The following is a 47,906-nucleotide window of genomic DNA, read 5'->3' as shown; positions in this document are numbered from 1 at the left end:
GTCTTGGTGTGCCGTTACCACACCAACTAACTAATAGAACGCATACTCATCTTTTACCGCCGAAACTTTAAAGTTATTATCATGCAACAATAACTTACTATGGGATATTAATCTTCATTTCTAAAGGCTATCCCCCTGTAAAAGGTAGATTGTATACGCGTTACTCACCCGTGCGCCACTCGTCATCTTCTAGCAAGCTAGAAATGTTACCGTTCGACTTGCATGTGTTAGGCCTGCCGCTAGCGTTCATCCTGAGCCAGGATCAAACTCTTCATCGTTAAATTTTAAGTCTTACGACTATGTCTTCAACCACTAATAGGAATTATTCTAGTACTCTAAATGATTTATTCTCTTGTTTTAAATCAACCGTTTCCAGTTGATTCTTACGCTGTCAATTCAATATGTTAATGAACTTATTTCTTTACTTTTGCTTAACGTTGTTTTGTTAAGCGGGTGCAAATATAAAACCCTTTTTTCATTCCCACAACTTTAATTTGAAAAAGATTTTAATCGCTTTTTCTAAATAAAATTATCTGACAATGAACGGGTTGAAACCAAACTTATCGTTTTTGTTTCGGGGTGCAAATATAGATCCCTTTTTTAAACTGACAAGGCTTTTTTAGGCTTTATTTCTGATAAACTTTTAACCCGCTTGTTGTCTGCTATTTAACTTCTGAAGATTTATTGATTTTGTAGTTTTTATCTGCTATATCCCCTACTCTAGCTTGATTTTATAATGTACTTGTCTTATTATTCTATACATATCCCCGCATTAGCGGTAGGAGCGGCATCCTTTTTTTATCCTAAAACTTTATAAAAGGTAATGTTACTATATATAGGTGAGATCTTATTATATGATCAACGCATATTCTAAAAAAAGATATAGCGGATGACGCGGCGATTTTGCTTCCTTAAAAGCAAAAGCGAAATGCCAGAAAATGATTAAAGAAAGAAATCCCAAACCAGGCCAAACCTGATTGCAAAATCTCTATATGGATTATTAGGTGCAGAAAAGTAATCGTAACCCGTCATAGATGAATTGAAATGTTCTATTTTAAAAAATATCCTAGTTTGCCTCACCTTAGCATTAACAAAGAAATCTAACATAGGGAATCCACCAAGCTCGGTATCGTTTTGTGTGTAAAACTCAGCTAGCAATGGATCGTATCCATTCATATTATATTTAGAAAAATAATTAAGTGTTACACCTGTTTGTAACAACATCGATTTTTTAAATATATCATTAGAATAATACAATGTGTTTCTAGTAATAAATGAGGGTACATTAAGTACATTATCGTCACTAACTACATTTTGAAACATTAAGGTATTATCTAATGCAAAATTCCCAACTTTGAATTCTTTCTGTAATTTGAGTCTAAAATATTGGAGTGGCTTGGTATACTGCTCCGGTTTTATAACGTTAACACCATCGGAAGTGGTTTCGTCTAAATTAAAATAGGTGTAATTATCTATATTAGATAAATCTAAAGAAGCGTTGAACCATTTTTTTGAGTTAAGATTGAATTTGATTTGCTGCGTATTTACATTATTAAAGTTTTCTAAATTATACCAGTTATAGTTGATATAATCACTTTGATATAATAGATAATTATAATTTGCAAGCCTAGAATTAATTGAAATACCACCAGAGAAGGCTATGTCTTCATTTAATTTTAAACTGATAACTCCATCTAGATAACTACCTACAAAAGTATCTGACAGATTTAGTCCTCCTTTTGCTACAAGATCGAATCCTTTATAACTTTTAGAATACGCTCCTTCTACACCAAAGTAATTAGATTGTATTCTATTTGTAATTGTTTCGTCTGATAATATAACAAGACTATCATACCCGTAATTGATATCAGTGTAATTTAGTGCGAATTCTACATTACCTAATAAATTGTTAGAATATTGAAAACCTATGGCTGTTTTAAAATCTTCTAACTTTACTTTGTCATTTACACTTGTTGTAAATGCATTACCGAAAAAAGTTGTTGCGGCTGTTGTTTGAGAATATTGGTAATATTTGTCTTCAAATGAAATTTTATTAAAGAAGGCTAATTTATTATTTGACAATGAATCTTTCTTTTTAATGATATCATAGGATTGTTCTAAATAAAAACGTTTCCCTTCTAGAGTGTTTTCTGCATCCTCAAATTGTGGATCGAATACAGAACGATCTAAAAACTCAGCATTACCAGATGTGAAGTTAATAATATCATCTGACTGCAATCCTCCGTTTTCATTATTAAGTAAATCTTGTGCTACAAAATATCCTTTTGCATGATATTTTTGATTTTTAGAGTTGTAATTTGAAATGAAACGAAAATTACCTGTACTTGTTAGTACGTTCTGATAATTCCCTAAAGACCTTAACCCTTTATAAGCAATAGCAAAATTGAATTGCCTGGATAAATTTACCGTAAAGAAAGCATCTAACATTTGTCCTTGCTCAAAAGCTGTTTTATAAGTTAACCTTGTCCAAGGTGTTGGTACTTCATAATAATAAATATCATCATGTTCTAAATAATTAAAGTGACGTGCTCTTGCCCCAAATGAAGGAGCTGTACTGGTATCCCAAGAATTAAAAGTAAGAGAATTATAGGTTTGACCAATATTGGCAAACGGCATTAAACCAAATTTATCTTTTTGAAGGTAGTTAAATTTATATGCCTTTTTAATGCTTAAGGTTGTATCTACTTGTACTGAGTCTGATAAATTATTATACTGCAGATACATATCAATTGTTGCTATTTCTTTTTCTCCTTTAGATTTTTTTAATGAAGAAACGTCTTGTTTGGCAGACGTATTATCTTTAGTCAGTTTATTTTGAGCTGTAAGACCAAGAGTAAACAAACAATATATAAGTAAGTATTTTATTTTGATGCGCATTTAAAACAATCTAATTTTAAAACAAAGTAAACTATAAAATATTGTAAAAGAACAAAAAATTACAAATTACTTAACATAAAAGCGACCAACAATAATTATTGTTGGTCGCTTTTTATATTATTTAGAGAATGAATACTATTCTATAATAATTTTTTTAGTTGTTTTAGTATTTCCTTGAGAAATATTAGCTAAATAAACACCAGATGCAACATCTGTTAAATTTATAGTTTCATTGAATTGAGATGAATTATTAGTATAGGTATTTTTATAAACTAGACGTCCGCTAATATCATAAACATCAATCTTAACATTCTCACTGCTATTATTGTTATTAAATCTAATATTGAACTCACCTTTACTAGGGTTAGGCCATATAGAAAACTCATCATATTCAAAATCTGAATTACTTAAAACTAAATCAGAACCTGTTAATATTAATGAGAAAGGCTGAGTTCCTCCTGTTAAAAATGGATTTTTATGAGTTACTGTTAAAGTATAAGTTGCAACTTCTCCACTATTAATATTGATTCTCTCAACATTATCAACAATATTATCTCCTTTTGTAGCAGATTGTGTAACATTAGCACTATTTAATTTCCAAGGCATATATGTCGTATCTCCCTGAGTAATTCTTAAATCTAAATCATTAACTAAAACTGGATCTGTATCATTTAATATACCTGATCTATCAGTACCTGCTGGATCTGTCCAACAAATTGTAGCTATTATAGGGCTTGAACCTGTAGATGTAAATGTATAAGTAAAAGTTTGACTACTATTTAAAGTTTCTTCAGAAAGAACAGCAGTACCTTCAACCGCATCTGCAATTGTTTCTGCCATAGCTTTAATATTTATTAATCCCCATCCAAATATAGGATCTGGACCAATAGAATAAACATCGTCATCTGCGGTATGACAAGCTAATCCTTTTAGAGTAGCTGATCTCATAAAATTAGAATGCAATTGATTATAATACTCTTGCATTAATAATAAACTACCAGCAATTGTAGGTGAAGCCATAGAAGTACCTGAAAGCCTACCATAAGCACTATCATCTGTACTGTAAGTAGAAAAGACATTATTTCCATCTGCTGAAATATCTGGCTTAACACGACCATCATCAGAAGGCCCTTGACTACTACTTGAACTAATATTTAAAGATAATAATGTTCCATTACCATCTGTACTAATAACAGGGTCATCAGCATTAGCCACAATTAAATTATTCTTACTATTTTTTTCACCAACTAACTTATCATATCCTGATGCATTACCACCAGTATATGTATTTGAACCATCATTTCCGGCAGAAACTACTTGTAAGTAATAAGGAGCACTATATGCTATCTGATCCCAAGATCTAGCTTCTGAATTGTAGGTACCAATATTTGCTGCTGTTGCATTTTCAATTGGAATTCCATATGAATGATTAGATAATAACAAACCATTATTAGTTATTTCATTAATAACCTCACCACTATCACCATTCCAATCATAAGAAATCATATCTGTAGCAGTTGCCATACCTTTAGCACTACTATTAACTCCACTAGCTCCAATAGTACCAGTAACATGTGTTCCATGATTACTTATTCCTAAACTTGAGGCTGCATCTGGTGTTTCAACTCTAGACCCTCCCCCAAACACTCTAAATTCATTGTGTGTCGCTAATACTGATCCACCATCCCATATACCAATATACATAGAATTACCAGTTAAATTTAAACCTAAATCTCCTCCGGCTTGTACAAAATTAGTTCTACTCGTTCTGGCACCACCAAGGTTATCTGTAGATATATAAACTGGCTTATTATTTACAATTTTTCTTATTTCCATGACCTTATCACCATCTTTGATAATTCTAGGTACATTATTAGCAATAACATAGGCATTAATTATGTCATCATTAACTTTTTGTTGTTTTAAAAAATCAGCTTTAAGACTTTCCAAACTGGCAACATCTGTATTTCTTAAAATCTCTTTAACTTCTGATTCATTCTGTGAATAAATATTAAAAGAGATTACACATACAATAACAAAACAAATTTTCTTCATAATATAAATTTTCTTCATAACAAAAAAACGATAATAAATTAATCGTTATTTCTTTTTTTTAGTAAATATAGGATATTCATTTTTAATAGGCATAATTATAAGAATGACTTTTTTCTCAAAAAAAAATCATAAAAAAAAACCCTCATTAAAAAATGAGGGTTTTTTAATAATATTTAAAATATTATTTATTGTAATACAACTGTTACACTTTCTCCTAAAAGAGTTTCGTCTAATAAATCGAAAGTAATAATGTCGTTACAAATATCATATGATCCAGAACCTGAAATCACATAAGGAATATCAATACCATAACCTTGGCCAGCATCTTCACCACCCGATACAACAGTTACATCATAAGTAACTGGATCGATAGAGAATCTTAACACACCAGGGAAATCACCTTGATTAACTTGTCCACCTGTAAGAGTGAAAAAGAAATCTGGCCCCCATATTGTATCAACATCATAAGTGTAATCCATACCATCTACAGGTGTTACAGTAACCTCATAACCATCTTCTCCTGTTCCACTAGGAATATATGTAGAAGTCCCTGTATAGGTAGGAGAAACATTGATAGCAAATTCTGGTGTAGAATAGGTAAATGAGCTCACTTCTTCTGATCTTAGACCATCATTATTTAAAGTAATGAAATAAGCGATATAATCTGTAGAAGGATTTAAATTCCCAGAAGTAAAAACAGCAGATCCATTTGTAGGAACTATAGTACTACCCGTCTCAAATATAGTTGATGAATCAGGAGCTTCAGAACCAACAGTAGTAAACAAATAGTATATAGTATTTGTAAATTCTGATGATGTTATAGTTATATCTGTTTTACAAGCAGATTCAGCAGATACAGCAAAAGTAGCATCACTAATTAAAGCTGTAGGTTCTTGAGTTGGTAAATCAAAAGAAAAAGAATCATCACTATTACAAGATGTAGTAAGTACTAAAAGCAATACAGCAAATATGCTTAAAGAACTTTTAGCTAATTTTATATAGTTTTTCATAATTTATATTAAAATTTAGTTAATGTCAATTCATAATCTCCATAAGTCCCAAGAGTACCTGTACTAGCAAGTGTTTTAGAACTATCACTATAAGCAGTAGTAGTATAATCGAAGTCAGCAAACAGAGCTAAATTAGGTGAAGTACTACCGTCATCAAAGATAAATTCTTTAGTACATGTTATAAAAGTTACAGTTGTACCATTAGTTAAGTAAGTATCAAATCCTATTGAATTATTAAATACAATGGTAGTAGCACTATCTGTAGATAAAGTTGCATCTAATTGATAAGACTCACCAAAAGCATCAGCTAAAGTAAGACCTTCATTAGTTCCTCCTGCAGAAAAGACTTCAGTAACTGAGTAAGTACCTACAAATTCTTCAATTTCAATAGGACAATCATCTTCAATAATTCTAAGATCAGAAGTTACATTGTAAACACCTTGACCAGCAATCCCTAAAGAATAATCAGTATTACCTTCAATAGAAAAAGTAATAACAATATCATCAGTTGGAGTAACATCATCATCAGCTGTAACAGTTATGTATGCCTCAAACTCACCAGCAGGGATATTTACAATACCATTAGCTGGTTCTACAGTAAAACCATCAGGTACTGTAGATGTGTAAGTAAAACTTACATCTATACCGTCAGGATTAGTAGTAGAAGCATATAAAACAGGTACTAATTGAGGTCCATCGCCTTCAGTCATGGTATCTGAACCATTTTCAAACTGTAACCAATCGCTGTTTAATCCAAGATCTGGAGTTTCAACATCTTCACAAGATGATAATAAAACAGTGATAAATAATAAAAATAAATATTTCGTTTTCATAATAATAGTTTTAGTATCCGTCATTCTGAATCATATTTGAATTTGCAAATATTTCATCTTGAGGGATAGGAAGTGTGAATAAATAATTACTATTTAGCATGCTACAAGCATCAGCAGCTAAGATTGAACAATCTGAATTGTCTCTTACTAAATCAGTACCAGTTCTTTTTAAATCTAAAAATCTGTGTCCTTCAAAAGCTAATTCTCTAAAACGCTCATCTAATATCTTAGACATTGCATCAGTAACATTGGTAAAACTCTCATCAGTATAACTAGAAATTCTAGTTGTTCTAAGTGCATTATAATCAGCTGCAGCAAGTCCTAACTGAGTTGATTGTGCATAAGCTTCAGCTCTAATTAAATATTGTTCAGCAACACGAAACTCTTTAAGATCATTTAAACCTGTTTGAGCAGCAACACCTGGATATTTATTAATAGATCTATTAGTTGCACCAATTAGACCTAATCTAATATCGTTAGCATCATAAGAATTATATAATTTATCTGAAGAGATCCAATCAAGAGATCCAGAAACAGTAGTATAAAACTGACCTATAGCAGATCCTCCTACTTCTCTAGCTAACTTGAAAATTATCTCAGAATCTTCATTATCATTCCACATGTTAGTGTAATTAGAATCATCTGTTAAAGTATAACTATCAATCAGTAATGTTGATTTAGCAATTGCAGTTGGATAATCTTGACGGTATAAAGCCATTCTAGCCTCAAGTGCTGTAACAGCATCTAAAGTAAAGAAAATGTTTTCTGTAAACGTCGTTGGAATTAAATCCTTTGCTAAAGTAAGGTCTGCTTCGATACCTGCAAATACTTCACCTACTGTATTTCTAGCTGGTTGCTCTAAAACAACAGAATAATCTAGATAAGGAACAGCTAAAGCTGACTCATCAGTATAAGAACTACTAAAATATACCATTTGTTTAAAATGAGCCCAAGCTCTAATCGCATATAACTCACCTCTTAATTTATCAAACTCAGCTTGCTCATCCGTAGATATTGCAATACTATTACCAGCTTCTAAAATACGGTTAGCTCTGTTTATAACAGTAGCATACCCACTATATATACCCGCTGAAGTATCTTCTGAAGTATTAATAGACCAAGTATGTACTTGTACACCAGAACCATTATTAGATTCAGGTAATTGCACTTCATCTGCAAACCAAGAGTTCCAAGTGATAGCAGAATTACCAGGTATAACAGCATAAACACCTATAACACCATCTGTAAACTCAGTTAAATTAGTAATTGCATTACTTTCTGTTATTTCATCATCCGGTCCTATTTCGTAAGCATCTTCACAACTTGTAAAAAATGCTAAAGTCAATAGAAGTAAAGCTAAACCTAGTTGTTTACTAGAATTTAGTATATTATTTTTTATTTTCATTATCAATTTATTTTAAAAGTTTAAATCTACACCAAACGTAATTGTTCTAGGTGTTGGATACTCATATCCTGCAATATTATTATCATCTTCAGGATCGAAACCTGAGAAGTTAGTCCATGTATAAAGGTTTTGACCTTGAACATAGAATCTCATACCAGAAAATAAATTAGTATCACCTAACTGTTCAGAGGTAAATGTATACCCAATTGTTACGTTAGTTAATCTCACATAAGAAGCATCTTCAATATCTTTAGAACTGAATTCTCTATTATAAGCAAAACCTTGAGTATCTGTAACCTGACCTGGAGTTCTCCAAATATCTAACATTGATGTCGCTAGGTTATATTGTGAAAAGTTTGCATTTTCTTGAAAGAAAGATTGGTTATTAAATCTATAATAATCCTCTACCCAAGTAAATTGTGCTGATGCACTAAATCCTTTATAATTAATTTGAGAACCAAAACCACCAGTCCAAGTAGGCTCATAACTTCCCCATTGTGCTAAACTATTGTCTTCACTATAAGTATCTGTAACATTACCATCAGCATCTAAATATAAAGGCTGACCGTTTGCTGGGTTAACCCCTGCCCATCCTACAGCATAATGAGATCCAAAAGCTAAACCTTCTCTAACAATTGAAGTTCCAAGCTGGTATTCATCAACTTGACCTAAATCTGTAATTTCATTTTTGTTATAGTTAAAATTAAAGTTTAAGCTCCAAGAAAAATCTTTGGTTTGTAAAACAGTACCATCAATTTGTCCATCAAAACCTTTATTTTGCATTTTACCTGCATTGGCATCAATAGAAGCAAACCCTGAAGAATAAGATAATGATTGATCAATAAATAAATCTGAAATACTTTCGATATAATAATCAATACTACCTCTTAATCTATTATTGAAAAAACCGTAATCTACACCTACGTTAAATTTCTCAGACTCTTCCCATTTTAATTGGTTGTTACCAATTGAAGCTACAGATAAACCTGAAAGCCCTGCATAAGAAGCTGTACCATAAGTACCTTCATCTTGAAAATCAGCAATACCTGCTTGATTACCTGTTGTACCTATACTTGCTCTTAATTTTAAGTTATTAATCCAACTAGCTGTTAAGAAATCTTCATTATGAATAGCCCAACCTGCTGCTACAGCGTAAAATGTACCCCATTTATTAGCATCAGAGAATCTAGAAGAAGCATCTTTACGTAAAGTAAATTCTGCAAAATACTTGCTATCATAATCATATTTGATATTTGTAAACGCACCAAATAAACCTCTTTGAGTTACACTACCTCCAACATCAGGTATAAACCCATTAGTATCAGTACCAGCTGTAATACCTGTAGCATAACCAAGACGCTTAGCATCAATACCATAACCTGCAAAATTAGCATTAAAAGCATGATATTTGTAATACTCTACAAATGCAGACACATTTAAATTATGAACATCATTAAAAGTATTATTATAGCTTAAACTAGAAAGCGCGTTAATGTTAGCAATAAATGTATTACTAAATTCATAAGTACCTTCATCACCTATAAAACCAGCATTAGCACCAAAAAAAGTATCTGGTGATACACCACGCTCAAATTTTCTATCAATATAATCTACACCAATATTAACTCTCGCTGTAACATTTTTCATAAACTCTAAACTAGCATTACCACTAATATTAATTTTTAAGTCATTTTGTACACTACTATTAACATTAAGATTTTCTAAAGCATTACCACCTAATAAAGGAGTACCTTGATCAGAAATACCTGTATTATAAGAACCATCAGGATTGTAAGGTGTCTCATAAGGCTGAGCTAAATACACAACAGCAAAAGGGTTATTTGTATTAATAGAAGCTTCAGAACTTATATAATTAGATTTAGAATACCCAATAGATGTCTTAACACCAATTTTAAATTTATCAGAAACTTTATGATCTACATTTAACCTTGCAGTAAATCTCTGTAAGCTAGAACGAAGCGCAATACCTTCTTGATCATACATACCTACAGATGTAAAAAACTGAGTTTTTTCATTACCACCAGACACAGAAAAATCATGTGTTTGTGTAATACCTGTTCTAAAGAAATAATCACTCCAATCTGTTGTTTCTGCATTTGCAATATCTGCATCAGACCATGTCCCTGGTGTTTTCCAGTTTTCAAAAGTCATTTTCTCTTGAGCATTCATCATTTCAAAACGCAAGTCTCCAATTTCAGAAATACCGTATTGAGTAGAATATTTAACTTTAGACACTCCAGCAACACCTCTCTTAGTAGTAATTAATATAACACCACTACTACCTCTAGATCCATAAATAGAAGTTGAAGCCGCATCTTTTAAAACCGTAATATTTTCAAAATCATTTGCATTTAATGTTGCAAAATCACTAGAAGTAATTGGAACTCCATCCATAATATATAAAGGATCAGAACCACCATTAATAGAGTGAGTACCTCTAATTCTTACTTTAGCACTAGAACCAGGCTGACCTGAACCAGATGCAATATGTAAACCAGGAGATTTTCCTTTAAGAATTTGATCAAAAGACCCGATTGGAACTTGCTCGATATCTTTAGCTCCAACAGTAGAAACAGCACCAAGTACAGATTCTTTCTTCTGCTCTCCATAAGCAACAATTACTACTTCTTCAAGAGTACTTCCATCTTTCAATGCAACATTGTAAGAATTAGAAGACCCAACTTTAATTTCTGCAGGCAACATACCTACATAGGAAACGACTAATATATCACCTTGATTAACCTTGATAGTAAATTTACCATCAAAATCAGTCTGTTGACCATTAGAAGTACCTTTTACAATTACACTTGCACCCGGAAGAGGAAAATCATCCGAAGCAGTAGTAACCGTACCTGTGACAGTTTTCTCTTGTGCAAAAGAAAACTGCATCACGAACGCCATAAAAAGCGTTAATAACCATGTTAATTTTAATTTCATAAAACAATTATTTGAGTTAGTCTAATTGCAAACATCTTAATTAAATATTAAATAAGCAAGGCTTTTTGCTAAAAAAATGTTAACAACATTACGATAATAATAACAATTCAAGAAAGTAGTTTCTTTATTGTTTATCCCGTACACTCTCTAGTTAGATGGCAAAAGTGTAAAAAGGTTGCGTTAAAATTTTAACTTTGTAAAAAAAAACTTCTTTTGACACTAAAATCTCAATATTCATCATATATTTTAGAATGTGGTACCGACGAAGCTGGTCGTGGTTGTTTGGCAGGCCCGGTTACTGCAGCAGCCGTTATTTTACCTACTTCATTTAAGAACAATGTTTTAAATGACTCGAAACAACTTTCAGAAAAAAAGCGGTCTGATCTAAAACCAATCATAGAACAACAAAGTATTTCTTTTGCTATACAACACATATTTGAAGCCAAAATTGACGAAATTAACATTTTAAACGCCTCTATTTTGGCCATGCACGGTTCTATTTCTAAATTAAAAATAGTACCTGAATTTATCATCGTAGATGGTAATAAATTTAAACCTTATAAAAAGATTCCTTTTGAAACTATTATAAAAGGTGATGGCAAATATTTAAGTATTGCAGCTGCTTCTGTGTTAGCAAAAACTTACAGAGATGCATATATGGAAAAAATTCATGAAGAATTTCCAATGTATAATTGGAAACAGAACAAAGGTTACCCTACCAAAGAACACAGAGCAGCAATAAAAGAATATGGTATTACCAAGTATCACAGAAAAACATTTCGATTACTCCCTGTGCAATACAATTTAGACATCTAACATAAATTTAAATTCTTTTACGCTAGCATTAATGTCTAGTTTTAAAATTATAGTGGTTATAACTTTTTATATTTGTAATCTAAAATTTTAGATTTAATGAAGCGACTTGGTTTTTTATTGATTTTATTCTTATTTGTTTTGTCATGTCAAAAAGACTACAACAAAACCAAGCAAGCGCATCAATTTATACCCAATAAAACAGATGTAATTATTCAAGTTAATGAGCTTAACGATTTTATTAATAGTATTGAAAATAATGATATTCTTTCTACTATATATAATGAGCAGTTAAAAAACATTATCCCTATCCTAAACAACTTAAACACAACAAATCAAGTTTATATTTCTTTTACAGATTCCATCAATACAAATCCTGATTATTTAGTGCTAACAAAACACGATAGTACATTATTTGTAATCGATTCTATACCTAATCTTATTTCTGAAACTTTAGCCGATTCAAAAATTGAAAAGACTCAAATAAACGACAATACTATCTATCATAAAATTATTGGAAACACTTTTGCTGGCTCTAATAATTTAGAACTTATAAAAACATTAAATTCCGAAAATGAAAATACAGAAATCAGTAAACTCATTGAAACTGCTGATAAAAAATCTGTTGCTTCTATAATCTTTAAACCTACAGTAAAAAATTATTCAAAATTATTATTCTCAGATTTCATAAATAAAGGTAAAACCAACTTTACCGTTCTAGATCTTAAATATAATGACACAGGTCTAAGTTACAATGGAATATTAACCTCTAAAGATTCTAGTTATAATTACATTGATAGCTTTAAAAATACTATCCCACAAAAAACGAATAGTCCTGCAGTAGTTCCACGAAATACAGAATCATTATTAAGTATTGCTTACGATGATTTCTCAGTATTCTTCAAAAATAATACAAAACTAAAAGGTGAAGATGCTGATAACTCTAACACTTTTTTAAATTTCACAAACGAAATTGCGTTAATCGATAATGCTCTTATACTTCATTCTTTAGACCCTAACTTTCTAGTAGAATCTATTGAAAACAAATCTTACACAGAATCATTTAGAGATTTTGACATTTTTGAATTTGAAGATCACGATTATTTCAAAACCATTTTAAAACCTTTTATCAGTTTTGAAAACGCACAGTACTTTTCTGTTTTTGAAAATTTTATTATTTTTTCTGAAACCACAGACCATCTAAAAGAAATACTTACAGACGCTTTAAATAACAACACCCTTGTAAATTCTGATGCTTTTATTAATATCAATGATAATTTAAGTGACGAAGCATCCCTATTTATATACAAAGATTCTAAAGAATTATCATCTATAATGGGAGAAAACCTTGACGGTTATAATGCTAATGCTGTACAATTTATACAGGAAGATAATTACACTCACATTAATGGTATTATTCAGAAATTTAAAAAACGAGCAGCTACAAATTCTGTAAACGAAGCCTTTACAACAAAACTTGAAGCACCATTAATAAAAGCTCCACAAACGGTTAAGAACCATATTACTAAAGCCAATGATATTGTTGCTCAAGACACAAACAATACACTTTATCTTATATCAAGCTCTGGAAATATTCTTTGGAAGAAAAAACTTCAAAATAAAATTTTAGGCAAAATTGAGCAAATTGACATGTATAAAAATGGTCGATTACAATTAGCTTTCGCCACCTCTAATCGTATATATGTTTTAGACAGAAATGGTAACGATGTATCACCATTCCCTTTAAAATTTAATGATGCTATTACACAACCCCTTTCTGTATTTGATTATGATAAAAAGAAGAATTATAGATTACTTGTAACCCAAGGCAAAAATCTTTTAATGTATAATGCAAAAGGACAAGCTGTTAATGGTTTTAAGTATAAAAATAATAACTCCAATATAATATCTCAACCCAAACATTACAGAATAGGAACAAAAGATTATATTGTTTTTGGAGCTGGAGAAAATTTAAAAATATTAAACAGACAAGGTAGCGCAAGAGCAAACGCAAAAGACAAAATTCGCTTTTCGGATAACGAAGTGTATTTATATCAAAACAAGTTTACAACAACAAATACACTTGGAGAATTAATTCAGGTTGACACTAGAGGAAAACAAACGTCCGAAAACCTTAATCTCACTGATAAGCATAAAATAAGCACAACCAGTAAAACGCTTGTTTCATTAAGAGAAAATAGGCTTACAATAAAATCTAGAAAAATAGATTTAGATTATGGTGATTACTCAGAACCAAGAATTTTCTATTTGAATGATAAAATTTATGTCACTACAACAGATAAACAATCTAAAAAAGTCTATCTTTTTGACAGTCAAGTAAAGTCTATTCCTAATTTTCCTGTTTTCGGTATTGGAGCTGCAACATTAGAAAAATTAGATAATGACAACGGTTTAGAACTGATTACCCAAAGTGATGACCAAACTATTGTAGTATATAAATTGAACTAAATCCTAGTATTATTTCTGTAAGTAGTTAAAACATTTAAACGTTAACATTACAGTATTACCTATTTATTTTAAAGATGATTTAACCCCATGATAAAAAGACAAAAAGCTTCTATAAAAAGCTGTATTATTCATAAAGTTGGTAACAAATTTAATGGCACAAAAAATGCTTTTTCAGATGCTAGTGTAGATTTTGATGAAGCTACTTACCATTTAATGCTACCTTATCTTTTAAAACCATTTGTTAGTGTTGCAGAAAGTTATCGTTTTCATCACCATAGCGATGTTGCCCTTAATGAAATTAACACTTATAGCGAGCAATTATTTAAAGACGATGCTGATTTTGTAGACATATCTAAGCACATTGTCACCCATTTATTTGAACAAAGTAATTCTGCTCAAATCAAAACAGGAGATGTTCTTATTTGTCATTTTGAAAACATTCAATACGAAGATTATTTTACAGATGCCATTGGTATTTTTAAAATAGAAAATAAAACTGAGTTTTTTCAAACGTATTTAGAAGACGGTAATAATTACGATATTTTAGTTCAGAAAGGTATTCAGGCAAAAAAAGTAGATAAAGGCTGTCTAATTTTGAATACATCCGATATGGAAGGTAAAATTGTGCTTAGTGTAGACAACAATTCTTATGATACACAATACTGGATTAAAAGCTTCTTAAACATTAAGTACCCAGACGATAGTAACCAACACACTAAAAACTGTATTGAGCTTTGTAGAGAGTTTTCTAAAGAAGTTTTGCAACCAAATTTCGGAGGTCAAGAGCAAAGTAATTTCTTAGCTAAAACCGTTGATTTTTTCAAGGAAAATGAAATTGTAAATATCGACACATTTAAAGAAGAAGTATTTGCAGAAGAAGATAAAATACAGTTGTTTGAAGACTATAAAAAAACATACGAAACAGACAATAAAGTATTAATTAGAAATCAATTTGACGTTTCTGAAGTCGCTTTAAAAAAGCAAAAACAAAAAATTAAAACAGAAATAAAACTCGATACAAACATTCAAATAAAACTTGATGTTGATGCACCAGATGCTTCTGCAGAATATTTAGAACGTGGTTACGATGAAGAAAAGAAAATGCATTACTACAAAGTGTTTTTTAATGACGAGGCTTAATTTTAATTAGCAATTTAAATAAAATGTTTAGACATCAAGGCACAAGCAGAACTATAAAACATAATCTGCGAATTGCTACTATTTTATCCTTTGTCGCTGGTATTGTGAATGTCTCTGGATTTTTAGCTTTTGGAGAATTAACAACCAATGTAACAGGTCATTTTGCACTTTTTATAAGTGATGTTGCTAATTTTGAATTTTGGAAAGGAACCATCTATTTTCTTTATTTTTTCTCTTTCCTGTTTGGTTCTTTTTCGTCTAGCTTTCTTATTGAAAAATATAGAGGAAACAAGAGGTTGAATGTCTTTGTACTTCCTACATTGCTAGAGTGCTTAATTCTAATATCAATTGCACTTATTAGTGATACTGGAGCAATAAAATACTCAGACCTTATTGTTTGTGCACTTCTGTTTGCTATGGGACTTCAAAACTCTTTTGTCACTAAAATTTCTAATGCAGTTGTAAGAACAACACACCTTACGGGATTATTTACAGACTTAGGTATTGAACTTTCTCAGTTATTATTCCCTATTTATCACCCCAATAGAGATACAATTAAATCAACCATCAAACTTCGAATTTTTATTATCTATTTCTTCTTTTCTGGTGGACTAATGGGAGGTTTTCTTTATACAAGACTAAACTTTAAATTAAACACACTAATTGTCGGCGCAATAATCTTATTGGTCAGTCTGTTTTTTGATGATTTTAGATATCGATTAATAAAAACTAAAAGAAAGTACAAACAAAGAAGAAAAGCTGTAAATAAAAATCTATTTAAATCTGTAATCTAGTCTATAAAAGAAGCCTCAAAAAGTGTACTAAAATTCTTTAATATTTTAGCTTTAACTTCAGCTTCATTAACTAGATCAACCCCTAATTCATTATTTAAAGTTGTTACTGCTTTTCCTTTTATTCCACATGGAATAATGTTATCAAAGTATCCTAAATCAGCGTTTACATTAAGTGCAAATCCGTGCATTGTAACCCAACGACTAGCTCTAACTCCCATAGCACAAATTTTACGTGCAAACGGCGTACCTACACCTAACCACACACCTGTTTCTCCGGGACTGCGTTCGGTTTTTAAACCATATTCACCCAAAGTAAGAATGATTACTTCTTCTAGAAAACGTAAATATTTATGAATATCTGTAAAGAAATTATCTAAATCTAAAATAGGATATCCTACTATTTGTCCTGGACCGTGATATGTAATATCACCTCCCCTATTAATTTTATAGAATGTTGCACCTTTTTTGGCAAGTTGGTCTTCTGAGAGTAATAAATTAGATAAGTGACCACTTTTACCTAAAGTATAAACGTGTGGGTGCTCTACAAAGATAAAATGATTTTCTGTAACCAAATTAGCATCCTCTCGTCTATTCTTTATCTTGGTATCTAAAATAGATTTAAAGATCTCTTCTTGATAATCCCAAGTTTCCTTAAAATCTTTGGTTCCTAAATCTTGTAGTTTTATAACTTTATTCAAAACAATTAATTTTTAATCTTCTAAAACAACTTCGATATTCAATATTTCTGGATCCTTAAGCATATCTATAAACCCTACTTCATAAGTAACAGTTTTCCTATCCTCACTGTACATAGCTCCTTCTTTTGAAAAGGACTTTACAGCTTTAGGAAAATGGTAATTAATTATATACTTCGAAGATCCCAACATCAAAGCCGATTTATCTATACTATCTAAAGATTGTTGGTGCTTTTCCATATCAATAATTGCCACATTTCTTTTAAAAACAGTACCATTATACGAGTAACTCACCAAAGTAGAGCCTTCATTTCCCATACTAGAAAATGGACTTAGAGGCAAATTATCACTAGCAGTTTCACCTCCTTTCAAATTGTTAAAGTTATTCATTGCTTTATACATATCACGCAACTCGTTGGCATTGTCAAAATCTGTTTCTATATCAAAAAACATCTTTCTTTTATCAGGATCCATAACCATGTGAAGTTTATAATCCTCCATAGCTTTAATCTTTTCCTGTTCTTCTAAAGACAAATTAGAAATACTATCTTTATATTCTACCAAAAAGTCCTTAAAAACGATTGTAGAATCTACAGCTTTACTCATTTCATCTGAAGCATTTTCACCCATTTGTCCTAAAACATCCATCATTTCTGAGGCATCCATTGAGAACTTTACTGTACCACTACCATCTTCATTGACATAAATATTTTCAGAAAACTGACAACTTGTAAGCATCATTAATGCTAAACAACTAAGTAATGTAAAAAACTTTTTCATTATAATATTTTAAGTATTTAAGACGACAAAGGTAAGACTTTTATCGCTCAGGATTATTAAGAATAATCAATGCTGCAATAACACCAGGAACCCAGCCACAGAGCGTCAACAGAAAAGTAATTAATATAGAACCACATCCTTTATCAAGGACAGCTAAAGGTGGACAAATGATAGCTAATATAACACGCCAGAAACCCATAATATTGTTTAATGATTTAATGTCTTTATAAGACGTGTGCTTTATTGAATTGTTACACTTTTTCTGAATTTGTTAGATTTAAAACAAGGTTTCCATAAAATCTAACTAAAAGGTGCTCATTAATTTTTCTAAAAAGTGTAATTTTGCATTCGCTTATCAAAAAAGTAGATAAGCCTTTAAAATCAATAAGAATGCAACTTTCAGAACAAGAATTGGTAAGACGCCAAAAGTTAGAAAAGCTAAGAGCTTTAGGGATCAACCCTTATCCAGCGGATTTATTTCCGATTAATCATACTTCCAAACAGATAAAATCTGATTTCGAAGAAGGTAAACAGGTTATAGTAGCAGGCCGTCTAATGGCAATTAACATTCAAGGAAAAGCTTCTTTTGCGCAATTGCAAGATAGCGAAGGTCGTATTCAAGTTTATTTTAATAGAGACGAAATCTGCGAAGGAGAAGACAAAACATTATATAATGATGTCTTTAAAAAACTACTAGATTTAGGTGATTTTGTAGGTATAGAAGGAACACTTTTTACAACTCAAGTTGGAGAAAAGACTGTAATGGTTAAAGATTTTAAATTATTGAGTAAGTCTTTAAAACCATTACCAATACCTAAACAAAAAGACGGAAAAACATATGATGCTTTTACAGATCCAGAAATGCGTTACAGACAACGTTATGCAGATTTAGTAGTAAACCCACATGTTAAAGAAGTATTTATAAAGCGTACAAAATTGTTTAATGCAATGCGTTCGTTCTTTAATGAATCTGGTTATTTTGAAGTAGAGACCCCTGTTTTACAACCTATTCCTGGAGGTGCTGCGGCACGTCCGTTTATGACACACCATAACAGTTTAGACATTCCATTATACATGAGAATTGCTAACGAATTATACCTAAAACGTTTAATTGTTGGTGGTTTTGATGGTGTTTATGAGTTTTCTAAAAACTTTAGAAACGAAGGAATGGACAGAACTCACAACCCTGAGTTTACAGCCATGGAAATCTATGTCTCTTATAAAGATTACAATTGGATGATGGACTTCTGTGAAAAACTTTTAGAACATTGTGCAACAGCCGTAAATGGAACTTCTGAAGCTACTTTTGGAGAACACAAAATTAACTTTAAAGCACCTTATAAGCGTATTACAATGCGCGATTCTATTTTAGAATTTACAGGTTTTGATATTTATAACAAGTCTGAAGACGAAATAAGAGCAGCTGCAAAAGGCATGCATATTGAAGTTGATGAGACCATGGGTAAAGGAAAATTAATTGATGAAATTTTTGGTGAAAAATGTGAAGGAAACTACATTCAACCAACATTCATCACAGATTACCCAAAAGAAATGAGCCCTTTATGTAAAGAGCACAGAGATAACCCAGAATTAACTGAACGCTTTGAGCTAATGGTTTGTGGTAAAGAAGTTGCTAACGCTTATTCTGAGCTTAATGACCCAATAGACCAACGCGAACGTTTTGAGCATCAATTAAAATTAGCTCAAAAAGGAGATGATGAAGCCACTGAATTTATAGATCACGATTTTTTACGTGCACTAGAATACGGTATGCCCCCTACTTCTGGAATGGGAATTGGTATGGACCGTTTAATTATGTTCTTAACCAATAATCAAAGTATACAAGAAGTATTATTCTTCCCTCAAATGAGACCTGAGAAGAAAAAAGTAGACCTAAGTGATAATGAAAAAGCGATTTTAGAAGTATTAAAATCCGAAAAGCGAATGGACTTAAATGTACTTAAATCACAATCGGGATTAAGTAACAAAGGTTGGGATAAAGGATTAAAAGGATTAGCTAAGCATGGTTTAACTAAAGTTGAAAAGACTGAAGATGGTTTGTTTGTAGAGCTAGTTTAAAAAGACAATAACATATATTAAAAAAAGGAATTATCGAAAGGTAGTTCCTTTTTTGTTTTAGTAATACAAACTAAAGCAATGACTAGCGTAATCATTACATTTAATATCACACTTTAGTTTAAAATATTTTTTCGAAAATACTAAAAAAACAAAAATTCCCTGAAATATTTTAAAGACTTCAATTAAATTAAGAATAAAGAAACACAAGAAGTATTACTCGTTAAAAAAATACTAAATTCTATTCTAATATTAACAAAAGCTTAATAGAATATGTATTTTCATCAAAATTTAATAAAAACTGACTATCTTGAAACACTTAACACTCAAACTACTCTTAGTAGTTTCTGCTTTTTTGGCATTCTCATGTTCCACAGCTAAAAAAGCTGGTAAATCTAAGAAAGATGCCGCTACAACAGCACAATCTTCAGGAAAAAAACCTGGAAAAAACGATCCAAAACCTTATAGTAAAGTCATTACAAAAGACGCTAAAACTGACAAAGGTTTATTTACAGTTCACACCGTAGATGATAAATTCTTTTACGAAATACCAGATTCTCTTTTTAACAGAGAAATGCTAATGGTTACACGTATCGCTAAAACAGCTTCTGGACTTGGTTTTGGTGGCGGAAAATTAAGCGAACAAGTATTACGATGGGAAAAGAAAGACAAAAAAGTATTGCTACGCATGGTTTCTTACCAAGTCGTTGCTGCAGATTCTTTACCTGTACATGAAGCGGTTGAAAATTCTAATTTCGAACCTGTAATTGCTACTTTTCCTATTAAAGCATTCAGTAAAGACTCATTAAGTACCGTAATTGATGTTACTGATTTATTTGAAAAAGATGTAAAACCTTTAGGATATCCACAACGTGCAAGACAACAATATAAAATATCGCGCTTAGATGGACAACTTTCATATATTGAATCTATAAAATCTTATCCTACAAATATTGAATCTCGTACGGTAAAAACATATGCAGCAGGAGCACCTCCTTCAAATTCTAACACAGGTGCTATTTCTTTAGAAATCAATAATTCTATGATTTTGTTACCAACAGTACCAATGAAACGTCGTTATTTTGATGAACGTGTAGGTTGGTTTACTAGTAGCCAAACAGATTATGGTTTAAAAGATCAAAAAAGTAAATCTTTAGAATTCTTAGATCGTTGGAGATTAGAAGTTAAAGATGAAGATATTGAAAAGTTTAAAAGAGGAGAATTAGTAGTTCCTAAAAAACAAATCGTTTATTACATTGACAGAGCAACTCCTGAACAATGGAAAAAATATATCAAACAAGGAATTGAAGATTGGCAAGTTGCTTTTGAAGCTGCAGGATTTAAAGAAGCTATTATAGCAAAAGACCCACCATCTGTAGAAGAAGATCCAGAATGGAGCCCTGAAGATGCACGTTACTCTGTAGTACGTTATTTAGCTTCACCAATACCAAATGCAAACGGACCTCACGTTAGTGATCCAAGAACAGGAGAGATTTTAGAAAGTGATATTAACTGGTACCACAATGTAATGTCTTTATTACGTGGTTGGTTCTTTGTACAAACTGCAGCAATAAATCCAGAAGCACAAAGCCCACAATTTAAAGATGAAGTTATGGGACGTTTAATTCGTTTTGTATCTTCTCACGAAGTTGGTCACACTTTAGGATTACCACATAACATGGGGTCTAGTGTAGCTTACCCTGTTGAAAAATTACGTGATCCAGAATTCACTAAAGTATACGGAACTGCACCATCTATTATGGATTATGCACGTTTCAACTATATCGCTCAACCAGGTGATGAAGGTGTTGCTTTAATGCCAGACATCGGAACTTACGATAAATACGCAATCTCTTGGGGTTACAGACCTATCTTAGACAAAACAGCAGAAGAAGAAAAAACTATTCTTAACGGATGGATTATGGAGCATGCTGGAGATCCAATGTATCGTTTTGGACACCAACAAGCTGGTGATGTTGTAGATCCTAGTTCTCAAACTGAAGACTTAGGTGATGATGCCATGTTAGCAAGTGAATATGGTATTAAAAACTTAAAGCGTATTGTACCAAACTTAATTGAATGGACTACAGAAGCTGGTGAAGGTTATGATGATCTAGAAGAAATGTATGGACATGTAATTTCTCAGTTTAATCGTTACATGGGACATGTTTCTAATAACATCGGTGGAGTTTATGAATATTATAAAGCAGCAGACCAAGAAGGAGCTGTTTACACTGCTGTACCAAAAGATCATCAGAAAAAAGCAATGGCTTTTATTCAAGAGAACTTATTTGAAACTCCTGAATGGTTAATTGATAAAAATATTTTTGATCGTATTGAATTTACAGGTTCTGTTGAACGTGTTAGAGGTTTACAAGCAAGAACACTTGATAATATCTTAAGTTTAGGTAAAATGCAACGTCTTATTGAAGCAAACACTTTTGATAGTAATGCTTATGCTTTAACAGATATGATGAGCGATTTACGCAAAGGTGTATGGAGCGAATTAAGTACAGGAAAACAAATCGATACTTATAGACGTAATTTACAACGTGCATATATCGATAGATTAGCTTATTTAATGACTGCAGAAAACCAAAGATCAGGAAGAAGATCTAGTGCTTACGTTAAAGTAACACCTGTTAACACTAGCCAATCTGATATCAGAGCCGTTGTGAGAGCAGAATTAACTTCTTTACGTAGTCAATTACGTTCTACACGTGGTAGAGATTCTATCAGTAGAATACATATTGCAGATGCAATAGAACGTATTAATCTTATTTTAGATCCAAAATAATCTACTTTTAATTCATTAAAAAAGGCTTCAAGTTAAACTTGAAGCCTTTTTTTATTGCCTAATTTTTATCAGCATAATAAAAGCAAATAAACATCTAAACCTTCGCTATTTTATTTTTTACAAATGTTAAAAAAGGTGTTAAATCCTATTTTAGAATTAAACTTTTTTAGAATTCTTACATCTAAACTAGTATAACATAAAAACTAAAGAACATGAAAAAATTAGCAATCATTGCCTTAGTATTAGTAACCTTAACCGGGTATGCACAAAAAAAGGATCGTAAAAACATGGATAAGGAAAACCGCTCTGAATTAAGAGAAGACATATCTCCTAAAGACATGGCAGAATTAAAAGCGAAAAGATTAACTTTAAAATTAGATTTAACAGATGCTCAACAAGCAAAAGTTCAAAAAGTCATTTTAAAACAAGCAGAAGAAAATCAAAAATTAAGAGAGGAAAAGAAAGCTGACAAAAGTGAAGAAAAGCAGAAACCAACTAAAGAAGAAATGGTTGAAAGACAAAATCACAGATTAGATCAAATGATTGAAATGAAACGTGAAATGAAGACGATCTTAACAGCTGAACAATATGCTGAATTTGAGAAAATGAAACCAGAACAAAAAAGAAAAAAAGGTCAACAAAAAGGAAAATACAGCAGAAAATAAGATTAAAAAATAATTATTTTTAAAAGAAAAAGTATCGCATAGTCGATACTTTTTCTTTTTATTGAATAAAATTGTTACTTTAGTCTTCTAATCATAAATAATTAATCCATAATGAAAAAGATAATTACCCTTTGCTTATTTGTATTTGCTCTATTTTTAGGAACTCAATCTGCCGTAGCGCAAAACAGTAATCTAGAAGTAAAGAAAAAAACAAATACTATTGTAAATGCCAAAGCAGCAAAAGAAACTAAAGCTTTAAGAAAGATTGTTGGATTTGAAAAAGTTCAAATGGATGATGTTTATGAAGTGATAAGAGAATACACTTATCACACTTACTTAATTGAAAATCCAGATTTAACTCAAGGAAAAGAGCCTAAAAAAATGGCAACGGTAAACGAAGAATTGGATAATAATATGAAAAGTGTTTTAACCGAAGAACAATTTAAACGTTTTAAGAATTATCATAATAACTAATTAAACTAGTTTTATATCATAAAAAAAGTCTCGCCATTGGCGAGACTTTTTTTATGATATAACTTTTACTAATTTAAAGATACTTTGCAATTTCTTCTACTGCTTCAATAGTCTCATTTAAATCTTCATAACTTAAAGCATCTGTTATAAACCAAGTTTCAAATGCACTTGGAGCAATATAAATACCTTTATTTAGCATACCATGAAAAAACTTTTTAAAAGTTTCATTATTTCCTTTAGCAGCCGAATCAAAATCAACAACAGGTTCTTCTGAAAAATGAACAGATATCATTGAGCCAATTCTATTAATCGTATGAATTACGTTATTCTTATTAAGCGCATCAGCAATACCTTCATGCAAATATTTTGTCTTCTCCCCTAACCTAGTCATTAAATCTGCATCCTCTTCAATTGCTTTAAGCATCGCTAAACCTGCAGCCATAGCTAAAGGATTACCACTTAAAGTTCCTGCTTGATAAACAGGTCCTAGAGGTGCTAGATGATTCATAATTTCATTCCTAGCAGCAAAAGCACCTACAGGCAATCCACCTCCAACAACTTTACCGAAACAAACTATATCAGCATCAACATTTTTTAATTCTTGTACACCACCTTTTGCAAGTCTAAATCCTGTCATCACCTCATCAAATATCAATAAGATATTATTAGCATCACAAACAGCTCTTAAGCCTTCTAAAAAACCATCAACCGGAGGAATACATCCCATATTACCAGCAACAGGCTCTACTATAATTGAAGCAATTTCACCTTTATTAGCTTCTACTAATGACTTAACATTTTCAATATCATTATATTTGGCTAAAAGCGTATCCTTTGCTGTTCCTTCCGTAACACCAGGACTATTAGGAGTTCCAAATGTAACTGCACCACTTCCTGCTGCAATTAGAAATGAATCGCTATGTCCATGATAGCAACCTGAAAATTTTATAATTTTATCCTTTTTAGTAAATCCACGTGCTAGTCTAATAGCACTCATACAAGCTTCTGTACCTGAATTCACAAAACGAATTTTATCGATATTTGGAACCATTGACACTGCTAATTCGGCAATCTCAGTTTCAATAGCTGTAGGCATTCCAAAAGAAGTTCCTTGCTTAGTTTTTTCTATAACAGCATCTACCACTGGTGGAAATGCATGACCAAGTAACATTGGACCCCAAGAGTTAATATAATCAATAAAACGATTTCCATCTTCATCATAAACGTAAGCTCCTTTTGCAGATTTCGCAAAAATAGGAGTACCACCAACAGCACTAAATGCTCTTACTGGAGAATTTACACCTCCAGGAATAACTTCTTGGGCAGCTTTAAATAAAACACTACTTCTTTGATATAACATAAATTAATTGGGAATAATAAGTTTTTGACCAATTGTAAGGTCATTTGATTTTAAATTGTTCTCAGCTTTTATAGCTTCAACAGATGTTTTATATAATCGAGAAAGAGAATACAATGTATCTCCTTTTGATACCACATGATTTTTAGTGTTATTTTTCTTTACACCTTCAATAATCGTAGTAGATTTCCTTTTAGAGGTCTTAACAGAAGGCTTAAGCACTTCTTCGTCATACTCATATAACTTATAACGCTCAATAAGACTAATCAATTTTTCAGGATATTTTCTGTCGGTTGCATAACCTGCTGCTCTTAATCCTTTAGCCCAACCTTTATAGTCATCTTCATCTAATTTAAATAAATCAGCATAACGACTTCTTCCTGTTAAAAATTCTGAATGATCTTCATAAGACATTTCTGCTTTTGGATATTTTCTAAAACATTCTTGAGAGCGATCATCGTCGTGATAAATTTTATCACCTGTCCATCCATGGCATTTAATTCCAAAGTGATTGTTTGCCTTTACAGCCAAACGTCCACTACCCGATCCTGATTCTAAAATCCCTTGTGCAAGTGTTATACTTGCTGGTATTTTATGCGTACGCATTTTAGATTTAGCAATCTCAGCATATAAATCAATATAAACTTCAACACTGCTTGGCGCTTTAGTTTCTTTTACAACCGTTGGCTTTTCAACAGTTTTTCTACTTTCTTCTTTTTCCTTTACAACGACAGTTTTATTCGTTCTGCTTTCTTTCCTCTTTGTTACAATACCTTTTTTAGGTCCACAACACATTGCCAATACAGCAATTAACACTATTAAATATCTCAACTTCATATTTTATTCTACAATTAAAGGACGTTTTTTACGCTTCAACATTTCATTTACACCTGCAATTCCTTGTAAACCTCCGGTATGAATGGCTAATATATTAGAACCCTCTGGAAAAAATCCCTTCTCAATTAAATCAAATATTCCATAGAGCATTTTACCAGTGTAAATAGGATCTAATGGAATGTTATAATCGGTCTTAAATCTATTGATAAACGAAATCAATTCGGGCTTTATTTTACCATAACCACCAAAGTGATAATCAGTTATCAGTTTCCAATTTTCTTGATTTGCAAATTTACGAATATCTTCTTGTAAAAAATCACCTTTTAACGCCGGAAAACCCAATACTTCCTGATCCTTTTGAGAAGCATTAATTAAACCTGAAATTGTACCTCCTGTTCCAACAGCGCTACAGATATAATTAAAATGAGAATCTTCGGGCACTAAAATTTCTTCACATCCTTTTACTGCTAGATCATTTGTACCGCCTTCAGGTAATATATAACAAGCTTTAAACTCTTCTTTTAATTCATCTAAAAAAGTTTCATTCATCTTTTCTCTATAAGCTTCCCTAGTCACAAACTTTAATTGCATACCACAGGATTTAGCGAATTGTAAAGTGGAATTTAATTCACTTTTATAAGCTAATTCTTCACCTCGAATAATACCTATCGTTGGAATTCCATATTCTTTTCCGGCATAAGCAACCGCTGCAATATGATTTGAAAAAGCACCACCAAAAGTTAACATTGATTTTGCACCAATAACTTTAGCTTGTTTTAAATTATACTTTAGTTTACGAAACTTATTTCCTGAAATAAAAGGATGAATTAAATCTTCGCGTTTAATTGTAAGCTCAATCGAAGAATTCTTTAAGCTTATTTTCTGATTTTGAATAGGATCGTGAAACAAATTATTTATATTTTTAAGATAAACAAGCGCTTATTTAGCAAGACTTACCTAAAGATTAAAACTAAAATTATTCTGCCTTAAAAGTAAGATTTAAATTTCAAAAAAGACCTAGATTTCAAATAGTCCAAATCTTTTTCATTAGCATAGGCTTCACGCTCAAATGAAATATTTCTATATGCTAAATTCCATTTTCTATATTGAATCAATCGTATTAAAAATTCAAATACATAAATAATAAAAAACGGAAGGATTAGTAACTCTATTTGCTGTCGTAAATGTATTTTTTCATGATTTATAATCACCAAATCTTGTTTTAAATTTTTTGTTTTTAAAATTACAAAAGGAAATATGGTAATACCTATATAACCTCTTGGCACTATATATTTTAAAATCAAGATCACAATTTATTCACCTCAAAAATTAAACCATTCTCATTAATTAAAGAGAATAATATCGTATTAAAAAACCTCCCTAGAGTATCAAATTTATTTTCTCGAAATTAAGTTATCTTTGTTTAAATATGAAGAAATACGTTCCGATTGAAGAAGGAGACTACTATCTTACACCAGAAGGCTACCGTTGTTTTACTGAACAATACCATTTAAAACGTGGTTATTGCTGTGAAAGTGGTTGTAGACATTGCCCTTATGGCTTCAATAAAAATACATTAAAAAAGAAGTAATGCAAAGCAGAAAATTATCTTTTAAAGACCAAATATTAGAAGGCATTCCAAATATATTACCAGAGCCAAAACCTTATGATGCCTCTATAAATCATGCACCAAAACGTAAAGCTATTCTGTCGGCTGAAGAAGAAAAATTAGCACTAAGAAATGCCTTACGCTACTTTGATGAAAAGGATCATAAAACGTTATTACCTGAGTTTAAAAACGAATTAAATACGTATGGAAGAATCTATATGTATCGTTTAAGACCAGATTATAAAATCTATGCTAGGCCAATTTCTGAATACCCATCAAATTCAACACAAGCAGCAGCTATTATGCTTATGATTCAGAATAATTTAGACCATGCTGTAGCGCAACATCCTCACGAATTAATTACGTATGGTGGCAACGGTGGTGTATTTTCTAATTGGGCGCAATACAGATTAACAATGGCTTATTTAGCCGAAATGAATGACGAACAAACTTTAGTAATGTACTCTGGCCATCCTATGGGATTGTTCCCTTCACATAAAGAAGCTCCAAGAGTTGTTGTAACTAATGGGATGATGATTCCTAATTATTCAAAACCTGATGATTGGGAAAAATTCAACGCTTTAGGAGTCACACAATATGGACAAATGACAGCAGGAAGTTATATGTACATAGGCCCACAAGGTATTGTACATGGAACAACAATTACGGTATTAAATGCTTTTAGAAAAATAAAAAAAGAACCAAAAGGAAATCTCTTTGTCACTTCTGGTTTAGGTGGTATGTCTGGTGCGCAACCAAAAGCTGGGAACATAGCAGGTTGTATTACGGTTTGTGCCGAAGTGAATCCGAAAATTACACAAGTTAGACTTGATCAAGGTTGGATTGACGAAAAAATAACAGATTTAGATCAGCTCGTTAGTCGTGTAGAAAAAGCCAAAGCAGAAAAAGAAACCATATCTATTGCCTATTTAGGAAATATAGTAGACGTTTGGGAAAAGTTTGATGACGCTAATATTCATATCAACATAGGAAGTGATCAAACTTCGCTTCATAATCCATGGGCTGGAGGCTATTACCCTGTAGATATTTCTTTTGAAGATGCTAATGAAATGATGGCAAATAAGCCAGAACTCTTCAAAGAAAAAGTTCAAGAAACATTACGTCGCCACACAAATGCTATAAACAAGCACACCGCAAAAGGCACTTATTTCTTTGATTACGGAAATGCCTTTTTATTAGAAGCTTCTCGTGCTGGTGCAGATATTATGGCTAGCAATGGTATTGATTTTAAATACTCAAGTTATGTACAAGACATAATGGGCCCCATGTGTTTTGATTATGGGTTTGGCCCTTTTAGATGGGTTTGTGCTTCTGGAAAACCTGAAGACTTAGCTAAAACAGATGCTATTGCATGTGCTGTTTTAGAAGATATTAAAAAGAATTCACCTATTGAAATTCAGCAACAAATGGCTGATAATATTCAATGGATTAAAGGCGCACAAGAAAACAAACTTGTTGTGGGCTCGCAAGCCAGAATTTTATATGCAGATGCAGAAGGTCGAATGAAAATAGCCGAAGCATTTAACCAAGCTATTAAAAATGGTGATATTGAAACTGTTATTTTAGGACGAGATCATCATGATGTTTCAGGGACCGACTCCCCATATAGAGAAACCAGTAATATTTATGATGGTTCTCGGTTTACAGCAGACATGGCCATACAAAATGTAATTGGAGATAGCTTTAGAGGAGCAACCTGGGTTAGTATTCACAATGGCGGTGGAGTTGGCTGGGGAGAGGTTGTTAACGGAGGCTTCGGCATGGTTCTTGATGGCAGTATAGAAGCATCAAAACGATTAAAACAAATGTTATTTTGGGATGTTAATAACGGGATTTCAAGACGAAGTTGGGCTAGAAACGAAGGTGCTGTTTTTGCTATAAAACGTGCAATGGAAGTAGAACCCAACTTAAAAGTGACTTTACCCAATTTCGTGAATGATGATTTATTAAATGAAGTATAATTAAAAACAAAATGTTATGAAAAAATTACTCAAACTCACACCAATGTTTCTTTTACTCGTAGCGTTATCCTCTTGTAGTTCTGTACAAGTTGCTGCAGATTACGACAGAGAAGCTAATTTTGACAATTACAAAACTTTTGCATTTTTTAAACCCGGAATTGATAAAGCTGAAATCAATGATATTGATAAGCGTAGAATTTTAAGAGCTATTGAAGCCGAATTGATGGCTAAGGGTTATACAAAATCTGAAAACCCTGATATGCTTGTTAGCATCTTTACAAAATCGAATCAACGTGTAGACATTTACAATAACGCCTGGGGAAATGGCGCTTGGGGATGGGGCGGTTACGGCGGCTGGGGTTGGAGATCTGGTTGGAATAACAACCAAGTATCTACAACAACAGAAGGTGTATTATTTATAGACCTTATTGATACCAATAAAAAAGAATTAATCTGGCAGGGTTCTGGAACAGGAAATCTAGAAACAAGAAATATGGAAAAGAAAGAAGAGCGCATTAAAGAATTTGTAGCAGAAATGCTGATGCTATTTCCACCAGAAGAAAAATAAAAAACACTTATATTATATACAAAAGCATTGGTCCTCACCAATGCTTTTTTTGTTTGGGCAGTTTACGATTTATAGATTAAATTCAAAAAGTCTACCTTTGCCGCCTTTTAATAATAAGAAATATTATGTTCGGTCAAAACACTATTAAAAACTTCACGCAAAACCCTAAGAATGATATTCTTGCAGGTATCACCGTTTCTTTAGCCATGATCCCTGAGGTTGTTGCCTTTGCCTTTGTTGCTCAAATTAGTCCAATAGTTGCACTTTTTGGTGCCTTTATAATAGGTATCATTTCTGCACTTTTTGGCGGAAGACCTGGTTTAATATCTGGTGCTGCAGGAGCCGTGGCGGTCATTTTTGTTCACATGATTCAAGAAGGGCATGCAAAAGGACTTTTATTCGATTCACCTGTAGAAAACATGGGCTATTTTTATTTATTAGCTGCAGTTGTTTTAATGGGAATTATACAAGTATTAGCAGGTGTTTTTAAGCTTGGAAAATTTGTACGCCTCATTCCACATCCCGTAATGTTAGGGTTTGTAAATGGTTTAGCCATTGTTATTTTTATGGCACAATTAGGAATGTTTAAGGAAAACACAAAAGATGTTTTTGGACAAAACATGCGTAAAACAGAATCTAAAGAACTGATTTATAATGTAAGTGATAATTCTGTGAAAGATTTAATTTCTGACACTAAATTATTTTCGATAAAAGGAGAATCAATAACCAATATTAATACGGGTGAAGAAGTTTTTATTATGTCTAACAATCAAGTTTTCGATGTAAAAACGAAAAAGGTTGTTTTTAATGTTCAGGATAACGGTTTCTACTCTGTTAAAGATAGCGGTGTTGTGAAATCAATTATGGAAGGCAAAAAACTTTACATAATGATAGGTTTGGTCTTATTAACGATGCTTATTATTTGGGGCTTACCTAAATTAACTAAAAAAATGCCAGCAGCATTAACAGCTATTTTAATCGTGACATTGATTTCTATCTTTGGTGGTTTACAATCTATTAATGTAGGAGATTTTATTAGAGATGGTGGTGGCGCTGGACTAAATGGATTTGACGAACTCTCTAGCAAACTAAATCTTGGTGAACTTTGGAGTCATTTGCCATTTAACTTAGACACTTTAAAATTCATTGCACCTTATGCTTTTTTAGCGGCGTCTGTAGGATTAATTGAAACCTTAATGACAATGAATCTTGTAGACGAACTAACAGACACTAGAGGTGACGGAAACAGAGAATGTGTTGCTCAAGGAGCAGGAAACATGGTCAGCGGTATCTTTGGAGGAACTGGTGGTTGTGGAATGATTGGACAAACCGTTATTAACGTTAATGCCGGTGGTAGAGGTCGTTTATCTGGTGTTATGATGGCTATTACGCTTCTAACTTTTATCTTATTTGCAGATAAATATATTGAACAAGTACCAATCGCTGCTCTAGTTGGTGTAATGTTTATGATGGTTATTGAAACTTTTGCTTGGTCTAGTTTAAGAATCATGAAAAAAATACCAATGTCTGACGCTGTCGTTCTTGTCATTGTATCTGTAGTTACGGTTATTTTCGATTTAGCTATAGCTGTATTTGTTGGTGTAATTATTTCAGCCTTATCTTTTGCTTGGGAAAACGCTAAGAAAATTAGAGCCCGTAAGCGTATTCAAGCTGATGGGACAAAAACCTATGAAATTTGGGGTCCTTTATTCTTTGGAAGTATTACTGCTTTTAATGAAAAATTTGATATTAAAAATGACCCTGACCATGTAGAAATCGATTTTGTTGAAGCACGAGTTTCTGATCATTCAGCGATTGAAGCTATTTTTATTATTGTCGAAAAATATCAAGCGGAAGGAAAAACTATCAAATTAAAACATTTAAGTGAAGATTGTAAAATATTACTTTACAAAGCGAACCCTAAATTTAAAGATGTTATTGTTGAAGCCATTAACGACCCTAGATATCATTTAGCTGCTGATCCTGAAAAATTTACAAGACCATTGTCTGAATATAATGTTTAAATTTAATTGGCTATAAACAGAGATTAAAGCGCTTATTACAATAATTAAAAATAACTAGATTAAATTAATTGAATTTCAATTAATTACCTTATATTTGCACCTTAATTTAATATATTTTAATATGAGTACTGGTACAGTAAAATTTTTTAATGACTCTAAAGGTTTTGGATTCATAACAGAAGAAGGAAACAATAAAGAGCATTTTGTACATATTTCTGGTTTAGTCGATGAGATTAGAGAAGGTGATAATGTAGAATTCGATTTAGCAGAAGGAAAAAAAGGATTAAACGCAGTTAATGTAAAAGTTATATAATTATATATCTTACAATCTTTTTAAGAATAGAAGCCTATCTTTTAGATAGGCTTTTTTATGCTTAATAATTTAAGGTTTTATATTAAAAAGAATCGGCAGCCTTAATTTAACAACCAATTATCATCTTTTCTTTTTATAAGACTAGAAAGTGTTTGTTTTAGAGCTAATGTTATTGAAAACTACACTTTAAATACGCCACTATAATCCTTCTTTTAAATTATAAAAAACGGACTTTTCTAATCGTTTTTTTAAATAAGTAATAGCGCTATTACTTCTTTTTCCAGATTTGCAATAAACAACGACAGGTAATGTAATATCTATTTCTTTAAATCGTTTTGATAACTGTCCTAGAGGAATATGTTGTCCACCAATATGATACGCTTCTCTTTCTGATGCTTCTCTAACATCTAACAAATTATAACGTCCTTTGTTTCTATTCAATTCATCTAATGTGATCTCTTTAGTTGAAACAATGCCGCAGAAAAAATTATAATCTTTTTCTAAAGCATTAATTGTTGACGTTTCATCTTTTTCAAAACCCAATATCTGTTGATTCAAACTTAAAGCATCAAATAATAATAGCTTATTCGTCAACAGTTCTCCAACACCACAAATAAGCTTAATGGCTTCATTTGCCTGTAAACTCCCAATAATGCCAGGCAAAACACCCAGGACACCTATTTCTGAACAACTAGGAGACGCTTCAGGTTTTGGAGGTGTTGGATACAAACATCTATAAGTTGCACTTCCTAAATAATTAAAGACACTAACTTGACCTTCGAATTTAAAAATAGCGCCGTAAACTAAAGGTTTGTTCGTAATTACTGCTGCATCGTTTGTTAAATATCGCGTTGAAAAATTATCACTTCCGTCTATTATTATATCATAATTAGAGAATAACCCCATTGCATTTTCACGAGTTAGTTTTTCGTTATAAGTATTAAAAAGCACAAACGGATTCAATTGAGATAACCGCTTAGCAGCTGTTTCTGCTTTAGAAAAACCAACATCATTAATAGTATATAAAATCTGACGTTGTAAATTACTTTGATCGACTATGTCATGGTCTATTATACCAATAGTTCCAATACCTGCCGCTGTTAAATATTGTAAAACAGGACAACCTAAACCACCAGCACCAATGACTAAAACCTTTGCTTGCTTCAGTTTTAATTGTCCTGCTTCCCCTATTTCATCTAAAATAAGATGACGACTGTATTGCTTTCGTTCTTCTGCGGTAAGACTCATTACTTTTGTATTTCTTCAAAATGTTCCCAATCTTTCCAAACCACTTCTAATCCTTGACCTTTTAACATTTTTACGATTTCTTCTGTACTCCTTTCATCAGAAATTTCAAACTGCTCTAATGATTGTGGCTCTACAGTATAACCACCCGGATTTGTTTTAGATTCTGCACTAATTGAAGTAGCACCTAATTGAACAATATTATTTCTAAATATTTCATTTTCCCTTGTAGACATAGACAATTCTATATCTTCATCTAACAAACGAAAAGCACAAATTAATTGCACCAGATCACTATCGGTCATTTCTACTTTTGGCTCTAAACCTCCAGAATGCGGCCTTAATCTTGGAAATGAAATAGAGTACTTTGTTTTCCAATATGTTTTCTGTAAGAATTTTAAATGTAACGCTGTAAAAAAACTATCGGCACGCCAATCTTCTAAACCAAATAAAGCACCTAAACCTATTTTATGAATTCCTGCTTTTCCTAATCGGTCTGGCGTATCTAAACGGTAATTAAAATTAGATTTCTTTCCTTTTGGATGGTGTTTCTTATACTCTTCTCTATGATACGTTTCTTGATATACCAATACAGCGTATAATCCGTTTTCAATTAATAACTCATACTCTTCTTGATTTAAAGGCTGTACTTCTATAGTGATATTAGAAAATTGAGAGCGGATTAACTTAATAGCATTTTTGATATAATTTACACCTACCATTTTATTAGCTTCACCTGTCACTAACAAAATATGGTCGTAACCTTTTGCTTTTAAAAAAGCCACTTCTTTTAAAATTTCAGCATCGGTTAATGTGCGTCTTGGTATTTTGTTAGTCATGCTAAAACCGCAATACGTACAGATGTTCTGGCACTCGTTACTTAAGTACATTGGCGCATACATTTGTATGGTATTGCCAAAACGTTTTTTAGTGAGCATGCTACTTTTCTGTGCCATTCGTTCTAAAAATGGTTTTGCAGCAGGAGAAATTAAGGCTTTAAAATCTTCTAAATCTAGCTTTTCTTTTGCTAAGGCATTTTCTACCTCAACGGTCGTTTTACTAAAGATACTCTCTAGTGTATTATCCCAATTATAAGTATCGAAAAGTTCTATGAAATTTGCCATACTTTAGTTTAAAAAACTTGTTAACGGACTACTAGCTTCCGCTTTATTTTTAATAGGAGCTAGTTTGGCTTCAAACGCCATTCTACCAGCTTCCACTGCCATTTTAAATGCTTTTGCCATCGCTACCGGATTTTTAGATACTGCAATTGCTGTATTTATTAACACAGCATCGGCACCTAATTCCATTGCATAAGCCGCATGCGATGGCGCGCCAATACCTGCGTCTACAATGACAGGTACATTAGATTGCTCAATAATAATCTCTAAAAAATCTTGCGTTTTTAATCCTTTGTTACTTCCTATCGGTGCTCCCAATGGCATAACACATTGTGTTCCTACATCTTCTAATCGCTTACACAATACAGGATCCGCATGAATGTAAGGCATCACTACAAATCCCAATTTTACTAATGCTTCAGCCGCTTTTAAAGTTTCTATAGGATCTGGTAATAAATACCTAGGATCTGGATGAATTTCTAATTTAATCCAGTTAGTCCCTAAAGCCTCTCTTGATAATTCTGCTGCGAAAATGGCTTCTTTAGCGGTTCTAACCCCAGATGTGTTTGGTAATAAATTAATATGAGCATGTTGTAAATGCGTTAAAATATCATCTTCATTATTTTGAACATCTACTCTTTTTAAAGCAACCGTTATGAGTTCACTTTTGGAAGCCAATAAAGCATCTTTCATTACTTCTGAAGAGCTAAACTTTCCTGTTCCGGTGAATAATCTAGAGGTAAATTCTTTATCTGCTATTTTTAATATTTTATTCATTTCTTTGTCTTTTTGAATTCGTATACTATTTGAATTCGTGTCAGGTTGAGCGCAGTCGAAACCTAATTAAACTTTATTTACAAGTTAATCTCTTGACTGCGCTCGAGGAGACATGCTTATTTTTTAGTATAAAATCTCTTTAAATTTTGAAATACTTGTAAAATCTTTAGTTATTGTCCCTGAGACCGCTATGCCATAAACACCTGTTGCTATAATTGCCGGAACGTCTTCCATACCAATACCACCAATAGCAATTATAGGCTTGGCTTCTTTTAATTTATCTATTAACTGCTTATAGCCTTCGATACCTAAAATTGGACTTAAATTCTTTTTAGTTTCTGTAAACTGAAAAGGTCCTAAACCAATATAATCCACTTGCTTTTCTATTAAACCTTTGCAATCTTCTAAAGTGTTTGCAGTACCACCAATTACAAATTGTTTTCCCAAATAAACTCTAGCTATTAATGGACATGTATCTGTTTTTCCTAAATGAACACCGTCTGCTTTTACGGCTTTAGCTATTTTATAATGATCATTTATTATGAGCTTTACTTTAAATTGAGTGGTGATTTTTCTAGCTTTTTTTGCAGTTTCTAAAATGATATCTAGTGCCATTTCTTTTAAACGCAACTGTACTAATTCTGCTCCATTTTCACATGCTTTTTGTATGTTTTCTAAATGATCTTGCGATGTTTTACCTTGAGAGATATAATGTAGTTTACTTAGCATTTTCTGTATATTTATGTGTTCCTAGCAAGGTGTTGTTTGAATTTAAAAACTGTTCGGTATACCTTTTTACATTTTTACAAGCATCTTCTATGCTCATTCCTTTTTCTAAATTAGAAGCTAATGCTGACGATAAAACACAACCACTTCCATGCTTTTGAAAAACGGTTTCTGCAATTGGCGGAATGTTTAGCTTTACTATTTTACTGTAGTAAACTTCGTCCCATCCTTTTTTATCGGTTCTATGACCTCCTTTTAAGTAGATATTTGTTCTTTCTGATATAAAATCGATGGTGTCTTCTATAGATTTCTCTGGAAATAAGGCTTCAATCTCTTCGTAATTTGGTGTAATAAAATCACAACTTCTCAAGACTTCTTCTAAAATTTTTAAATCTTGTTTATTATGAAAACTAAAACCTGCACTTGCTTTTAAAACAGGGTCTAGTACTATTTTTATAGTTGGATTTAGCTTTTTTAATGTTTGAATAACCTCTAATAAAACGTCCCAAGATTGGATGATTCCTATTTTCACTACAGCAATTGAAAAGCGTTGAAACAACACTGAAATTTGATTTAAAATGATTTCCTTTTCAATCCAAATACAATCTTTAAAATCTATATCGTTTTGGATAGTAACTGCTGTGCACACGGATAAACCATACAAACCATGAGCTTCAAATGTTTTAATATCTGACGTAATTCCGGCGCCACTTGATGGATCTAAACCCGCTATTGTTAATATGTAGTTTTTTTGATTCAAATTTTTAATTTATTTAGTTCTCGACTGCGCTCGAACTGACAATCGGATATTATTATTGTGTTGTAAAAGCTTGATAAGAACGTTTTATACTTTTAAAGCTCTCAACAGGATTTTCTGTATTCCAAACACCACCTAAAACACCAATTCCTTTAAACCCCAATTTTATGGTTTCTTCTATCGTTTCTTCACTAATACCACCCATACCAATGATTGTTTTATCTATATGGTTAACCTCAAAACCTTTTCCCTGATAACCTTTTTTAGATATTGAAGAAAAAACAGGACTTAATAAATGATAATCGAACTCAAAATAACACGTTTTTAACACGTCTGGATCATGAAAAGAAGAGCTTATTGTTTTACCAAACATATCTAGATTTTTAAAATATTGACCAGGATTATCTATATGGTCAATTCTTTTTTGTTCTTGAAAATGAATACCTTTTAAATTGAAATCGTTTATCAACTCATGGAAATAATGCACTACAATTCTGTTGTGATATTCTTTATCAATTTTATTTAAATACGCAACGTGTTCTTCGTAGTTTTTCTCTGGTTTTCTCAAATGATACACCAATAAACCTTCTCTAAATAATTGGTTTAGTATTTCTATTTCGTTTGGAATATCGTTTTCTGGTGCGATAAGAACTATCATAGGTTTTTAGTTTTTAATATTAAAAGATAAGATTACTTCGTCGTACCTCCTCGTAATGACGGTTACTTGGATTTTGAGTTAGGGATTACTCAGTTATTCTATTTTATTAAATAGGAACTCGTGAGTGTTATACAATTATAATGGCATTCTTTTGCTGTCAGTTCGAGTAAATTTATGCTGTGCCTTAATAAATTTGTATCGAGAACCAGCAAAAAATATAACGGAAAGCCCGACCACGCTTTTTTTTCAAAGCGTGGAAACTTCCTTATAATTTTACAGATAGACTTCGGATCCTTTTTCTTTAAACTCTTTAGATTTCTCTTCCATTCCTTTTGCAATAACCTCGTTATCCACGATATCGTTAACAGCAGCAAAATCACGTACTTCTTGAGAAATTTTCATGGAGCAGAATTTTGGTCCGCACATAGAGCAAAAATGAGCAATTTTAGCACCTGCCGCAGGTAAAGTTTCATCATGATATTCACGAGCTCGCTCTGGGTCTAATCCTAAATTAAATTGATCTTCCCAACGGAACTCAAAACGCGCCATACTCAACGCATTGTCTCTGTGTTGCGAGCCTGGGTGACCTTTGGCCAAATCTGCAGCATGCGCAGCCAATTTATAAGTTACCACACCAACACGCACATCTTCTTTATTGGGTAAACCCAAGTGCTCTTTTGGCGTTACGTAGCACAACATGGCACAACCGTACCAACCTATCATTGCGGCTCCAATACCTGAAGTAATATGATCGTAACCTGGTGCAATATCTGTAGTTAAAGGGCCTAAAGTGTAAAAAGGAGCTGCGTCGCAAAGTTCTATTTGCTTCTCCATATTTTCTTTAATCATGTGCATTGGCACGTGTCCTGGTCCTTCTATAAAACACTGTACTTCGTGTTTACGTGCAATTTGCGTTAGCTCTCCTAGCGTTTCTAATTCTGCAAATTGTGCTTCGTCATTAGCATCTGCAACAGAACCTGGACGCAGACCATCTCCTAAAGAAAAGGCTACATCGTACTGTTTTAAGATTTCGCAAATATCTTCGAAATGCGTATATAAAAAACTTTCTTTATGATGTGCTAAACACCACTTTGCCATAATAGATCCGCCACGAGATACAATACCAGTAACACGTTTTGCCGTCATTGGCACGTAACGTAATAACACACCTGCGTGAATGGTAAAATAATCGACTCCTTGTTCGGCTTGCTCAATTAAGGTGTCGCGAAAAATTTCCCATGTTAAGTCTTCGGCAACACCATTTACTTTTTCTAATGCTTGGTAAATGGGCACGGTACCCACTGGTACTGGTGAGTTACGTATAATCCACTCGCGCGTTTCATGAATATTTTCTCCGGTAGATAAATCCATAATATTATCTGCTCCCCAACGGCAAGCCCACACTGCTTTTTCTACTTCTTCTTCTATGGATGAGGTAACGGCAGAATTTCCAATATTTGCATTTATTTTTACTAAGAAGTTTCGACCTAAAATCATAGGTTCTGCTTCTGGGTGATTAATATTTGACGGAATAATTGCGCGACCTCTTGCGACTTCCGACCTTACAAATTCTGGTGTAATTTTATCTGGAATAGAAGCACCAAAGTGTTCACCTTTATGTTGCTTTCTAATCTCTGTCATTTCATCTATTCGTTGATTTTCGCGAATAGCGATATACTCCATTTCTGGTGTAATTAGTCCTTTTTTAGCATAATGTAATTGGGTTACGTTTTGACCTTTTTTAGCTCTTAGCGGATTCTTTAATAACTTAAAACGCATGTGATCTAAACTAGCATCGTTTAAACGCTCGTTACAATATTCTGAAGAGAATGATTCTAATTCCTCTACATCACCACGTTCTTTAATCCAAGGTTCTCGAATTCTTTCGATACCACTATGTACATCTATTGCTTTCTCTGGATCTGTGTAAGGCCCAGAAGTATCATAAATAGTTACGGGCTCGTTGGGTGTTTTCTTTTTTGTCATTGAGTCTATCGTATCACTCAATGTAATTTCACGCATAGCAACTTTAATTTGCGGGTGAATTTTTCCGTTGACGTAGATTTTCTTAGAATTCGGAAACGGATGTCTTGTAATACCGTTTTGCTTTGGAGCTGTGTCTTTGTTCTTCATTTGATAATTGGTTTCCTTTTAAAATAAAAATCATCCTCCTTGAGTAGATTTTATAATTAAAATATCATCATTATTGTGAAGTAATCTTGAAGACCAATCTGTTTTTTTAACCACAGTATTATTTATAGCAATAGCAATGCCGTTTGTTTGAATTTTTAAATTTTCAACAAACTCTTGTAGTGTTATGTTTTCTAAAATGTAGTGATCTTCTTGGTTTACTTTTATAGTAATCATATTTATAAAATATTACTGTAAACCAAAATGGTAGTATTTCGATGTTTTATCGAACATAACTTTTTCCTACGTTGGTATTAACCAAATCAGGTTCTAAGGATGTTTCTCAAACTAATTTAATAGCTACTCCTAAAGTTTACACCTCAAATATAAAAGATTATTTACGACTTCCATACGCTTTCCAATTTATTTTTGAAATCTCTTTTTTTGAAAAAACATATTTTAACTAAAATCTATTTCTATAAAAATGAAGCAAATTGAAGTCATAAAAAAAAGGGATTCATAATTGTTTTCCAATTACGAATCCCTTTTATTACACACATAACTATGTATCTAATACTGTTATAAATTTAATAGTTTAGTAGCTTTTCTATCTTAGCTTTCACTTTTTCTATTGAAGGAATCATGGTTTGCTCTAAAGTTGAATTTAATGGTATTGCTGGCATATTTTCACTACCAATAGTCATTACTGGTGCATCTAAATATTTGAAACATTCTTCTTGAATTTTTCCAGATAATGCTCTGGCAAAACTATTATTTGAAGGCTCTTCTGTTACAACAAGACATTTTCCAGTTTTCTTAACCGATTTCATAATGGTGTCTTCGTCTAAAGGATATAAAGTACGTAAATCAATTACTTCTATCTGATCTTGCATTCCTAATGCTTCCGATGCATTCATTGCCCAATGTACTCCCATTCCGTAAGTCACAATAGTTAATGTTTCTAAATTTTCTTGTTTCCAAATTTCTTGTAAAACCCATGCTTTACCTAAAGGCAATACATAATCTTCACTTGGCTCCACAGACGTTGCACCTTGCGTTCCTGGCACTTTAGACCAATACAACCCTTTGTGTTCTAAAATTACAACTGGATTAGGATCGTAATAAGCCGCTTTCATCAATCCTTTTAAATCTGCTCCATTACTTGGATACGCTATTTTAATACCACGAATATTTGTAATTACAGATTCAACTGAAGATGAATGATAAGGTCCTCCACTTCCATAAGCACCAATGGGCACTCTAAGAATCATAGAAACCGGCCATTTTCCGTTAGATAAATAACAACTTCTACTAACTTCTGTAAATAACTGATTTAAGCCAGGCCAAATATAATCGGCAAACTGAACCTCAACAATTGGTTTTAATCCAACTGCACTCATTCCAACGGTTGAACCAACAATAAAAGCTTCTTGAATTGGTGTATTAAACACTCTATCGTCTCCAAATTTTTGCGCTAATGTTGCTGCTTCTCTAAAAACACCACCAAGTCTTCCACCAACATCTTGACCGTAAAGCAAACATTCTTTATGCTTTTTCATTAATTCTTCTACAGCGAAAAGTGCACAATCTACCATCACTACTTTTTCGGCACCTTCCGGTGAACGTGTTCCTTTTTCTTCCGTAATTGGTGTAGGTACAAAGTCGTTTGTAAATAAATCTTCAGGTTTTGGGTCTTCAGCTTTCAAGGCTTTTTCAAAATCGGATTGTACATCTGCATAGGCAGAAGCTTCAATTTGCTTCACTTCCTCTACTGAAAATCCTGCATCTAATAATTGTTGTTTTATTACTGGATATGGATCACGAGAACGTGCCTCTTCCAAATCATCACGATACCATTCCATTCGTACACCAGAAGTATGATGATTTAATAATGGCACTTTTGCGTGTACTAAAAATGGTCTGCGTTCTGTACGGATAGTTTCTATAACTTTTTCTAAGGCTTCGTAGCTTTCTGTAAAGTTGGCGCCATCTATTGATATCGCGTCTAAACCTTTAAATCCTGCTGCATATTCAAAAGCATTTTGCGCTCTCGTTTCTGCTGCATTGGCACTAATATCCCAACCGTTATCTTGAACTAAATATAAGATTGGCATTTGCTTTAAAGCTGCCATTTGAAACGCTTCTGCTATTTCTCCTTCGGTTACAGAGGCGTCTCCTAAAGAACAAACTGTTATTGGTTTTAGAGCGTTCTCGACTGCGCTCGAACTGACAGGATCTGATTCCAAACTATAATCATCTAAACCTTGTAATTCTTTATACTGCATGCCCATGGCGACTCCCGTAGCTGGAATGGTTTGCATTCCGGTTGCGGAAGATTGATGTGGAATTTTAGGCTTATCGTCATCCTTTAAACTAGGATGTGAATAATAGGTTCTTCCTCCAGAAAATGGATCGTCTTTTTTAGCTAACAATTGCAACATTAAATCGTAAGGTTCTAAACCAAAAGATAGTAACATGGCATCGTCTCTGTAATATGGAAATGCATAATCTTGAGGTAATAATTGTAGTCCTAAAGCGATTTGAATGGCTTCATGTCCACGAGATGTTGCATGTACGTATTTTGAAACTTGTTTAAAATTAGCTTCGTATAATTCTGCCATTGCTTTTGCTGTGCAGAGTTTTGAAAATCCTTTTTCTAGTGTTTCTTTTTTCATCTTGAATCGTTCTGTCATTGTGAGGACGAAGGACGTGGTAATCTCTTGTTGAGATGTTTCTCTTTCGCTTTGAATGACATTAATTTATGTTTAATTATTACTCAGAGTTTCATTGAGTTTTCGCAGAGATTCTATGAGATTCCTCGCTTTCGCTCTGAATGATATTATATTTATACTACCTACTTCGAAATGGATTCCTGCCTTCGCAGGAATGACAAAACGTTAGGTCAGTTCGAGTGAAATTGCTTTTTCTGCAATTTTGTATCGAGAACTTTTATTGCTTCTCGATACAACTTGCTAATGCTTCACAAATCACTCGAAGTGACACTATTGCTTATTGCACGGTAATTTCTGCGTTAGCGATTGAACGGTCTGTTTGAGCTCCTTTTTGTTTTTCTCAAAAAGAGCGAGTAGTGAAAGCGCGACCCTTGTGGTAACGCCCAAATGACTCTAAGCCTTAATCATCCATCCAAATTTATCTTCAACCTTTCCTGTTTTTATAGCGTTTAAGGTGTTATTTACTTCTAAACCAACCGGACTTTCGTCGGAAACATGAATAACATCATCACCAACCCCAATGTCTTGAATGTAAGCAATACCAACGGCTGTACCAGTTCCGAATGCTTCTTCTAAGGTTTTATTTTTTGAAGCCTCTTGCACCTCATCAATTGTGATGGCACGCTCTATAACGTCGTAACCTTTATCTTTTAAAATAGCGATAACACTCATTCTAGTAATACCATCTAAAATAGAACCATCGCGTTTTGGCGTGATGAATTTACCTTCGATTTTAAAGAAAATATTCATGGTTCCTACTTCCTGAATATATTTATGTTCTACTGCGTCTAGCCACAATACTTGATCGTAACCTTTAGCTTTTGCTAACTCTGTTGGACGAATAGCTGCCGCGTAATTACCTGCTGCTTTTGCCTCTCCTGTTCCTCCTGCTGCTGCACGTATGTACTGTTTTTCGGCCCACAATTTAATACGGTTACTAAAAAATGGTCCTGCTGGAGATGCCATGATTATAAACTTATAATGATTTGCTGCCCGCATACCAATAAATGGCTCGTCGGCATACATGAATGGCCTTAAGTATAGTGCGCTTCCGTCTGCTGGTGGAATCCAACTGCGTTCGATATCTACTAATTGTTTTAAACCTTCTACGAATAAATCTTCTGGAAAATTAGGCATTCCCATTCGGTCTGCACTTGTATTTAATCGTGCTGCATTTTTATCTACTCTAAACAACATTGGGTTTCCATTTGCATCTACAGTTGCTTTCATGCCTTCGAAAATGGCTTGTCCGTAATGTAAAGCCATTGCTGCTGGATGTGTAGGAATCATTCCCATTGGGATTATTCTTGGGTTTACCCATGTGCCATTGTTATAATCACAAATAAACATGTGATCTGTGAATGTTGTGCCTAATGGTATGTTATTGAAGTCTAAAGCATCTACTTTAGATTTTTCTACTTTTGTTATTGAAATGTTAGGTTTCATAATTTTATTTTTTTTCGTCAGTTCGAGTCAAATTGCTTTTTTGCAATTTTGTATCGAGAACCTCTGAAAGCTTCTCGATACGATTCCGATAAAAAAATCAGAATCATTCGAAGTGACGTACGTTTTTTATATTTCTCTATTGATATCGAATTGTTCGAAATAATCTGCTACTCTTTTTACAAAACTTCCGCCTAAAAAGCCATCAACTACTCTGTGGTCAAAAGACAGTGATAAATACATCATGCTTCTAATTGCAATTTCATCACCTTTTTCGGTAGTAATAACTTCTGGTCTTTTTTTGATGATTCCTAAAGCTAAAATGGCAACTTCGGGTTGATTGATAATTGGTGTTCCCATGACACTTCCAAAAGTTCCTACGTTAGAAATTGTGAAGGTGCTGCCTTTTATATCGTCTACTGCTAGTTTGTTTTCTCTAGCTTTTCCTGCTAATTCGTTTACGTTACTAGCAATCTCTTTTAAATTTTTAGTATCTGCATTTTTTACTACAGGTACTATTAAGTTTCCACTTGGTAATGCTGTTGCCATACCAATATTAATATCTTCTTTTACAATAATGTTATTACCATCGACAGAAGCATTAATATTCGGAAAATCTTTTACTGCTTTCGCTACCGCTTCTACAAATAATGGCGTGAAGGTTAAACGTTCTCCGTGCTTTTGTTGAAAAGCTACTTTTTTTGCATTTCTCCAGTTCACCATGTTTGTCATGTCTGCTTCTACATAAGCAGTAACATGTGGTGATGTGTGTTTTGAGTATACCATATGATCGGCAATCATCTGACGCATACGGTCCATTTCGATGACTTTTCCTTTGCCTTTATCGAAATTTAATTGTGGAATTCTATATGCTGTTGGATCTTTCTCTGCAGCTGGTTGTGCGAACTTAAATGGTCTACCATCTTCTATATATTGAAACACATCGCTTTTACGAAGCCTCCCTTCGTGACCTGTTGCAGGAATTCGTGCTAATTCTTCAAAACTGATGTGATGTTCTTTTGCTATTGAAATGATTAATGGCGAAAAGAATGTGTTTGAATTTGATGTTGAAAATGAAGTTGAAGCTTGTTGAACTTGTTTTGGTCTTTTTGGTACTTTTTCCTTCTTTTGAGACGTCTCGACTGCGCTCGACGAGACATTACCTTGCTTTAAAGGTTGTACGTCTTCTGAAACTTCAAGAATTGCCATAACTTCTCCAACAGGAACTACATCTTTAGCTTGAAACATCGTTTTTACTAAAGTTCCTGAAGCTGGTGCAGGCACTTCATTATCGACTTTATCTGTTGCTACCTCAAGAATAATATCTCCTTCTTCAAATGTATCTCCTTCAGCAACTAACCAGTTGATTATAGTTCCTTCAGTAATACTTTCGCCCATTTTAGGCATTTTTAATTCAAAAGTCATCAAGCTGTTATAGTTTAGGATTATAAGAATTAAAGATAATGTATATCGCATTACACAATTGTTAAAATCTTTTAATTTACCATTAAAAAGGATATTATTCTTAAAATAAACACCATTACAGATTATTAGACTTTTAATCATTAAATTTACCGCTTTAAAGCAACTAATTTTCTCATGCCACATACACTCGATAAAATAGACACACAACTGTTAGCTATACTACAAAAGAATAGCAATCGAACAACAAAAAGTATAGCAGAAGAACTAGGTATGAGCACTTCACCAATATTTGAACGTATAAAAAAATTGGAAAAGGAAGGGTATATTGAAAAATATGTCGCTGTTTTAAACAATAAGAAAATAGGTTTAAAGCTGACTGTTTTTATAGGAATCACTTTGCAAGGTCATACGCGAAGTTATTTAGAAAAGTTTGTAAAGGAAATCAACAACTTTCCGGAAGTTGTAGAATGCCATCGCGTCAGTGGAAATTTTGACTATTTATTAAAACTAGTTGTAGAGGATATTGAAGCTTATGAAACGTTTATCATTTCAAAATTAACGCTTCTTCCATATTTAGGGAATGTACAAAGTTTGATTGCTTTGTCTACGAGTAAAGAAACTAATGAAATTGATTTGAGTCGGATTTTGTAAGTAACAAATAGATTAAAAACTTCTCGATACAATTCCGATAAAAAATCGGAATCACTCGAAGAGACGTCATTTTATTTTTTGAACGTTTCCCGAAGTGTTTTATAAACATCATCTTGAACTTTCATGTTTTCTGGCACTTCTCTTAATGGTTCAACTTCTCGTAAACTCTCGTGACAATCTGCTGGTAATTGTTGGTACAACTGTGTGCCTTTTGTTTTCCACGCAATCATTTCATCTGTAATTCCTCTAATTACTTTTGCAGGATTCCCAACTACTAAACTTCTATATGGAATTTTGGTTTCGGCTTTTACAAACGACATGGCTCCAATAATACATTCGTCACCAATTTCGGCATCATCCATGATGACAGTGTTCATTCCAATGAGGCAATTTTCACCCAAATTAGCGCCATGAATAATAGCACCATGACCAACATGTGCACTTTCTTTTAATGTGATGGACTTGCCAGGAAACATATGCACTGTACAATTCTCTTGCACGTTAACACCATCTTCTAAAATAATTTGTCCCCAATCTCCACGAATCGCTGCTCCTGGACCAATATAACAGTTTTTGCCAATGATGACGTTTCCTGTTACTGCTGCTAATGGATGTACGAAACTTGATTTATGTACTACTGGTGTGTAACCTTTGAATGAATAAATTGCCATCTTTTTTGTCGAGTTTATCATTCAGAGCGAAGCGAAGAATCACATCAAGAGATTACCACGTTTTTCGTCCTCGCAATGAAATTTTTATTTAAATCCTTTTAATTTTTCTTTAGTGAACTCACTCAAAACTAGTTTTCCACTTGTTGCTGCACGTTCTGCAAGAAGCACATCCCAATCATTAGTTCCTAGCCAGAATACTTTTTTCATTTCTAACATGGCTTCTGTATTGTAAGTACATAAATGTTCTGCTGTTGTTTTCACGGCTTCGTCTAATGCTTCTGTCGTGTCGAAAACATGGGTATATAATCCTTTCTGTTTTGCGAATTCTGGTGTGTAAAATGTGTTGGCATCTATTGCAATTTGCGACATGGCGCTTAAGCCCATTTTACGCTCTATTGCTGGTCCGACTACAAAAGGTCCGATTCCTATATTTAACTCACTTAGTTTAATGGAAGCGAACTTTGTTGCCATACAATAATCGGTTGCTGCTGCTAAACCAACTCCTCCACCAACAGTTTTCCCTTGAATACGACCAATAATAAATTTAGGACATTTACGCATCGCATTAATTACATTTGCGAAACCTGAAAAGAATACTTTTCCTGTAGCAGCGTCATTGATGTTTATTAATTCTTCGAAGCTTGCTCCTGCACAAAAGGTTCTTTCTCCTCCACTTTTAAGAACTACAACTTTAATAGCCTCATTAGTTCCAGCATCTGTTATGGTTTGCGCTAGTTTTGTTAAAATATTTCCTGGCAATGAATTATGTGCAGGATGGAAAAACTCGATGTATCCTACTTCGTTTTTAATTTCTAGTTTTACGTATGGTTCTGTCATCACGATAGTGTTCCCGTGAAAACGGGAATCTTATTATTTTAGTTCTACTTAGTTTTATTATACAAATCCAACCAATCTGAATTTTGTTCTTCTATCAATTCTATTTTCCAAGCTCTATTCCATTTCTTCATTTGCTTTTCTCTTAATTTAGCTTCTTCTTTTGTTTCAAACTCTTCTGAGT

40 protein-coding genes, 1 rRNA gene and 1 riboswitch (1 of these 42 only partly in view) are annotated in these 47,906 nt (G+C 32.7%); of the genes, 14 read left to right on the top strand and 27 right to left on the bottom strand.

Going from position 1 to position 47,906, the window contains the following annotated elements; translation table 11 throughout:
* The 7 genes from HSX10_RS02320 to HSX10_RS02290 all read right to left on the bottom strand — a co-directional run.
* Positions 1 to 278 (bottom strand): 16S ribosomal RNA (locus tag HSX10_RS02320); the annotation flags it as partial.
* A 664-nt stretch (positions 279 to 942) separates the two neighbouring features.
* Positions 943 to 2,898, bottom strand: coding sequence for a putative porin (locus tag HSX10_RS02315; protein ID WP_173586585.1), 1,956 nt, complete (start codon positions 2,896 to 2,898; stop codon positions 943 to 945).
* A gap of 135 nt (positions 2,899 to 3,033) precedes the next feature.
* Positions 3,034 to 4,953: a S8 family serine peptidase gene (locus tag HSX10_RS02310; RefSeq protein WP_173586584.1), complete on the bottom strand. Its 1,920-nt coding sequence runs from the start codon at positions 4,951 to 4,953 to the stop codon at positions 3,034 to 3,036.
* Positions 4,954 to 5,138: 185 nt separating this feature from the next.
* Complete coding sequence (locus HSX10_RS02305) at positions 5,139 to 5,963, bottom strand: hypothetical protein (RefSeq protein WP_173586583.1); 825 nt, start codon at positions 5,961 to 5,963, stop codon at positions 5,139 to 5,141.
* Positions 5,964 to 5,971: 8 nt separating this feature from the next.
* Positions 5,972 to 6,796, bottom strand: coding sequence for a hypothetical protein (locus HSX10_RS02300; RefSeq protein ID WP_173586582.1), 825 nt, complete (start codon positions 6,794 to 6,796; stop codon positions 5,972 to 5,974).
* A 10-nt stretch (positions 6,797 to 6,806) separates the two neighbouring features.
* Complete coding sequence (locus HSX10_RS02295) at positions 6,807 to 8,201, bottom strand: RagB/SusD family nutrient uptake outer membrane protein (protein WP_173586581.1); 1,395 nt, start codon at positions 8,199 to 8,201, stop codon at positions 6,807 to 6,809.
* A 12-nt stretch (positions 8,202 to 8,213) separates the two neighbouring features.
* On the bottom strand, positions 8,214 to 11,159 hold the full coding sequence (locus HSX10_RS02290) for a SusC/RagA family TonB-linked outer membrane protein (protein WP_173586580.1): 2,946 nt from the start codon (positions 11,157 to 11,159) through the stop codon (positions 8,214 to 8,216).
* A gap of 213 nt (positions 11,160 to 11,372) precedes the next feature.
* Here HSX10_RS02290 and rnhB point away from each other — a divergent pair, with 213 nt between their 5' ends.
* The 4 genes from rnhB to HSX10_RS02270 all read left to right on the top strand — a co-directional run bounded on the left by rnhB (position 11,373) and on the right by HSX10_RS02270 (position 16,375).
* Positions 11,373 to 11,975 (top strand): ribonuclease HII, encoded by a 603-nt coding sequence (gene rnhB, locus HSX10_RS02285; protein ID WP_173586579.1) that lies wholly within the window; start codon positions 11,373 to 11,375, stop codon positions 11,973 to 11,975.
* Between the two features lie 96 nt (positions 11,976 to 12,071).
* Entirely contained in the window at positions 12,072 to 14,441 is a 2,370-nt protein-coding gene (locus HSX10_RS02280) for a ribonuclease HII (protein WP_173586578.1), read from the top strand.
* 87 nt (positions 14,442 to 14,528) lie between these two features.
* Positions 14,529 to 15,581: a nucleoid-associated protein gene (locus tag HSX10_RS02275; protein ID WP_173586577.1), complete on the top strand. Its 1,053-nt coding sequence runs from the start codon at positions 14,529 to 14,531 to the stop codon at positions 15,579 to 15,581.
* A gap of 23 nt (positions 15,582 to 15,604) precedes the next feature.
* Positions 15,605 to 16,375, top strand: coding sequence for a YoaK family protein (locus tag HSX10_RS02270; RefSeq protein WP_173586576.1), 771 nt, complete (start codon positions 15,605 to 15,607; stop codon positions 16,373 to 16,375).
* On the opposite strand, the gene lipB is transcribed toward HSX10_RS02270, so the two are convergent.
* The 3 genes from lipB to HSX10_RS02255 are packed head-to-tail and all read right to left on the bottom strand — an operon-like array spanning position 16,372 to position 18,049.
* Entirely contained in the window at positions 16,372 to 17,073 is a 702-nt protein-coding gene (lipB, locus tag HSX10_RS02265; RefSeq protein ID WP_173586575.1) for a lipoyl(octanoyl) transferase LipB, read from the bottom strand. The genes HSX10_RS02270 and lipB overlap by 4 nt on opposite strands.
* Before the next feature lie 12 nt (positions 17,074 to 17,085).
* Positions 17,086 to 17,850, bottom strand: coding sequence for a hypothetical protein (locus tag HSX10_RS02260; protein ID WP_173586574.1), 765 nt, complete (start codon positions 17,848 to 17,850; stop codon positions 17,086 to 17,088).
* Between the two features lie 40 nt (positions 17,851 to 17,890).
* Complete coding sequence (locus HSX10_RS02255) at positions 17,891 to 18,049, bottom strand: YqaE/Pmp3 family membrane protein (RefSeq protein WP_173586573.1); 159 nt, start codon at positions 18,047 to 18,049, stop codon at positions 17,891 to 17,893.
* Positions 18,050 to 18,240: 191 nt separating this feature from the next.
* Between HSX10_RS02255 and lysS the strand changes: the two genes are divergently transcribed.
* The 4 genes from lysS (at position 18,241) to HSX10_RS02235 (ending at position 23,862) form a co-directional block, all read left to right on the top strand.
* Positions 18,241 to 19,929, top strand: a complete 1,689-nt coding sequence (gene lysS, locus HSX10_RS02250) for a lysine--tRNA ligase (protein ID WP_173586572.1) — start codon at positions 18,241 to 18,243, stop codon at positions 19,927 to 19,929.
* Positions 19,930 to 20,233: 304 nt separating this feature from the next.
* Entirely contained in the window at positions 20,234 to 22,723 is a 2,490-nt protein-coding gene (locus tag HSX10_RS02245) for a zinc-dependent metalloprotease (RefSeq protein ID WP_173586601.1), read from the top strand.
* 212 nt (positions 22,724 to 22,935) lie between these two features.
* Positions 22,936 to 23,388: a DUF4890 domain-containing protein gene (locus HSX10_RS02240; RefSeq protein ID WP_173586571.1), complete on the top strand. Its 453-nt coding sequence runs from the start codon at positions 22,936 to 22,938 to the stop codon at positions 23,386 to 23,388.
* Between the two features lie 111 nt (positions 23,389 to 23,499).
* A complete protein-coding gene (locus tag HSX10_RS02235; protein ID WP_173586570.1) occupies positions 23,500 to 23,862 on the top strand; it encodes a hypothetical protein in 363 nt (120 codons plus the stop codon).
* Positions 23,863 to 23,935: 73 nt separating this feature from the next.
* On the opposite strand, the gene hemL is transcribed toward HSX10_RS02235, so the two are convergent.
* The 3 genes from hemL to HSX10_RS02220 are packed head-to-tail and all read right to left on the bottom strand — an operon-like array spanning position 23,936 to position 26,965.
* The gene (gene hemL / locus HSX10_RS02230) at positions 23,936 to 25,222 is read right to left on the bottom strand and encodes a glutamate-1-semialdehyde 2,1-aminomutase (protein WP_173586569.1); all 1,287 of its coding nucleotides are present in this window, start codon (positions 25,220 to 25,222) and stop codon (positions 23,936 to 23,938) included.
* Positions 25,223 to 25,225: 3 nt separating this feature from the next.
* On the bottom strand, positions 25,226 to 26,056 hold the full coding sequence (locus HSX10_RS02225) for a glucosaminidase domain-containing protein (RefSeq protein ID WP_173586568.1): 831 nt from the start codon (positions 26,054 to 26,056) through the stop codon (positions 25,226 to 25,228).
* A gap of 3 nt (positions 26,057 to 26,059) precedes the next feature.
* Positions 26,060 to 26,965: a 1-aminocyclopropane-1-carboxylate deaminase/D-cysteine desulfhydrase gene (locus HSX10_RS02220; protein WP_173586567.1), complete on the bottom strand. Its 906-nt coding sequence runs from the start codon at positions 26,963 to 26,965 to the stop codon at positions 26,060 to 26,062.
* A 520-nt stretch (positions 26,966 to 27,485) separates the two neighbouring features.
* Here HSX10_RS02220 and HSX10_RS02215 point away from each other — a divergent pair.
* The 5 genes from HSX10_RS02215 (at position 27,486) to HSX10_RS02195 (ending at position 32,552) form a co-directional block, all read left to right on the top strand.
* Positions 27,486 to 27,647, top strand: a complete 162-nt coding sequence (locus tag HSX10_RS02215) for a C1orf53 family protein (protein ID WP_173586566.1) — start codon at positions 27,486 to 27,488, stop codon at positions 27,645 to 27,647.
* Entirely contained in the window at positions 27,647 to 29,647 is a 2,001-nt protein-coding gene (gene hutU, locus HSX10_RS02210; protein ID WP_173586565.1) for a urocanate hydratase, read from the top strand. Before HSX10_RS02215 ends, hutU begins: the two co-directional genes overlap by 1 nt.
* Before the next feature lie 16 nt (positions 29,648 to 29,663).
* The gene (locus HSX10_RS02205) at positions 29,664 to 30,215 is read left to right on the top strand and encodes a DUF4136 domain-containing protein (protein WP_173586564.1); all 552 of its coding nucleotides are present in this window, start codon (positions 29,664 to 29,666) and stop codon (positions 30,213 to 30,215) included.
* Between the two features lie 125 nt (positions 30,216 to 30,340).
* Positions 30,341 to 32,239, top strand: coding sequence for a SulP family inorganic anion transporter (locus tag HSX10_RS02200; RefSeq protein WP_173586563.1), 1,899 nt, complete (start codon positions 30,341 to 30,343; stop codon positions 32,237 to 32,239).
* Positions 32,240 to 32,360: 121 nt separating this feature from the next.
* Complete coding sequence (locus tag HSX10_RS02195; RefSeq protein ID WP_020895249.1) at positions 32,361 to 32,552, top strand: cold-shock protein; 192 nt, start codon at positions 32,361 to 32,363, stop codon at positions 32,550 to 32,552.
* Positions 32,553 to 32,750: 198 nt separating this feature from the next.
* Here the strand turns inward: HSX10_RS02195 and moeB are convergent, their stop codons facing one another.
* The 11 genes from moeB to HSX10_RS02140 form a co-directional block, all read right to left on the bottom strand.
* Entirely contained in the window at positions 32,751 to 33,800 is a 1,050-nt protein-coding gene (gene moeB / locus HSX10_RS02190) for a HesA/MoeB/ThiF family protein (RefSeq protein ID WP_173586562.1), read from the bottom strand.
* The gene (gene thiH, locus HSX10_RS02185; RefSeq protein ID WP_173586561.1) at positions 33,800 to 34,921 is read right to left on the bottom strand and encodes a 2-iminoacetate synthase ThiH; all 1,122 of its coding nucleotides are present in this window, start codon (positions 34,919 to 34,921) and stop codon (positions 33,800 to 33,802) included. The genes moeB and thiH overlap by 1 nt, the downstream gene beginning before the upstream one ends.
* Before the next feature lie 3 nt (positions 34,922 to 34,924).
* Positions 34,925 to 35,695: a thiazole synthase gene (locus HSX10_RS02180; RefSeq protein ID WP_217363218.1), complete on the bottom strand. Its 771-nt coding sequence runs from the start codon at positions 35,693 to 35,695 to the stop codon at positions 34,925 to 34,927.
* A 123-nt stretch (positions 35,696 to 35,818) separates the two neighbouring features.
* A complete protein-coding gene (gene thiE, locus HSX10_RS02175; protein WP_173586560.1) occupies positions 35,819 to 36,424 on the bottom strand; it encodes a thiamine phosphate synthase in 606 nt (201 codons plus the stop codon).
* Positions 36,414 to 37,181, bottom strand: coding sequence for a hydroxymethylpyrimidine/phosphomethylpyrimidine kinase (locus HSX10_RS02170; protein ID WP_173586559.1), 768 nt, complete (start codon positions 37,179 to 37,181; stop codon positions 36,414 to 36,416). The genes thiE and HSX10_RS02170 overlap by 11 nt, the downstream gene beginning before the upstream one ends.
* A 52-nt stretch (positions 37,182 to 37,233) precedes the next feature.
* The gene (locus HSX10_RS02165; protein WP_173586558.1) at positions 37,234 to 37,836 is read right to left on the bottom strand and encodes a thiamine phosphate synthase; all 603 of its coding nucleotides are present in this window, start codon (positions 37,834 to 37,836) and stop codon (positions 37,234 to 37,236) included.
* A 273-nt stretch (positions 37,837 to 38,109) separates the two neighbouring features.
* Positions 38,110 to 39,969 carry a phosphomethylpyrimidine synthase ThiC gene (thiC, locus tag HSX10_RS02160; protein WP_173586557.1) on the bottom strand — a complete coding sequence of 620 codons (1,860 nt, stop codon included), beginning with the start codon at positions 39,967 to 39,969 and terminating at the stop codon, positions 38,110 to 38,112.
* A gap of 30 nt (positions 39,970 to 39,999) precedes the next feature.
* On the bottom strand, positions 40,000 to 40,203 hold the full coding sequence (thiS, locus tag HSX10_RS02155) for a sulfur carrier protein ThiS (protein WP_173586556.1): 204 nt from the start codon (positions 40,201 to 40,203) through the stop codon (positions 40,000 to 40,002).
* A gap of 46 nt (positions 40,204 to 40,249) precedes the next feature.
* A riboswitch (TPP riboswitch) is annotated at positions 40,250 to 40,344 on the bottom strand.
* A gap of 209 nt (positions 40,345 to 40,553) precedes the next feature.
* Positions 40,554 to 42,641 carry an alpha-ketoacid dehydrogenase subunit alpha/beta gene (locus tag HSX10_RS02150; RefSeq protein ID WP_173586555.1) on the bottom strand — a complete coding sequence of 696 codons (2,088 nt, stop codon included), beginning with the start codon at positions 42,639 to 42,641 and terminating at the stop codon, positions 40,554 to 40,556.
* A 450-nt stretch (positions 42,642 to 43,091) separates the two neighbouring features.
* On the bottom strand, positions 43,092 to 44,144 hold the full coding sequence (locus HSX10_RS02145) for a branched-chain amino acid aminotransferase (protein ID WP_173586554.1): 1,053 nt from the start codon (positions 44,142 to 44,144) through the stop codon (positions 43,092 to 43,094).
* A 126-nt stretch (positions 44,145 to 44,270) separates the two neighbouring features.
* Positions 44,271 to 45,539, bottom strand: a complete 1,269-nt coding sequence (locus HSX10_RS02140) for a dihydrolipoamide acetyltransferase family protein (RefSeq protein ID WP_254453187.1) — start codon at positions 45,537 to 45,539, stop codon at positions 44,271 to 44,273.
* Positions 45,540 to 45,740: 201 nt separating this feature from the next.
* Here HSX10_RS02140 and HSX10_RS02135 point away from each other — a divergent pair, with 201 nt between their 5' ends.
* Positions 45,741 to 46,217, top strand: coding sequence for an Lrp/AsnC family transcriptional regulator (locus tag HSX10_RS02135; RefSeq protein ID WP_173586553.1), 477 nt, complete (start codon positions 45,741 to 45,743; stop codon positions 46,215 to 46,217).
* A gap of 71 nt (positions 46,218 to 46,288) precedes the next feature.
* Here HSX10_RS02135 and HSX10_RS02130 read toward each other — a convergent pair whose 3' ends face one another.
* The 3 genes from HSX10_RS02130 to HSX10_RS02120 form a co-directional block, all read right to left on the bottom strand.
* Positions 46,289 to 46,888 carry an acyltransferase gene (locus HSX10_RS02130; RefSeq protein ID WP_173586552.1) on the bottom strand — a complete coding sequence of 200 codons (600 nt, stop codon included), beginning with the start codon at positions 46,886 to 46,888 and terminating at the stop codon, positions 46,289 to 46,291.
* Between the two features lie 84 nt (positions 46,889 to 46,972).
* Complete coding sequence (locus HSX10_RS02125; protein ID WP_173586551.1) at positions 46,973 to 47,725, bottom strand: enoyl-CoA hydratase/isomerase family protein; 753 nt, start codon at positions 47,723 to 47,725, stop codon at positions 46,973 to 46,975.
* 44 nt (positions 47,726 to 47,769) lie between these two features.
* On the bottom strand, positions 47,770 to 47,906 hold the end of the coding sequence (locus HSX10_RS02120; protein ID WP_173586550.1) for a GIY-YIG nuclease family protein. Its footprint extends 151 nt past the window's final position; the window shows 137 of its 288 coding nt (coding positions 152-288); its start codon lies beyond the right edge, outside the window — the gene reads right to left on this strand; its stop codon occupies positions 47,770 to 47,772.

The sequence above is a fragment of the Winogradskyella undariae genome, from assembly GCF_013285155.1.
Taxonomy (GTDB): Bacteria; Bacteroidota; Bacteroidia; order Flavobacteriales; family Flavobacteriaceae; genus Winogradskyella; species Winogradskyella undariae.
Note: the sequence above shows the minus strand (reverse complement) of the source record. Positions and strands in the feature narration are given on the sequence as shown.

Excerpts from the sequence above, each read along its gene's own strand:
- HSX10_RS02130 (WP_173586552.1), bottom strand. The coding sequence starts at position 46,888 with ATGGCAATTTATTCATTCAAAGGTTACACACCAGTAGTACATAAATCA.
- HSX10_RS02260 (WP_173586574.1), bottom strand. The coding sequence starts at position 17,850 with ATGAAAAAGTTTTTTACATTACTTAGTTGTTTAGCATTAATGATGCTT.
- thiC (WP_173586557.1), bottom strand. The coding sequence starts at position 39,969 with ATGAAGAACAAAGACACAGCTCCAAAGCAAAACGGTATTACAAGACAT.
- HSX10_RS02280 (WP_173586578.1), top strand. The coding sequence starts at position 12,072 with ATGAAGCGACTTGGTTTTTTATTGATTTTATTCTTATTTGTTTTGTCA.
- HSX10_RS02295 (WP_173586581.1), bottom strand. The coding sequence starts at position 8,201 with ATGAAAATAAAAAATAATATACTAAATTCTAGTAAACAACTAGGTTTA.
- HSX10_RS02275 (WP_173586577.1), top strand. The coding sequence starts at position 14,529 with ATGATAAAAAGACAAAAAGCTTCTATAAAAAGCTGTATTATTCATAAA.
- HSX10_RS02225 (WP_173586568.1), bottom strand. The coding sequence starts at position 26,056 with ATGAAGTTGAGATATTTAATAGTGTTAATTGCTGTATTGGCAATGTGT.
- hutU (WP_173586565.1), top strand. The coding sequence starts at position 27,647 with ATGCAAAGCAGAAAATTATCTTTTAAAGACCAAATATTAGAAGGCATT.
- HSX10_RS02255 (WP_173586573.1), bottom strand. The coding sequence starts at position 18,049 with ATGGGTTTCTGGCGTGTTATATTAGCTATCATTTGTCCACCTTTAGCT.
- hemL (WP_173586569.1), bottom strand. The coding sequence starts at position 25,222 with ATGTTATATCAAAGAAGTAGTGTTTTATTTAAAGCTGCCCAAGAAGTT.
- HSX10_RS02310 (WP_173586584.1), bottom strand. The coding sequence starts at position 4,953 with ATGAAGAAAATTTGTTTTGTTATTGTATGTGTAATCTCTTTTAATATT.
- HSX10_RS02205 (WP_173586564.1), top strand. The coding sequence starts at position 29,664 with ATGAAAAAATTACTCAAACTCACACCAATGTTTCTTTTACTCGTAGCG.
- HSX10_RS02125 (WP_173586551.1), bottom strand. The coding sequence starts at position 47,725 with ATGACAGAACCATACGTAAAACTAGAAATTAAAAACGAAGTAGGATAC.
- HSX10_RS02290 (WP_173586580.1), bottom strand. The coding sequence starts at position 11,159 with ATGAAATTAAAATTAACATGGTTATTAACGCTTTTTATGGCGTTCGTG.
- HSX10_RS02240 (WP_173586571.1), top strand. The coding sequence starts at position 22,936 with ATGAAAAAATTAGCAATCATTGCCTTAGTATTAGTAACCTTAACCGGG.
- HSX10_RS02180 (WP_217363218.1), bottom strand. The coding sequence starts at position 35,695 with ATGAATAAAATATTAAAAATAGCAGATAAAGAATTTACCTCTAGATTA.
- HSX10_RS02235 (WP_173586570.1), top strand. The coding sequence starts at position 23,500 with ATGAAAAAGATAATTACCCTTTGCTTATTTGTATTTGCTCTATTTTTA.
- HSX10_RS02140 (WP_254453187.1), bottom strand. The coding sequence starts at position 45,539 with ATGGGCGAAAGTATTACTGAAGGAACTATAATCAACTGGTTAGTTGCT.
- HSX10_RS02315 (WP_173586585.1), bottom strand. The coding sequence starts at position 2,898 with ATGCGCATCAAAATAAAATACTTACTTATATATTGTTTGTTTACTCTT.
- HSX10_RS02145 (WP_173586554.1), bottom strand. The coding sequence starts at position 44,144 with ATGAAACCTAACATTTCAATAACAAAAGTAGAAAAATCTAAAGTAGAT.
- HSX10_RS02300 (WP_173586582.1), bottom strand. The coding sequence starts at position 6,796 with ATGAAAACGAAATATTTATTTTTATTATTTATCACTGTTTTATTATCA.
- HSX10_RS02215 (WP_173586566.1), top strand. The coding sequence starts at position 27,486 with ATGAAGAAATACGTTCCGATTGAAGAAGGAGACTACTATCTTACACCA.
- lysS (WP_173586572.1), top strand. The coding sequence starts at position 18,241 with ATGCAACTTTCAGAACAAGAATTGGTAAGACGCCAAAAGTTAGAAAAG.
- HSX10_RS02150 (WP_173586555.1), bottom strand. The coding sequence starts at position 42,641 with ATGAAAAAAGAAACACTAGAAAAAGGATTTTCAAAACTCTGCACAGCA.
- moeB (WP_173586562.1), bottom strand. The coding sequence starts at position 33,800 with ATGAGTCTTACCGCAGAAGAACGAAAGCAATACAGTCGTCATCTTATT.
- HSX10_RS02195 (WP_020895249.1), top strand. The coding sequence starts at position 32,361 with ATGAGTACTGGTACAGTAAAATTTTTTAATGACTCTAAAGGTTTTGGA.
- HSX10_RS02135 (WP_173586553.1), top strand. The coding sequence starts at position 45,741 with ATGCCACATACACTCGATAAAATAGACACACAACTGTTAGCTATACTA.
- thiE (WP_173586560.1), bottom strand. The coding sequence starts at position 36,424 with ATGCTAAGTAAACTACATTATATCTCTCAAGGTAAAACATCGCAAGAT.
- thiS (WP_173586556.1), bottom strand. The coding sequence starts at position 40,203 with ATGATTACTATAAAAGTAAACCAAGAAGATCACTACATTTTAGAAAAC.
- HSX10_RS02305 (WP_173586583.1), bottom strand. The coding sequence starts at position 5,963 with ATGAAAAACTATATAAAATTAGCTAAAAGTTCTTTAAGCATATTTGCT.
- HSX10_RS02200 (WP_173586563.1), top strand. The coding sequence starts at position 30,341 with ATGTTCGGTCAAAACACTATTAAAAACTTCACGCAAAACCCTAAGAAT.
- HSX10_RS02165 (WP_173586558.1), bottom strand. The coding sequence starts at position 37,836 with ATGATAGTTCTTATCGCACCAGAAAACGATATTCCAAACGAAATAGAA.
- HSX10_RS02270 (WP_173586576.1), top strand. The coding sequence starts at position 15,605 with ATGTTTAGACATCAAGGCACAAGCAGAACTATAAAACATAATCTGCGA.
- thiH (WP_173586561.1), bottom strand. The coding sequence starts at position 34,921 with ATGGCAAATTTCATAGAACTTTTCGATACTTATAATTGGGATAATACA.